This is a genomic window from Photorhabdus sp. HUG-39 (assembly GCF_963878365.1).
In the GTDB taxonomy this organism is placed as follows: domain Bacteria; phylum Pseudomonadota; class Gammaproteobacteria; order Enterobacterales; family Enterobacteriaceae; genus Photorhabdus; species Photorhabdus kayaii.
In genome coordinates, this window is record NZ_CAWNWY010000013.1 from 57,672 (window position 1) to 115,342 (window position 57,671).

Consider the following 57,671-nt stretch of genomic DNA (forward strand, 5'->3'; position numbering starts at 1 on the left):
TATCGCCTAAATCGGCTGTTAATTTTGCTGTGTCACTCACACCACTTAGGAAAACTTCTCCCTTTTCATTCACCATACCATTGACACCATTTGGGCCCGTGATTACTGTGCCGAATGGAAGTTTCTTACCGTTATGTTGTAAATTTAAAAATACTCGATGACCGACACGAATAGAATAATCCGCCAATACCAATGCCCCCTTGGTTGGAATGACCTTAGTGGTTGGATTATCAATATCTACGTCATCACCGAATGTATTGGTATCAAGGGATAACATATTTTCCCGATATTGCGATATATAAGGCACAATGGTATATCCCCGCCAATCTGTACTGATAGCGCTATTATTCAGTACATTGGCATTGGTTGCCCCGGGGGCACGAATTAAGGCACTGGCGCCGCTTTCGCTAATATTTTGCGCTAGGGTAACGCCATAGGGATGGGCAATAATGGCGCCCTCTAATCCATAATTAACCCGCTGATTTTTTCTATGATCAGTGGTATAGCCTACATTAATTGAACCATATGAACCTCTGTAATATAGACTGGCGGCATTACCTGATTGTTTTTCTTTCTCTGATTTTTCGTAGCTGTAATCCTGAGAAATACTATAGTTCAGATTCTGTTGTTCCAGTAAAGAGCCGGATAATGTCATTGAGTGCTGGCTGCTACCGTTGATGTTATAAGCGGTATCATAATCTACCGATGCACTGTGATTATCTGATGGCAGCCATTTATCCAGAGGAATACTGATATTGAATGAAAACACTTGATCGTTATTAATACTTGAGCGATTACGATGGTAATTATAGCTTAATGATAAAGCGATATCATGAATATTGGTGTTATAGGACATAGAATATGACTGATTCTTACGGGTTTTATCTTGCCAGTAATCTTGCTGCCAAGCCGATAATGAAAAGCTGCCATATTGTCCTAAGCTTTGGCCCATCATTATTTGCATCCGGTTTTTAGGCGCGCTATTTCTGTTATTATCAGCAAATGGGTGATTATTATTGGCATCGCTAAAGCTGTAATAACCATTGGTATTGTAGCGATAACCCGCTAATGTCACTGTTGTATTAGTTTCAGTAAAACCTTTACTGTAGCGTATCTGATAAGATTGTCCGCTTTTCTTTTCTCCATTTGGGAAATGAGTTGCTGCATTGGTGACATCGATTGATACCGCGCCAATTTTTCCCAGATTATGCCCTAAACCTAATGCATGACTTTGATAGTCAGAAGAAACAATGACTCCACCATAAATGGTGGTGCTATCCCATAACCCGTAAATAGCTTCTGTCTGAATAAATCTTTTTTTGCTGGCCTGTTTGCCACCGCTGAATTTACCGATATTAGCAAAATATTTTATTTGGCCGGTACGGATCATCAATGGTGAGGCAGCAAAAGGTTGAGTAAATTTTCTGACATTGCCATTTTCTTCATAAATGGATATTTCCAGATCACCATTCAGGTTACTGGGGTAAATATCGGTAATTTCAAAGGCGCCAGGTGGAACAAAAGTCTGATAAATAATATTATCTTTCTGGTGCACTTCTATTCTTGCGTGAGTCATCGCAATACCGCGGACAACAGGCGAAAACCCTTGTTGGCTATCTGGCAACATTTGGCTATCAGACATCAATTTAATGCCATTAAAAGTGAAACTATCGAATACCATGCTATCGGTGGATGTTTCACCCAATACCAGCCGAGATCTTAATGAGCGAATATCCCGTTCAGCATAGGCTTTAAGCGATTGCCATTCAGATGTTGTACCCGTATGGTTGTAGTAACTATTATGACGAATTCGCCACGGACCTAAATTAAAGCCACTACGTAAATTCAGATATTGATTCTGTTCACTTTGATTTTTATTCCAGGATTGCATTCCTGTCAGATGATAATTGGTGAAAAACATAGGCAGACCATCATCCCACTGATCAGGAGAAATATCTCCCCTGATTTGCGATTGCATGGCCGCTTGCGGAAAATTCAACATTAGTGTAAGAGCACTTAAATCCAGTTCTGCTGATGCCTGTTTAATATATTTCTCCGGTTGAGAAATGATTTCTTGTTCAGCAAGGGAGGCTAATTCTGGGAAGCTTGCTATTTTTACCCCGATTTCTTTCAGTAAACTGATAGATAATTCAGGGCAAAGTTTCTCACCACAGTCAATAAAGGATAGGCTTTTAATGCCGATATCCTTTTTATTGACGATAACGTTAACTTTATAGACGCCTGGAATATAGGAGTCCGTTTTTGCCAGACTTTCCAGATTAATATTTTCTCTGTCTTCGTCTGATAATTGTAATGCATTGATATCGAAATACAGCTCTGCATATGCTGGCAACGATAAACAACAAATCATTAAAGCAAAACTGATTATTCTTTTCACAATACACTCATCAGACAATATTATCAGAAATTAAACTGGCGCTCTTCTGTTGTGCCACCGTAATCATTGATAGCAGTCAGAGTCACGCTTTTTATGCCATTTTTGGCTGAAAATACCTTATGACTAAAAGGGGGAATAAATCCGGGTTTAGGTATTAATGTTCCGTCAATTTTCATCTCATTAAGATTAATATAATAAGCCGTGGGGTTAGTTAATTGAACGCCACTGGCATTACGTGATGCTGACAAACGATTAATGGCATCATTAGCCTCGTTATCAGATAATCCTGATGGACGATAAATTAATTTGATAATGTTTTTTATCGTGATGATCATCTTACTATTGTCATTTTTTTCGACAGCCGGAATCGCATTGACATTAAGTAAAAATATCGATTCCCGATCCGCTGGCAGATGATTGCCGATATATGAAACACGGATCTGGTGTTCGCTCTCTTTCGACATTTTAAACAATGGCGGTGTAATAACGAACGGTACTTTATTTTGACTGTTATCGATATTATCTACCCACGATTGTACAAGATAAGGTCTTTCTGTATCCGAGTTGGTGATAGAAATAGTGGCTTCTTTTTGTGAGCCATTATAGATCAGGCGAGTTCCGCCTAAAGTAATCCCTGCTTGTACTTGTCCCATAAAAAAGACAAGTAAAAAGGGAGTAATAAAGCGAAGCATTTTTACTCCTTTGGTTATAAAAATGTTTAATTATATTAAAGATGTTTATTCGATGATTATGGATATATGATTGTGAAATTGAAAGTTTTATCTATAGAGCCAATCGAAACATTATTTTTTGTTGAAATTAGTCCTGCTCTGAAATTCATAGTGGCGGTGTTACTTGCAATTGTTGCAATCCCAGGGACATTTGTTCCTGGTGCTATGTTGTTTCCATCACTTCCTTTGAGTATTTGAATACCTACGCCGGCAAGTCCTGAACTGTAAACATTTTTATTATCAGCGTCAGGTCCGCCATCAAATGAGATACCTAGAGCTCCTGTCACATCACAGGATGTTAAGGAGATAGAAAAGTCTTTACTTATACCAACTATATTTGCCTTTCCTCCAAATGCGTTTTTTGACAACTTACCGAAGTCTACTACAACATCTTTGGTAGTTATCGTACACCCTTCATTAATAATAGTACCTCGGAATTTAATTGTTCCATCATAAGATAACGCACTGAAACTACTGAAAACTGCTAATACCGTCACTAAAGAAGCCAAAATAAAATTCTTTTTCATTTAAAAATACCTTACCTTAATAAATATGTGTTTTAGTCTTGTCTATACAATAAAAATATATATCTAACCATTAGGATAGTTTAATGGTTGATAATATCATTAAAGTCATTTTTATCATGATATAGAATGCAATCGCATTTTTAACCATTCCTTTAGTTTATCCTAATTTAGTCATTTTTTCTCACCATGTTATAGTCTGCTCATATATATTCATATTATTGATAATAATGTCTGATATTAATTGTTTTTCAGACAAGAATTATTTTATTCTCTAAAATATCATCTATTGTTGCAAATCTAAATCTAAATCTAAATCTAAATCTATTCGTGTTGTTAATAATGATTCTTATTTTTATTAAGATGTCTAAAATCCTACGACACGATAAGCCCTGTGTTAATAGCAAAGTTCTTTTAATGTATTGCTAATAACGTAGTGAAAAGTACTTACAGGCAAGGTACGTAGCACATATGGATAAATTCATCTTCACTATTTTTATTGAAATGGAAATTCAATAGCGATATTAAAAAAAGTAGTCTATAGCTACTCAACGCACTAGTATCTTACTCAAAGAAAGTGAATATTCTGATTGGGCAAACCGTAATATGTAATGCCATCGCATTAATGATATTAATACGATCGGATAAAATGCCATCCTAACCACAGTTAAGATAACGAAAATTTCTTCTTATTTTTCTTAGAACCTTAAGTTGATTTCCAATTCAGAGTTTCGTCTTTGCTTTAGTTTTATTCTCACTCGATGGAAAACAGTATTAACTAAAATATGATCTTTTTCAACAATTTAAACAAAAAAATAGTATTTTTTTTGCAATTAATTAAAATTTCTTTCTATTTCATTGTGTTATAAAATTAAATTAATCGATTGATTGAGTTAATTTAATCAAGAAATAATAATGATGTTTATTTAATGTCTTATTTTTCATCGTGATATAAATTAGACAAATTGATTCATTTTTGTCTTATTATTAATTCGGATATTCTATTGCTATCGATGTGGCTGTATACTTCATCGTCAAAATCATTAATCACAGTTTTAGTCATGGAAGAAATTAATTGAGTTGGAACCGCGGCGTTAACAGATGTCATCTATGTGGTGTATACATATACATTTAGCGTATTCGATAAATAGATGGATCTCTGCTATGGGAAATTTATATTGTAAATATTTAATTAATGGTTGGGTGCAAATTAAATCACCAAGGCCATTACGGCGTAAAATTGCAATTTTCATATGTTGTTAACTAACATATGGGCAAATAGTGCTAATAATATTGTCACTTTCGATACCGTGAAGTGGTCATGGTAACTTTTGTATCCGTAAATTGCATACCGTAATTAATACGGAACTCCCTGAGACAGAGATCACAATTCAGCTTGAATATCCCATTCCTGTCAGATTGATCTCAATCTGGCTATTTTTGCCCATCCCCCGATAGGCTTCAAAGTTGATGAGGAAAAAAATGGGTACTCAGTTAGCGCTAAGATTTTAATACTCTTTTGCCGTGTTCCCTGAGTTCCCCATCTGGTCCTACATACTTATAGAGAGCCTGTCTGCTAATCCCAAGCTCTTCACATAATTCAGATACGCTACAATCTCTATTCTTCATGGAAGCTTGTGCCAGGCGAACCTGAGATTTTGTGAGTTTAAAAGAACGTCCACCTTCACGTCCTCTTGCTCTGGCCGCTGCCAGCCCTGCTTTTGTTCGTTCACTGATCAACTCCCGTTCAAATTCGGCCAGCGCGGCAAAAATCCCAAAGACCAATTTGCCACTGGCCGTCGTCGTATCAATTTCTGCACCTTGCCCGGTCAGGACCTTAAATCCGATTTTTCGATCCGCAAGATCATGGATAGTATTCACCAGATGTTTTAAGCTTCGGCCAAGCCTGTCAAGCTTCCATACCATTAACACATCGCCAGGCCTAAGGGCTTTCAAACAGGCATCCAATCCAGGACGTTTGTCTGACTTCCCTGATATTTCATCCTGATAAATGTTTTCTTTATTAACACCGGCAGCAAGTAAAGCATCCAGTTGGAGATCCTGCACCTGACTTCCATCAGATTTGGAGACACGGGTATACCCAATTCGCATGAACGACCTATTTTAATTGTTTAAGTTTTTCAATGGATTTGTTTTCTATCAGGATCTTCATTTGACTGACCGCAACGCGATTCAGCTTTTGGAACCTGTCGTTTGCAGAGAAGCCTTGCTCGATAAGTTCAGCATTGAAGCTTTCTAAATTAGATAACACGACAAGCTGTTCCAGTGTGGCATAGTCCCGTATATTGCCTTTTAGTTCCGGGTTCTCTTTACGCCAGTCGCTGGCTGTCTTGCCAAACAAAGCCAGATTCAATATATCGGCCTCATTAGCGTAAGCAAAGTTTCTTGCTTTTGGGTTAAGCTCCAGGGCGGGAATAATGTTCGTTTTTATTGACTCTGTATGAATATGATAGTTGACCTTGGCCAAAGTGCGCGAAACATTCCATTCCAGATTTTTCTGTTCATTTTCTGCTTGTTTGAGCCGTTGGAATTCTTTTAATAGATAGAGCTTAAACTCCGCGCTGATCCAGGAAGCAAACTCAAAAGCAATATCCCGATGCGCATAAGTTCCGCCATATCTGCCCGCTTTCGAGATGATCCCGATTGCATTGGTGGTTGTGATCCAGCGTTTTGGCGTGAGAGAGAAACTGTTTGCGCCCGCTTCATGTTTAAACCCATCGAATTCGATGGAATTAAAATCGGGATTATGGAGCTGTTCCCACAAACCGATAAACTCAATGGTACTGCGGTTTCTCATCCAGTTTTGCAGAATGTAATCACCGCGGTCGCCATCTTTGTACTTAGCGATGTCAGATAGCGATATATAGTCATCTTGTTTGTCGGAAAAGACAGAGACTTTTATACCCCGAACATCAATTTTTTGCGCCATAAACCTTTCTTCTCGCTTTTGGTGTGTCAGTTAAACGAAGGTTTAAATGACAGCCTTGTTTTAGCCTAAATACGGATGGAAAGATGTAATATAAACTGTATATAAATCTATGTCTATTAAAGGTAGAAAGAAAAAGATAAAGTGACATATTCAATGTCACCCTGCCATATTAAGAATTAAAAAAATGAATACCAATAAAAAGCGCCTGACTATACTGACTCAACCTGAAATTCAGGACTATTTTGGCCTGCCTCGATTTACTTTGGAGGAACGAGAATACTATTTCACCTTATCCGATACGGAGCATCAGATAATATCGCAAGATTGGTCTGTTAACTCCAGGGTGAACTTCATTCTTATGCTTGGGTATTTTAAATCCAGGAAAATATTCTTTACCTACACGCTGGAAGGTGTCATCACGGATATTTCTTATATTCTGGCTTGCCATTTCCCTGATCATTCTGCCGCCAATATAAAAGTTCCAGGCAAGACGACCCGGATACAACTGCAAAGACTTATTTGCCAGCATCTGAATTATCAACGCTATGGCAGTGTCATGGCAGAACAATTAGCTGAACTGGCCGCACGGGTTGTTAAAAGGTCAGCTAATCCTGGGTTTATCTTGCGGGCTTTGTTAAGTCACCTCAATAAAAATCAGATCATTACCCCTGCGTACAGTACCCAACTAAAAAAGGCACTAAGGGACTTTAGTTATACCGAAATTGTCAGAGAATCCACCTGGGTAAAGCAACTCAGTCCCCTTTATGAATTTGCCTGTCAGTGGTTACCCTCACTTTGCATATCAAATGAAAGCATCCGCTATTATGCAACACTGATTGAATATTATTCAGTTTATAAGCTTCGGCGATTTGACCCTTTGATCGCTTATTTTTATCTTCTTTGCTACACCTACCATCGAACGCACGTCATCAATGACAATCTGGTCGAAGCCTTTATTGGCCATGTCCGCCAGTATGAAGAAGCCGCTAAACTGTTTGCTAAAGATATGGTGTATAAAAGGAAGTCTCAAGCGAATGAGGATATCAAGGCCACAGGCAAAATATTGGGCTTTTTCTTGAACCCCGATATCACTGACAATGTCTCTTTTGGTGAGATACGAGCCAAAGCATTTCAGGTGTTGAACAGGGAAAAAATGGAGATAGTGACCCTCTTTATCGGGTCATCAGGCTTTGATGAAGAGGAGTTTCATTGGCAACACTTGGAGACCTTATCGGCCGCCTTTAAAAAGAATTTGCGTCAAATTATCCGGGTACTGGACTTTAGTAGTCATACCGATGAGTCAGGACTTCTTGAAGCCGCAATTTTTGTCCAGACTTGTCTTAGGGATGGAAAAATCACCTCAACTCATTCCTGATCGATATGAATTTGCCGTATACAGGATGCTTAAAATAGCCTTTGAATCAGGGGACATTTTTAACCAGAACACCACTAAATATCGAAGTTTTACAGACGACTTAATTCCCATGAACAGGTGGAAAGCCGACAAACAAAATGTCCTGAATGACCTAGATCTGCCCGTATTGCAAAGACCAATATCCCAAACTTTGCAAGAACTTAAAGATGAACTTGAAGAAAAACTAAAACATGTAAATCAAAGGATCATCAACCGAAAAAATAAGGACGTTAAATTTAACAATTACCGTAAAGGCCGTACAGTTAACTGGACTCTGCCTTATAAAAAGGAAGAAGACGAAGATAATCATCATTTTTATCATCTTGTGCCAACGATCAGCATCACTAATTTATTAAGCTATGTGGACAAAAAGACAGGATTCTTAGCGGGTTTCAATCATGTTTTAGGCAGATATACTAAAGGCAACCAGGATAAAAAGTCACTTATTGCCTGTATTATTGCTCTTGGCACCAATATGAGCCTGGGCAGGATGGGAGAGATTTCTGACATAAGTCATTAGGTGCTACAAACGACATATCAAAACTTCTTCCGATTGGAAACGTTAAGGGAGTCCAATGATATTGTCGCTAATGCGACCGCCAAATTATCTATTTTCCGACACTACGATATTGAGCCGGATGTGATCCACTCCAGCAGTGATGGGCAACGGTTTGAAACCCAAAGAAATACAGCCAATGCAAGATATGCACCAAAATACTTCGGTCTTAAAAAAGGAATTTCAGCGTTAACACTGGTCGGTAACCATGTGCCAATCAATGCAAAAGTAATAGGCACCCACGAGCACGAGAGTTATTTTGTGTTCGACCTCCTTTACAATAATACGACAGAGATAGATCCCGATCGCCATTCTGTAGATACCCACGGCACTAATCAGGTTAATTTTTGGATTTTATACGCGTTTGGCTATCAGTTTGCCCCACGTTACAAAAATTTTCCAACAAAAACAGAGGGTATCATTGGGTTTGAGCCAACCGGGAAATACAGTGAAGAGTTCCTTATTAAACCTATTCGTAAAGTGAATGAAGAACGGATTATCGAAGAGTGGCCAAATATTCAACATATAATGGCTTCTCTTGGTCAGAAGGAAACGACGCAATCATCCATTGTTAGGAAATTAAGCTCTTATGCCCGACAAAATAAAACAAAAAAAGCGTTGTGGGAGCTGGATAATATTATAAGAAGCATCTATATGCTTGACTATATTGATAATAAATCCCTGCGCCAATATGTTGCCAAAGCATTAAACCGTGGTGAAGCTTACCACCGATTGAAAAAAGCGATAGCGCATGTCAACGGGGGCAAAATGAATGTAAAAAGTGAAAATGAACAACATATTATCCACGAATGTACCAGACTCATGGCCAATGCAATTATTTATTTTAACGCAGAACTCTTGTCCAGTTTGCTTGAGAGAGGTGATCCTGACGGTTTATTTGAGATGGGACGACTGGGTAAAATATCGCCAGTGGCGTGGCAACACATTAATTTCTACGGTCGATTTGAGTTTAATGACATAGCAACAACATTTAGCGTTGGTGAGTTCGTCAAGTCGGTTGACCTGGCGACATTATTTACAGATTAAAGTCATAAACAGTGGAAGGGCTTGAAAAGTAACTTTGAACCCTATCGGGGGATGGGCAAAAATAGCCAATATACCGGATTAATATCTCGATGCTTTTGGGGTTTTATATTTCCTCCGCATCGGATGAAAATTTACGGCGATTTTTATTCATTCCGTACCCTACATTGATAGCGATTAATTAGCTATTTTATGTGATATTTATCACATTTTTTATGTTCATATGATAAATATCGTGATCTTGTGGTCATAATATTTAGAGAGCGAAATTCTCTGTTATTTGTCTCCACTCCATCCTACTCAGCTGGACGCGGTCTATTGTTCTCTCTAACGCCACGTATTAAATGATGGCTATTTTACGCTGTCATTTTTTTACCGCGGAACAGACCGCCGCTATTTAAAAGAGCCGCATGTCATGGCTCGTTTAATGGCTTCTTGCGTTATCCCCGTTTCAGGATAATGGCTCAATTATGTAGGGTTTCAAATATGGATGGATTAGTTTTCACCTGCCGAATTGGCGCACTGCCCCAAACCACCTTTCAGGTATCACAATTTACTTTACAGGAAGAGCTGTCACAGCTTTATCGCCTGACGTTAAAGGTGGTGAGCTCACGTGATGACATTCCCCTGAATGAACAGCTGGGGGACAGCGCGTCACTGACCATTACCCGCAATGGCGTCATCGAACGGACCATTAATGGGTTGATAACCGGGGCTGAACAGGGTAATACCGATGGTCGTAGCACTTTTTATATTTTCACTGCCCGCCCCACAATGTGGCTGATGACGCTCAATCAGGATAGCCGTATTTTCCATCGGAAGTCCGTACCGGAAATCTTAACGATCCTGCTTAAAGAGCATCGTATTTTATTTGCCTGCGATACGCTCTATAAACGCCATGTCGAACGGGAATACACCACGCAAAAACGCGAATCCGCCTTCAGATTACTTTGCCCAGCTAAGATCACAACTGGCCGCGTTTACCTTCCTCAATGGCGATGGGCTGACCGTTTCCCGTCTGGGTCTCTCAATTACCCTGTTTTTTAAACAGGGTTACACCCAGGAGAAAAAGCAAAGCATTCTGGCCTGTTATCGCCGCTTTCGCGAAGAGTTTGGTACCTACCTGCGTTTTCACCGTCATGAGCTGGAAGGGCTAAAAAAATATTCACCGGAAAATATTGCTAAAGTGGAAGAAGGCATTCTTAATCAGAAAAAAAACCAGTTTTCTGGTTGGGTGGTCAGTGATGCCAAAAATGAAGATGAGGCACCTCGCTATCTGATGCGTTATCTGGATTCTCGGGAAATAAGCGGTGATAACGGCAGTTCTTACCTAAGCCTGACACTGCCTTGGGATTACTTAAAAGAACAAGACGGCATGGCTCGTTTTATGGCCTGGCTGGATTTTTTATGTGAACAACTCGAACCGGACAGTGGGGACTGTGGCTACTGTCTGGTCTTACCCAACGACTTCTATGACTACTTTCCTTTAGAGTATCAACTGGCGCAACGTTATCCTTCCTTACAAGTGAACTCCGCAGTGTTCACAGCTAAATTACAGTATGAACACTCCATCCGTGGCATTAACTGGATCACCCTGTTGTCCAAACGCTTTGTAGAACGGTTGGGGGGGGGAATTATGGATACGGCAAATGCTGGCCCGCCCCCGCTACCCGGATGTGGTGATTACGCCTTATTCCAATGGCCTGATAATCCGTGCAGGTGAATACCCGGACTTAACACCACTGCCGGGCAGTGTCCCGGAGAGTTATTTTGCCATTAACCAACTGATACGTCCGATACGAGTCATTCCCCGTGAAGGCCATTCATTGCACTTCTATGGTGAGGGTCATTTTAATTCAACTTCCACCTTGGCTTGGTATGCCCGTTATGACCGGGGACCGCTGCAAGTGACTCCTCTGAGAGGTAACCACCCTGCACTGGTCAGCGGGATCTGGCGAACCGATAGCCTGCCTGACAAACAGTACTTCTTTGCTCAGGGGGCGATGTCTTTTGATGTTCCAGGTACAAAACCGGGCACAACCCTCTGGCATCTGGTACGGGAAGCGGAAAACAGAGAGGCATAAAAGGACGAGAAGCAGTACTCACTCACCCCGGTCACATAATTCGCTATGCTCCCGGGGATTCACTCCCTTGCCGTCGCGATGCATCTTGAAATCCATAGGGTATAGAGCATCTAGAATTTAGTAGCTTTGAACATGGCAAAAGGTGGGTAACATCGTAAATCTCCAGTATCCTCTAAAGCATCCGCGTCATGGTGTTCAAAAAGCTCAATAGTTTTGAACCCGGCCTTGTTCAAGACTTCATAATATGTATCTTTATGCCAATGCGTATCTGAAATCTTAAAAATAGTTCCATTTGGCAGCTCTAAATACACTGGCTTGATTTCTCCATCATTGTATTTTTTATTTAGATCGCCGCTCATAAAAGATCTGAATTTAATCCCACAAGAATCTGGATTAGTATCCAATACATAAAAAATACCACCAGGTTTTAATGTTCTATGCACTTCCTTGGCGATTTTTAAAAGATCAGACTTTTTATTGCTACCGATGAACACGTAACAACATATAGCTGCGTCGAAAGTATTATCATTGAAGTTAAGGACACCAGTTTTGATTTGATGATAAGAGCTATTGCCGCGATTGATATTGCTGGCGGCTTTGTCCACCATAGTTTGTGAGATATCTACTCCCGTTACCGTTTTTATGCCTCCAGCAATTAGCCGACGTGACACTTTCCCACCACCACAACCGTAATCAAGAACCGATATGTTTTGCCCCAAGCTCTCCTTAAGGTTCTCAATCAACGGTGTGTACCCAAGTCTCTCTTCCAAATAATCATCATATTGATCGAATAAGTTTGAAACCTCTTCATTCATCCAGTCAGTATTCATTTGTCATCTCATATTCATATATGTGTAGTAATAACCAAAAATTGCTCTTTAAAGTCCTTCGGACTTTTCGCCTTATATCCCTGTCCGCATTGGACGAGAGTTTACGGCGGTTTTTGCTAAGAAAAAACATAACTGAGTTAAATAAAAGGTCTAATAGAACCTAAAATAATAAATTGGTTTTTGCAATACCTAAATCATATTTAGCAATATTGCTTTTTCTTTAAATTGATCACCCTCCTCCAGAACCCCATTGTGAAAAAAATTCAATATCAAAATGACACAAATACAACTATGTGTATATGAGTATTATCTATATATTGAGTCCAATCACAATATTCATTTTTTTACAGCAAGTTTCTTGTATATATACTCAATCAACTTGAATCCTGCATTTTAAGATGCATCGCAACGGTAAGGGAGCGAATCCCCGGGAGCATAGATAACTATGTGACCGGGGTGAGTGAGTCCGATTGCCTACTATAAAATATCAACCCTCTTCTTTTTTATAGCAGGCAATATGTAACAAATGCAATTATTTCATTACGTTATTGTCAATAAATTATATTACTTATGATGTAATTATAATTTTTGTTATTGCATTACAACAGCCATTTAAACAAATAATAACTCTACGAAATAGTTGATAGTTAAATGGTGTTTTTTATTTGACCATTATTTTTAACCTAATTTCAGACCGCTATCAGACGTTACCTGTGTTGTCTTTATTTTGATGGAGACAAATAACCTTATTTATCTCCTCGATATGCAGGCCAGCATAAATGTTTTATTGACTCAACATTTCAAAGGAATAAGCATGAACACACTAAAGCCCGAATATCAACAAGCGTTAGGAGCAGATTTTAATAATCTAACCGATATTTGCCATCTCTCTTTTGACGAACTTCGCAAAAAAGTGAAGGACAAACTCTCATGGTCACAGACCCAGAGCTTATATCTTGAAGCACAGCAGATGCAAAAGGATAATATCCTGCATGAAGCCCGCATTCTGAAACGCGCCAATCCTCAATTACAAAGTGTGGTCCATCTTGCCCTGACAACACCTCATGCTGACCAACAAGGTTATAATAGCCGATTTGGCAACCGCGCTAGTCAATATGCCGCCCCTGGCGCAATTTCTTCTATGTTTTCTCCTGCGGCTTATTTGGCTGAACTTTATCGCCAGGCGCGGAATTTACATGCAGAAGGTTCCATTTATCATCTGGATACGCGCCGCCCAGATCTAAAATCATTGGTACTCAGCCAGAAAAATATGAATACGGAAATTTCCACGCTTTCTCTGTCTAATAACATGTTACTGAACAGTATTAAGACTCAGACTAATTTGGACAACCACGCGGAAGTGATGAAAAAGTTATCAACTTTCCGCACTTCTGGCTCAATGCCATATCACGATGCCTATGAAAGTGTACGTAAGATTATTCAATTACAGGCTCCAGTATTTGAGCAATTAAGTGTATTCCCAGAAACAACATTCTCTCAATTGCAGTATCAAGCTTCCTTATTGGATATTAATGCCTCCGTTTCACCAGAGTTATTTACTATTCTGACAGAAGAAATTACCGAATCTACTGCTGAAACTCTTTATAAGAATAATTTTGGTGATATTAAACCTTCTCTGATAGAAAAACTGGAATATCTGAAAAGTTATTACAATCTGAGTGATGAAGAGTTTAGCGACTTCCTTAAAATAAGAACTATACCTCTCCCAGAAGAAATAGCAATTACTGAACCTGCATCGCATGCTACTAAAAAGACTGATTATCGTGCTCTGTTGAAAATTAATAAATTTATTCGTCTATTCAAAGCTATAAACTTATCACCAACGGTATTAAGTGGAATCCTCCGCAGTATCAGTCCAGAATTCAACATCAATGAAGAAGTGTTAAAAAAAATCTTCTGTATTAAATACTATATGCAACGTTATGGTATTGATGCTGAGACTGCATTAATACTATGCAAGGAACCAATTTCACAACTTAGCAATGGCGACCATCCAAGCCAGTTTGATCGTTTATTTAATTCCCCAAAACTGAATGGTCAGGATTTTTCCACCAATGTCACTCAGGAGATTGATTTCAATCTAAGCAGTACCAACAGCTGGCACAAAACAGTACTTAAACGTGCTTTTAACGTTGATGATATCTCATTAAATCGACTACTAAAGGTTACCTATGGAGACAACACTAAAGAAACAATGGTTAATAATAGAGATAATCTCTCTCATCTCTATCGCACAAAATTACTAGCAGATATCCATCAATTAACTATTGATGAACTGAGTTTACTTCTGGAAATCATAAATGAAGGAACAACCAATTTATCTGAGATTACTCATGATAATTTAGCGGTTCTAATTAGCAAACTCTATACCATTACCAATTGGCTACGTACACGGAAGTGGAGTGTATATCAGTTACTTGTGATGACCACCACCGACTATCACAAAATCCTAGTCCTAGAAGTACACAACTTACTGGATACTGTATATAACGGCCTGCAAAACTTTGACAAGAAAAAGGCAAAAACCAAAGAAGAGCTATTAAAAGCCATATCTCCTTATATCGCCGCCGCTTTGCAATTACCATCTGGACATGCGGCATATTTCATACTCACCTGGGCAGATAAACTAGAACCCGGCACAGGAAAAATGACAGCGGAAAAATTATGGAACTGGTTGCGGACAAATCCCGTTACCGCTCAACCAGAATTCCAAAAACAAGCTGAACCCGTGGTCCAGTATTTCCAGTGCTTGGCACAACTAGCACTGATTTACCGTTCTACCGGCCTTAACGAAAGCACCATACGTCTGTTTGTGACAAAACCTGAACTTTTCGGCATGACAGAGGTAACAGCACCAACACATCATTCCCTGATAATACTAACGCGTTTTGCTGATTGGGTTAACTCACTCGGTGAAAACGCCTCTTCTGTACTGGCCGAATTTGAAAAAGAAACATTAACAGCAGAACTATTGGCTAACGCCATGAATCTTGATAAAAATCTACTGGAACAAGCCAAGACTCAAGCAAAAGCTGATTTCTCCAACTGGCCATCTATCGACACTATCCGGCAATGGATTAATATCGCACGTCAATTGAATATCTCTCCACAAGGTATTTCTGAACTGGCGCAAGTATTAGACATAGAATCTTCCACTAATTATGTCCAATGGGAAAATGTCACTTCGATATTAATCTCCGGGCTAGACACCCAAAAAGCCAATGCCCTACATGCATTTCTGGATGAGTCTCGCAGTGCTGCATTAAGTACATACTATATTTATTCTCATAACCAAAAAGATCGACAAGAAAGAAAACATACGGTAATTAAAGACCGTGATGATCTATATCAATACCTATTGATCGATAACCAGGTCTCCGCCGCCATCAAAACCACGGAAATTGCGGAAGCTATTGCCAGTATCCAACTGTATATTAACCGCGCATTGAAAAATATGGAGGAAGATACCGACACAAGTGTCACCAGCCGTTCATTCTTTACTAACTGGGATAAATACAACAAACGCTATAGCACCTGGGCTGGCATTGCTAAACTCCTTTACTACCCTGAAAATTACATCGATCCGACATTGCGGATCGGCCAGACAAAAACAATGGATGCGCTACTGCAATCCATCAGCCAGAGTCAATTGAATACCGATACCGTAGAAGATGCCTTTAAATCTTATCTAACGTCATTCGAACAGGTGGCTAATCTGGAAGTCATCAGCGCCTATCATGACAACATTAATAATGACCAAGGATTAACCTATTTTATCGGGCGCAGTAAAACAGAAGTGAATCAATATTATTGGCGCAGTGTGGATCACAATAAATTCAGCGAAGGCAAATTCCCCGCTAATGCCTGGAGCGAGTGGCATAAAATTGATTGCCCAATTAATCCCTACGAAGATACTATCCGTCCAGTAGTCTACCAATCCCGCCTGTATATTATCTGGCTGGAACAGAAGAAGGTAACTAATCGATCAGAAGCAGAAGCTCTATCAGAAATAAAAAAAGACAAACAAGGAAGCAAAACGACCACAAGCTATTATTATGAACTGAAATTGGCACATATTCGTTATGACGGTACCTGGAATACACCAGTCACTTTTGATGTGAATAATAAAATATCTACTCTAAATCCAGAATCGAAGAATAAAGCGTTAGGGCTCTATTGTGCAAGTTATCAAGGCAAAGATAAGTTATTGGTGATGTTTTATATCAAACAAGATGTAGAGCGATATTCTAACGAAAAATCAGAAGAAGAAATAAAATCAAAAACAATAGACGGCGTAAAAGAAAAATCAGCAGAGGAAAAAAAACTAGCAGAGAAAAAATTAAAAGAAATAGAAGAAAAATTCTTTCCAATACAAGGACTGTATATTTCATCAAATATATCACATGAAGATATGAATCCTGACAATTACAAAACAAATACTTATAAACAGTTTGATACTCCTAATATTATAAGAGTCAATAACCGCTATGCAGAAAACTACGAAATCCCTTCATCAGTAAACAGTAATAACGGTTATGATTGGGGCGAAGGCTACCTGAGTATGGTATATGGCGGGAGTATTCTGATTACCCGCCCCCAATTAAAAGGTTCAAAAATCCAAATCTCACCGAAGTTAAGAATTATTCATAATGGATATGAAGGTCGACAACGTAATCAATGCAATCTGATGAAGAAATACGGCAAGCTCGGTGATAAATTTATTATTTATACCACGCTAGGTATTAACCCGAATAATTTATCAAATAAAAAATTTATCTACCCTGTTTATCAATATGGAGACACTCCCGAAAAAGGGAAACTACTGTTTTATCGAGATAGTACCACTAACTTTGTAAGAGCCTGGCTCCCTAACCTTCCCCCTGGCTCTCAAGAAATATCCACAACCACCGGCGGTAACATTAGTGGTAACTATGGTTATATTGATAATAAACATAGTAACAACAATCCATTCAAAGAATATTTCTATATGGATGACCACGGTGGTATTGACACTGATGTTTCGGGGCCAATGTTTATTAATACCGATATTAAGTCTTCAAATGTTAAAGTCATAATAAAGGCTACCGGTATCGAAGGAAAAACGTTTATAGCAAGCGAGAACAACAATGTGCCTACTGAGCCAACCCCTAACTTCGAAGAAATGTATTATCAATTTAAAGCTCTCGAAGAAATAGATGTCTCCGAGCTGACATATAATAATAATGAAACAAGTATTGATGTCACCTTTACAGCATTTGCTGAGAAATTTGATGAAGGTGATAAAGATTATCGTAACCTAGGCGAAGAACATTTTAGTATCCGTATTATCAAAAAGGCGGAAACTAATAATGTCCTATCCCTTCACAGCGATCCAAGCGGGGCACAATATATGCAATGGGGAGACTATCGTACTCGCCTTAATACGTTGTTTGCCCGTAAATTAATTAGCCGCGCTAACGCGGGAATAGATACTATTTTGAGCATGGAAACTCAGAATATTCAGGAACCTAAATTAGGAGAAGATTCCCCTGATGCAATGGAACCAATGGACTTCAACGGCGCTAACAGTCTTTATTTCTGGGAACTGTTCTACTATACCCCGATGTTGATTGCTCAGCGTTTGCTGCACGAACAAAACTTCGATGAAGCTAACCGTTGGCTGAAATATGTCTGGAACCCATCTGGCCATATTGCCAATGGTCAAAAGCAACATCCCCACAACTGGAATGTCCGCCCATTACTAGAGGACACTAGCTGGAACGATGATCCATTGGATACATTTGATCCCAATGCCATAGCTCAACATGATCCAATGCACTACAAAGTCGCTACTTTTATGCGCACTCTTGATCTGCTGATAGAACAGGGAGATTACGCCTATCGCCAATTGGAGCGGGACACACTCGCCGAAGCCAAAATGTGGTATATGCAGGCACTGCATCTCTTGGGTGATAAACCTCATTTACCACTCAGTTCAACATGGAATGATCCAGAACTAAAAGAGGCCGCAGATCTTGAAAAACAAAAGACACATGCCAAAGCAGTAGCAGCTTTACGACAAGGCCAGTCTACAGGTGGAAGCAATACAGATCTTTTCCTGCCACAGGTCAACGAAGTGATGCTGAGCTATTGGCAGAAACTGGAACAACGGCTGTATAACCTGCGCCATAACCTCTCTATTGATGGTCAACCTTTGCATCTGCCTATTTTCGCCACACCAGCCGATCCAAAAGCGTTACTCAGTGCCGCTGTTGCCAGCTCACAAGGCGGAAGCAATATGCCAACGTCATTTATGTCACTGTGGCGTTTCCCACACATGCTGGAAAACGCCCGCGGCATGGTCAGTCAGCTCACTCAATTCGGCTCCACATTACAAAATATTATCGAACGTCAGGATGCAGAGGCATTAAACACACTGTTGCAGAATCATGCGGCAGAACTGGTATTGACCAATCTCAGCATACAGGACAAAACCATTGAAGAGCTGGATGTTGAAAAAACTGTGCTAGAAAAAACACGCGCCGGAGCCCAATCACGTTTTGATAGCTACAGCAAATTCTACAATGAAGACATCAACGCAGGTGAAAAACAGGCAATGGCGTTGCGTGCTTCCGTCGCTGGCCTCTCTACGGCCCTTCAAGCATCACATCTGGCAGGCGCTGCACTTGATCTGGCCCCCAACATCTTTGGCTTCGCTGATGGTGGTAGCCATTGGGGCGCGATCGCCCAAGCCACAGGTAATGTCATGGAATTCTCCGCCAGTATTATGAACACCGAAGCGGATAAAATCAGCCAGTCTGAAACCTACCGTCGGCGTCGTCAGGAATGGGAAATTCAGCGTAATAACGCCGAGACAGAACTGAAACAAATCGATGCTCAGCTTCAATCACTAGTAGTACGCCGCGAAGCCGCGGTGTTGCAGAAAACCAGCCTGAAAACGCAACAGGAACAAACCCAAGCACAACTGCTGTTCCTACAACATAAGTTCAGCAATCAAGCTTTGTACAACTGGCTGCGTGGTCGGCTGTCCGCCATTTACTTCCAGTTCTATGATTTAACGGTAGCTCGCTGTTTGATGGCTGAAATGGCCTATCGCTGGGAGACTAATGACACCACGGCAAGCTTTATCAAACCCGGTGCCTGGCAAGGAACTCATGCCGGTTTGCTGGCGGGAGAAACCTTAATGCTGAATCTGGCACAAATGGAAGACGCGCATCTGAAACAGGATCAACGCGTACTGGAAGTAGAACGTACCGTTTCACTAGCAGAAGTTTATAAAGAGAAAGGTCAATTTTCTCTGACCGAGAAAATTGCAGACCTGGTGAATAAGAAACCAGACACTACCAGTAGCGGAAATAACACACTGAGTTTTGGTGAAGGAAATGCCAAAACTTCTCTGCAAGCGTCTATTTCGTTAGCTGACTTACAAATTCGTCACGATTACCCAGAAGGCAGCGGAGTCGGTAACGTTCGTCGAATTAAACAGATCAGTGTCACCCTGCCCGCTCTACTGGGACCCTATCAGGATGTGCAGGCAATTCTGTCTTACAGCGGAGATATCACTGGATTAACTGAAAGTTGCAAATCGTTGGCGGTTTCTCATGGGATGAATGACAGCGGCCAGTTCCAACTGGATTTCAACGATGGCAAATTCCTGCCGTTTGAAGGAATCGACATCGATAAAGGTACGCTGACATTAAGCTTCCCAAATGCAATTGGTGAAGGAAGCAAAGAGGGCAAACAAAAAACCATGCTGGAGAGTCTAAGCGACATCATTCTGCATATTCGCTACACCATTCGCCAATAACGATCTCAATTAAGTGCTAAAACAGGCCCCTAAATGGGGCCTGCAAGGAGTCTTTCATGCAAAATTCACAAGATTTTAGTATTACAGAACTATCATTGCCCAAAGGGGGAGGCGCTATCACGGGAATGGGGGAAGCGTTAACCCCCACCGGACCGGATGGTATGGCCGCGCTATCTCTACCATTGCCTATTTCTGCCGGGCGCGGTTATGCGCCCTCATTCACTCTGAATTACAACAGCGGTGCCGGTAACAGTCCATTTGGTCTGGGTTGGGATTGCAACGTTATGACCATCCGCCGACGCACCCATTTTGGCGTTCCCCATTATAACGAAACCGATACTTTCCTTGGGCCGGAAGGCGAAGTACTGGTAGTAGCGGATCAACCGCGTGATGAATCGACATTACAGGGTATCAATCTAGGCGCTACCTTCACCGTTACCGGATACCGTTCCCGTCTGGAAAGTCATTTCAGCCGATTGGAATATTGGCAGCCCAAGACAACAGACAAAACAGATTTTTGGCTGATATATAGCTCAGATGGGCAAGTACATTTACTGGGTAAATCACCGCAAGGGCGGATCAGCAACCCGTCAGACATCACACAAACAGCACAATGGTTGCTGGAAGCTTCCGTATCACCACATGGTGAGCAAATTTATTATCAGTACCGAGCCGAAGATAACTTAGATTGTGAAACTAATGAAACTACGCTCCATCCACAGGCCACAGCACAACGTTATTTACACATAGTGTATTACGGCAACCGGACAGCCAGCGAAACGTTACCCGGTCTGGATGGTCGCGGCCCATCACAAACAGACTGGTTGTTCTACCTGATATTTGATTACGGCGAACGCAGTAACAACCTGAAAATGCCACCAGCATTTACAGCAACGGGTAACTGGCTTTGTCGTCAGGACTGTTTTTCCCGTTATGAATATGGCTTTGAGATTCGTACCCGCCGCTTATGCCGCCAAATACTGATGTATCACCACCTGCAAGCGCTGGATAGTAAGATAACAGAACACAACGGACCAACGCTGGTTTCACGCCTGATACTCAATTATAACGAAAGCGAAATCGCCAGCACGCTGGCATTTATTCGTCGAGTGGGACACGAGCAAGACGGTACTGCCGTCACCCTGCCACCATTAGAATTGGCGTATCAGGATTTTTCACCGCAACATAATGCTCACTGGCAGCCGATGGACGTTCTGTCTAATTTTAACTCTATTCAACGCTGGCAACTAGTTGATCTAAAAGGCGAAGGATTACCGGGCCTGCTATATCAGGATAAAAACGCCTGGTGGTACCGTTCCCCACAGCGCTTGGGTGAAATTGGCTCAGATACCGTCACTTGGGAAAAAATGCAGCCTTTGTCTGTTATCCCTTCCTTGCAAAGTAACGCCTCGCTGGTGGATATCAACGGAGACGGCCAACTTGACTGGGTTATCACCGGACCGGGATTACGGGGATATCATAGTCAACGCCCGGATGGCAGTTGGACACGTTTTACCCCACTCAACGCTCTGCCGGTGGAATACACTCATCCACGTGCGCAACTCGCGGATTTAATGGGAGCCGGGCTCTCTGATTTAGTGCTGATCGGCCCTAACAGTGTGCGTTTATATGCCAATACTCGTGACGGCTTTGCCAAAGGGCAAGATGTGGTGCAATCCGGTGATGTCACGCTGCCAGTCCCGGGTGCCGATCCGCGTAAGTTGGTGGCGTTTAGTGATGTATTAGGTTCCGGTCAGGCGCATCTGGTTGAAGTGAGCGCAACTACAGTCACCTGCTGGCCTAATCTGGGGCACGGACATTTTGGTCAACCCATCACCCTGCCGGGATTCAGCCAGCCAGAAGCTATATTTAACCCTGCTCAAGTTTATCTGGCCGATCTGGATGGCAGCGGCCCAACTGATCTGATTTATGTTCACACCAACCGTCTGGATATCTTCCTGAATAAAAGCGGCAATGGTTTTGCCGCACCAGTGACATTGCGCTTCCCAGAAGGCTTGCGTTTTGATCATACCTGTCAGTTACAAGTGGCCGATGTACAAGGGTTAGGCGTCGCCAGCCTGATACTGAGCGTGCCACATATGGCTCCCCATCACTGGCGTTGTGATCTAACCAGCGCAAAACCGTGGTTACTCAGTGAAATAAATAACAATATGGGGGCCCATCACACCTTGCGTTACCACAGTTCCTCTCAGTTCTGGCTGGATGAAAAAGCTGCGGCACTGGCTGCTGGGCAAACACCGGTTTGTTATCTCCCCTTTCCGGTACACACCCTATGGCAAACGGAAACAGAAGATGAAATCAGCGGCAACAAATTAGTCACAACACTGCGTTATGCTCGTGGTGCCTGGGATGGACGTGAGCGGGAATTTCGCGGATTTGGTTATGTAGAGCAGACAGACAGCCATCAACTGGCTCAAGGCAATGCGCCAGAACGCACACCACCCGCACTGACCAAAAACTGGTATGCCACCGGGCTGACCGTAATAGATAACACATTATCGACAGAGTATTGGCGTGGTGATAATCAGGCTTTTGCCGGTTTTTCACCACGCTTTACGACCTGGCAAGATGGTCAAGATGTTCTACTAACACCGGAAGAGGACAACAGCCAATATTGGCTAAATCGGGCGTTGAAAGGCCAACTGCTACGTAGTGAACTCTACGGGAAGGATGGCAGTACACAGGAGAAAACTCCCTACACGGTCACTGAATTCCGCCCACAAGTACGTCGATTACAGCATACCGATAACCGATATCCGGTGCTGTGGTCATCTGTAGTTGAAAGCCGCAACTATCATTACGAGCGTATCGCCAGCGACCCGCAATGCAGCCAAGATATTACGCTATCCAGTGATCTATTTGGTCAACCGCTAAAACAGGTTTCGGTACAGTATCCACGCCGACCGCAACCGGCAATCAGTCCGTATCCTGATGCACTGCCTGATAAGTTGTTAGCCAACAGCTATGATGAACAGCAACGCCAATTACGGCTCACTTATCAACAGTTCAGTTGGCATCATCTGACTGGCAATGCCGTCCGGGTATTGGGATTACCGGATAGTACCCGCAGTGATATCTTTACTTATGGCGCTGAAAATGTGCCTACTGATGGTTTAAATCTGGAACTACTGAGCGATAAAAATAGTCTGATTGCGGATAATGAACCGCGTGAATACCTCGGCCAGAAAAAAACCGTTTATACCAATGGAGAAAATGCAACGCCAACGCGACAAGCGCTGGTTGCCTTTATCGAGACAACGGTATTTAGTCAATCCACACTATCAGCGTTTGATGGGAGTATCCCATCTGTTCAATTATCAACGACGCTGGAACAAGCCGGATACCAACAAACAAATTATCTATTCCCTCGCACTGGAGAAGAGAAAATCTGGGTAGCTCATCATGGCTATACCGATTACGGTACAGCTGCACAGTTCTGGCGCCCACAAAAACAGAGCAACACCCAACTCACGGGCAAAATTACACTCACTTGGGATGCAAGCTATTGCGTTGTCACACAAACCCGAGATGCTGCTGGACTGACAACCTCAGCCAGATATGACTGGCGTTTTCTGACTCCTGTACAACTCACGGATATCAATAACAATCAGCACCTTATCACGCTGGATGCACTGGGCCGACCAATCACACTGCGCTTTTGGGGAACTGAAAACGGCAAGATGACTGGTTACTCTTCACCGGAAAAAACATCGTTTTCTCCACCATCCGATGTAGACGCCGCTATTGAGTTAAAAAAACCGCTCCCTGTAGCACAGTGTCAGGTTTACGCACCAGAAAGCTGGATGCCAGTATTAAGTCAGAAAGCCCTCGATAGACTGGCAGAGCAAGACCGGCAAAAGTTATACAACGCCAGAATCATCACCGAAGATGGGCGCATATGTACACTGGCCTATCGCCACTGGGCACAAAGTCAAAAGGCTACTCCTCAACTCATTAGCCTATTAAACAACGGCCCCCGTGTACCCCCTCACAGCCTCACATTGACTACGGATCGTTATGACCACGATCCTGAGCAACAGATCCGCCAACAGGTAGTATTTAGTGATGGCTTTGGCCGCTTGCTGCAAGCTGCTGCCCGACATGAGGCAGGCTTGGCCTGGCAACGTAATGAAGATGGTTCTCTGATTATAAGTGTCAAGAATACCGAGAATCGTTGGGCAGTGACCGGACGGACGGAATATGACAATAAGGGACAACCGATACGCACCTATCAGCCCTATTTCCTCAATGACTGGCGATACGTTAGCAATGACAGTGCCCGGCAGGAAAAAGAAGCTTATGCAGATACCCATGTCTATGATCCCGTTGGTCGAGAAATCAAGGTTATCACCGCAAAAGGTTGGTTACGCCGAACCTTGTTCACTCCCTGGTTTACTGTCAATGAGGATGAAAATGACACAGCTGCTGAGGTGAATATGTAACTTGATCAACCCCGCCTGGCTGACAGGCGGGAAACATAGATAGAGGTGAAAGGTGTTGTTCATAATACCGTCAAATACTCAACTTATTATCTGGTTGATCATTGGTTTTATTGCGGCTTGGGGCGGATTAGTAACTTTGGAAGCAATAAGGTATGCCCACTGCCACAGCAAACCATCTGTCTCCAGCTAAACTGGGAAATTATCTACTACACTATCGTAAGAAAACTAATATGCAGACAAAAATTGCGATTGCAGAAAGGATTACACACAACAACCCAACAACGAGATAAATCATGAAAAATATTGATCCCAAACTTTATCAAAAAACCCCTATCGTCAACGTCCAAGACAACCGTGGTTTGACAATCCGTAATATCGATTTTCACCGCACCACCGCAAACGGTGATACCGATACCCGTATTACCCGCCATCAATACAATACTCACGGACACTTAAGTCAAAGCATCGATCCGCGCCTCTATGAGGTCGGGCAAACCAACAGTACGATCAAACCCAATTTTCTTTGGCAGTATGATTTGACCGGTAATCCCCTACGTACAGAGAGCATTGATGCAGGTCGCACGGTCACCTTGAATGATATTGAAGGCCGTCCGCTGCTGACAGTGACTGCAACAGGTGTCATACAAACCCGGCAATATGAAACTTCTTCCCTGCCCGGCCGTCTGTTATCTGTTACCGAACAAACACCAGAGGAAAAAACATCCCGTATCACCGAGCGCCTGATTTGGGCTGGCAATAGCGAAGCAGAGAAAAACCATAACCTTGCCGGCCAGTGCGCGCGCCACTATGACACGGCGGGAGTTACCCGGTTGGAGAGTTTGTCACTGACCGGTACTGTTTTATCTCAATCCAACCAACTCTTGATCGACACTCAAGAGGCAAACTGGACAGGTAATAACGAAACCGGCTGGCAAAACATGCTGGCTGATGACATCTACACCATCCTGAGCACCTTCGATGCCACCGGCGTTTTATTGACTCAGACCGATGCGAAAGGGAACATTCAGAGGCTAACTTATGATGTGGCCGGGCAGCTAAACGGGAGCGGGTTAACAGTAAAAGGCCAGACGGAACAAGTGATTATCAAATCCCTGACCTATTCCGCTGCCGGACAAAAATTACGCGAGGAACACGGCAATGGTGTTATTACTGAATATAGTTATGAACCGGAAACCCAACGGCTTATTGGTATCAAAACCCGCCGTCCGTCAGACGCCAATCCATTAAACGCCAAAGTGTTGCAAGATCTACGCTATGAGTATGACCCGGTGGGCAATATCATCAGTATCCGTAACGATGCGGAAGCTACCCGCTTTTGGCACAATCAGAAAGTGGTGCCGGAAAACACCTACACTTACGATTCCCTGTATCAGCTTATCAGCGCCACCGGGCGCGAGATGGCGAATATAGGTCAACAAAGTCACCAATTTCCCTCCCCGGCTCTACCTTCTGACAATAACACCTACACCAACTATACCCGTACATATACTTATGACCGTGGCGGTAATCTGACTAAAATCCAGCACAGTTCACCGGCCGCTCAAAATAACTACACCACGGATATCACAGTTTCTAGCCAGAACAATCGCGCAGTACTCAGCACACTGACCGAAGATCCGGCGCAAGTAGACGCTTTGTTTGATGCTGGCGGGCATCAGAACACCTTGATATCAGGACAAAACCTGAACTGGAATACTCGCGGTGAACTGCAACAAGTAACATTGGTGAAACGGGACAAGGGCGCCAATGATGATCGGGAATGGTATCGTTATAGTGGTGATGGGAGAAGGACATTAAAAGTCAACGAACAACGGACCAGCAACAACGCTCAAATACAGCGAATAACTTATTTGTCGAGCTTAGAACTTCGTCTAACACAAAACAACACGACCACAACCGAAGATTTGCAAATTATCACCGTAGGAGAAGCGGGCCGGGCACAGGTACGAGTATTACATTGGGAGAGCGGCAAACCGGAAGATATCGACAATAATCAGCTACGTTACAGCTACGATAATCTTATCGGCTCTAGTCAACTTGAATTAGATAGCGAAGGACAGATTATCAGTGAGGAAGAGTATTATCCCTATGGTGGCACGGCATTATGGGCAGCCAGGAATCAGACAGAAGCCAGTTATAAAACCATCCGTTATTCAGGCAAAGAGCGGGATGCCACCGGGTTGTATTATTACGGCTACCGATATTATCAGCCTTGGGTAGGACGGTGGTTAAGCGCCGATCCGGCGGGAACAATCGATGGGCTGAATTTATATCGGATGGTGAGGAATAATCCAATTAAATATCATGATACTGATGGTAGAGCCCCTGAAATTAAAGATGTCGAACACACTGTGATATATGGTTTCAGCCATCACCGCGGATCTGAGATGGGAAAAGCATTCGCAGCTAATAAGAATCCGGTTACCATCGATGAATATAATGCCGGGCTTGGTATCATGGGTGAATTAAGTCTGTCTGATTATTTTAGAATTTCTCAAAATCTTAAAGAAGACAGTCCGCCTAAATTGAATGAGGGAAATATAAGAACTAACTCACGTAAATATCTGGATGCAATGGGTATAGAGGAAAGTTCAGCTACTGCTAAAATCAAACAGGAAGCCTATGAACAACAATATGCTTACACTGCGTCATGGAGTTTTCATATGGTAGAAAATAAAGGAAAACTAGATATTCAGAGTAAAATAAAAAACCTTCTACCGTCAAAGGGACTTTTCAGTGGGTTATCCGGCCAAAAACGATTCCAGAAATTAGACGCATTTATTTTAAAAAATAGTGATGGTAGCGATTTCACTATTCAAAGGCAGAGAGATATATTAACGAAATTTGCTTCCGCAGGAAATGCAGGAGAACTTGAAAGCACCTTATCAGCAGCAGACCAATCATGGCTAAAAAATACTATTGCAACGGCATTCTTTAGACAAACAAGTAAATTAGGTATGGATTGGTTTATAAAACAACTAGCATCACCTGATTTCAGATTTGTTATGGCTGGATATAACGGGGAAAAATTGACTATCGAGCAGCTAAATTCAGATAAACCCTGGAAAACAGGAAAAAGAAGGAAAGAAGGTCCGAATGAATATGCCGAAGCAATAACTTTCTCTGAAATTCGCCACGCCTATAGGAAGGGATACAACAGTAAAATAAACTTTATCCAGAAATAATTAGGGACAAGCCATGAGAGAATATTTATCTCATGGCTTGATGACTTTTAACATTCAATATTACATAATTAAAACAATATCTAACCAATTAAAATAACAATACCTTATCTCTCATACTAAAATATCAAATCAGAAATTAATGAATTTAATGGTTCTTTATATTTATTTCTGAGAGCATAAGCACAATACCTTACCGATGGTGCTGGACGTGATTCAAAATTCAAAAATACTATACCTTTATCAATATGGGCAGAATAGCGCATTTCATTGGGAGTCATTAAACTTATCGCGACACCCGCTTTTACCAGATCCAATCTATTAGTAAAATCAGGGATCGTCAATAACGCTAAATTCTGGTATTCAGGCAGATAATTCAATGGCATAAAATTATCGCATTGTTTTAAAAAGGCACTATTATGCTGAACCAAAGGAAAGCTATATATTATTTCATCAACATGACTCTCTGGTTCTAAAATATCATTGGATACGGCAAGGGACAACATTTGATAAGCACCATCTATCCTGATGATATCATCATTATCTGGATAACATTCAGTCGTCACATAAACCGTTATATCCCCTTTCATTAAGGAAGAAAATACTGCATCTTGTCTTATTAAATCATCAATGAGGAAATTGTTGATTATACAAATATCGCGGTAATGATAACGTTGCACCGCTCTTTTTACGACCGTAGATATCTTATTAACATATTCTCCACTTGTGCCAATAACCAATTTGTCTCTGTTTGATAATTTATAATTTTTACGACAATTCCAGTTATCCTCAACTTTCTGGATCCTTTCATAACACGGTAACAACTCCTGATATAATGCCTTACCCTCTTCTGTGAGCTTGGTTTTTCCCGGTAGTCGCTCGAATAATTGGCACCCCACACGTTGTTCCAGTTGATATACGATCCTGCTAAGTGGAGAGGGGGTAATGCAAAGCGTATCCGCTGCTAACGTGAATGACTCTTTCTTCGCTGATTCCATAAAATACTTTAGTTGCTTTGAACAAAATATCATCACATACCCTCTTGTTTTCATTCTAGAAATAGAATATTAACCATAGAACATGACAACGATGTTTCTACTTTGCATTCTTTTACATTAGGACATGCATTAATTGATATTGTATTTCACCACTTTAATTCTTAATATTTGTTTAATAATTACATTATATTCATAAAATAAATATAATTTACCACTATGTTGGAATAATGATTTTAATGAAAACCCAGATCATTTCATTGAATATAAATATATCTTATCATCATTCATATTTTATATTTCAATTTATTACAAAAATATTTCCATTAAACAAACCAAAATATAACATCAAATAATTTACATCAACCACAACTTATTAATATTTCACAAGAAGAAACTAACCACATTTCTTCTTGTTTAAAATAGCCATCATAATGATAGGTTTATAAATTCGTAAAATATTGACCATTTACTCGCTAATTAATGCCCGTATATTGTTCATCGAGCGTCTGTAAATAATCTGCACTGGTCAGGTGACTAATATTACATCCACTTTCTAAACGCGATTTCAGCCAATCAATAATCCGTTCCTGTAATTTCCCTGCTGGCTTATCCAGCTTATCAGCCAATTCACCGTGGTTTTCCCATAAATCGCTAATAAGTGCGAATACCTGACCTTGAAAAGCATAATCAGAATGTAACCAAGCCTCAATTAAATGGTCGCCCAAGACAAAGGGTTGTTCACTGCCACCGTGACCACAATTTTCAGGCCGATAATAAATCTGCGGCTCGGGCATATCGATCATGAGTTCACTTACCGGTGTCAAAAATGCCGACCAATCGCTGACTATCATTGCCGGTAATAACTGACCGAGGATATGCGCATCCATACTGCGTAAGAGCACCTGTTTCTCCTGTAATATCACCTGCTGGCGTGAACGCCAATGATTAAGCTGTCGCGCCCATAAATCCTCACTGCGATAAGCCCAACCCCAACTGTTATCGCTCAGGGTATGGCTATCAAGCAGATGACCGATTACTGAAAGACAACCTGACTTAGGCTGAATCAGCCAGGGGCTTTGCGCCAGCATGTGATCCATCGGTGTATTGCTGTATAGCGGAAAAGCCTGCTCTACCCAGTCATTACGATAAAAGAGCGCCACCGGGTTAGGTTCCGCCAGTGAATTGAGCATAAAGAAAACAGGCGGCTTATTAGGCGTAGTCAGCCATTGTTTCCAGTTCATAGAAGTGTTCATACATCCTCCTGGTTATCGATAATCAAGTTAGCTTCCAATTGAGCCTGCACAGCACAAAGCGGTCTGGCAGGATACTTAAGGCGCGACGCCTTCCACCGTAATCAATTGTTTCTTCTCGTCAGGTGGAAAAGGAAAAAGCCAGTCAAAAAAAGTGTCCCCAAACGCCCAGTAAATAAAATAGAGAAATAATAAGGACAGCGTTATCTTCAATATTTTCATACTGATAATTCCTTCTTATCACAGTAATGTTGTAAGGCCAATGTTCCTTGTTCTTCCTACTGGCTCACAGTCAGTGATTTTTACTGGAAACTCTGATAACACTACTTTATTTTCCAGTAATCAATAGAATCTCTGTCTAAATCAATTCTGCCATCAGGATATTCAACTCTTGAAGGTTCTTTGCCTGGTGGAATAATAATTTTAGGCATTTTGGTTTCATCTAACTTAGGTTTATAGGTAATTTTCCATTCAGCACCTGGAGTTAACCTTAATCTAAAGGGACGCATTCCTACTTCACCCTGTAGAAATACTCTGTTTGGGCGCCCATAAACTATTTTTAGAATAGGATAAACAACCGGTCTGTAATCTATATTATTCAATGCGTTAGTTTCGCTGAGATATGTCTGGGCTGCATCATTAATGAATACAGTTAAACCTGTTCCCTCAGCTCCTTCCTCTTGAACAGCATCTTTCACCAAATGGCGAATATCAGTATAACCTACAGTCACAAAGGCACGGTTAATTTTCCATTTACATCGGCCTCCGCCATTAAAAGGTAGTTTTGCCTGAAAGTAACCAGTTTGTGGATCGGCCTTCACTTTCAAGCGAAGCCCATTATAGGTTGGCGCCTTATAAGGTGACATGTCAGCATGTAATTGATATTTCAGGCAATCTTTTGATATATACACAGCGGACACATATGGTTTTGTATACTTAGGTGCCACCCCTTCCACTGTGATCCACTGATTCTCTTTGGGAGGAGAAAGCGGTTCATTAGGGTCAGCGCAGCCCGATATTAAAATCACCGATAAGATCGATAAGTATTGTTTAATATTCATCATGGTAAGTTTTCCTCAATTCCTACAGAGGGGGCATTATTTTATTTTCCAGTAATCAAATAGAGTCTCTGTTTAAATCAACTCTGCCATCAGGATATTCAACTCTTGAAGGTTCTTTGCCAGGTGGGATAATAATTTTAGGCATTTTGGTTTCGTCTAATTTAGGCTTATAGGTAATTTTCCATTCAGCACCTGGAGTTAACCCTAATCTAAAGGGACGCATTCCTACTTCACCCTGTAGGAATATTCTTTTGGGGAATCTATTAACCATTTCCAATACAGGGTAAATAACCGGACTATAATCTATAGTATTCAATGCTGCCGTTTCGCTTAGATTTGTCTGGGTTGCATCGTTGATAAATGCAGTTAAACCAATGCCCCCAGTTCCTGCTTCTTGAGTAGCATCTTTCATCAAATGGCGGACATCGGTATAACCTACAGTAACAAAGGCTCGGTCAATTTTCCATTTACACCGGCCTCCTCCATTAAAAGGTAACTTTGCCTGAAAATAACCGGTTTGTGGATTGACCTTTACATCCAGATTCAATCCATTATAAGTTGGTACTTTAAAAGGCGACATATTGGAATCCAGACGATATTTAAGGCAGTCTTTTGATATATACACAGCGGACACATATGGTTTTGTATACTTCGGCGCCACACCTTCTACGGTTATCCACTGATTCTCTTTAGGAGGAGAAAGCGGCTCATGGGAGTCAGCGCAACCCGATATTAAAATCACTGATAAGACCGATAAGTATTGTTTAATATTTATCATGATAAGTTTTCCTCAATTCCTACAGCATTATCTATATAGCGTGTTAAGGCTAAAAGTCCTTTTTGATCCTGTTGAGTGCAAATCAACGCTTGCTTTAAGTGATGGTCCATCTGTAAAAATAGTGCATCGCGCTGCCGAATACATGCAACAATATCGGGCCTCTCATTCAGCGTTTTTTCAAATAACTGCTCCTGATCTCGGAAAAAATGGTATTTGCCCGGTGCGATTAGCTCTGCCAATCGCGCACCAATATAACGGGCGTATTTTAATGAACTGTGATCAGGGAAACCCAAAGCATCTTTTAAAGTTGGGTTTTCGCTCAGCGGAAACCATTTGGCCTTATCTGCATCGCTTATCTGTTTAAAAAATCCTTTTTGAATTTCACTCGCGTCCTTTAGATTATTTTCGGTTTCACGGTTTAGCGACGGAATTAAATACAGTTTTGTTTTAGTGGGTAAGGTGGTTCTGAGCCGTATATAGTTGCTTGGATTACGTTCTTCCAGCCATTCAATAACCAGATTGATTTTACAAAAGTGCACTATTTTTCCGTGATGCAGGAAAACTTCACCACTTTTGGTAAAATCCAACAATTCAACAGGGCTGAATAGATAGCCTAGCGGCCCCCAACAATTATATAGCCAGTTATCCAAATTTTTTTCCGGTGGTAAAGAAGGGATCGGGTCATCTTCATTCACATGACGGTAATGAATGATATCCACCAATTCCCGTATCGCATTAAAGGTTAATACCCTAGGCATCCCGTAGCTATAGAAGCAAGGATTATGGTCTTTTAATTGTGCGCTATGCAGTAATGCTAACGCTCCTCCTAGACTGTGACCACAAACAAATAATTTTCTTTTTTTAGCCAAATCCAACACATCACTAAATACTGCTATATTCTTATCGCTGGGAACTCTTAGTTTTGCAACTAGACTGAATGCTTCCCAAAACCCTTTATGTACTTTGCCGCTGTGAATGAACCCGCTACATAGGGCTTTTTCATCGCAATCTACCCTCAAAGGTTGATATGTAGCATCAGTCAGAACATCCTCTGTACTGGCTGTACCCCGCCAACTGACAATCACATCATTTTTACTGGCTACATAAAACAACTGGGTATTACCCTGCCTATTATCTCCTGATTTTGAATTAATAAATTCTACTCGCGTATAACATTCACTAAACGGCACATCGTAAACGACAGGTGTTGCCGACAATTCTTCCACTTTATAGGGCAATCTTGAAACATCCACCATTTGCCGGTTAAAAAAGTGTTTCACAGAGCCTACTACATTGACATCCCCATCGGCATAGGCCAGTACGCTCATCAAACACTGGTTATAGGCATTAACAATGGAATATTCCTTCTGATGATGCAGTTGCAAAACCCAGGCTCGAAAAGGACATATTTCTAGCACATACCGGCGATTTAACGGATGAACCTGATAGCCTTTTGGTTCCGGGTCTGGGAAATGATAGGGAGGTGGAATTTTTTTGGGATCATTCCAATCATCCAGCACTGGCAACCCATCACTAATCTGCCCGATAGTCACATAGCGATATTGATGGCCTTCGGTTTCTGCTTTTGGTTTCACCACTGAAAATTCTTCTCCCCGTTTTTCCCGTAACGGACGCTGCTCCATTTCGTCGGCCAGTGGTTGGGCGCCGATATACAAAGTTACCGGATGAGGCAACAGATCCTCTTCTCTGAGCACACCGAAACCGTCGGTTGTCCCCTGGCGTACATAACCTGGGGTTCCGCGACTGATCAGGCGATAAGGCATGTTGACCAGCGGCTTTCCCTGTTCATCCACCAACTGAAATTCCACCCAGTTTTTCAGAAACCGTTTACAATCAAAGCATAAGCGTGGATCTGATATACCCATTAGTTTTACTCCCTTCTTTTAACGTTATTTCCCCGCCCGGCTATCAATCACCTTCATCAGCATAAATATCCTGTCGGGAATAGCCGTGATTGATTGCGTCACTAAAGAAACAAGATAGTAAAAATCCTATTACCACAGATAAGAAACACCGTTTATGCCGTGAGTAATAGCGAGTTGAACAACAGGAAGACGAAATGTATTCCCATCGATTAATCCCTTTGAATAAGGGAACAGGAGTTGAGATTTCCCTCATATTATCCAATATGATGGAACTTAAGTTATGATTATTAAATCATCATCAAATAGCAAGAAAAAATTTCATTTTCTTAATTTACAAAAAGTAGATTTTGTAAGGAAGTGTTACAAATTCAATAAAAGATTAAGTTATTGTAAATATAATGAAGAATGCAACCCCATTCCCAAAAGAATCAGTCCACGATATATAAAAAAACTGGCCTTTACTGATTTTCCACATCCAGCTTTAATCAAAAACCAATTGCAAATTTTGCGGCTGCTTTTTTTGCAACAGCTATTTGAAGAAAACAGTGACATAGTGATTATCCTCATCTTCCCATAGAACGGAATCATTCTTTTATTGTATCAATGGTACAGAGATCACACGGATGTTTCATTTACCTTATGATTTAAAAGGAATAAACATGAACGCATACGTGAATAAAGAGATACCTGATGTATTACAAAGCCAATGTGGTATTAATTGTCTGACCGATATTTGCCACTATTCTTTTAATGAATTCCGCCAGCAAGTCTCTGATCATCTCTCTTGGTCAGAGACCAACCGTTTATATTGTGATGCACAACAGGAACAAAAAGAGAATCAATTATATGAAGCACGTATTCTCAAACGCGCTAACCCACAGTTACAAAATGCAGTGCACCTCGGTATTACCCTCCCTCATGCTGAATTGAGAAGCTACAATAATGAATTCGGTAGCCGAGCCAGCCAATATGTGGCGCCGGGTTCGGTTTCCTCTATGTTCTCCCCCGCCGCTTATTTAACTGAACTCTATCGTGAAGCACGTAATTTACATGCCAGCGACTCCGTTTATCATCTGGATGAACGCCGACCAGATCTCCAATCAATGGAGCTCAATCAGCAAAATATGGACACCGAGCTTTCCACGCTTTCTCTGTCTAATGAAATTTTGTTGAAAGGAATTAAAGCTAATAAGTCTAATCTGGACAGCGATACTAAAGTGATGGAAATGTTATCCACTTTCCGTCCTTCCGGCACAATACCTTATCATGATGCTTACGAAAATGTGCGTAAAGCTATCCAATTACAAGATCCTAAACTTGAGCAATTTCAGAAATCACCCGCTGTTGCCGGATTAATGCATCAAGCTTCACTGCTAGGAATTAATAACTCTATCTCACCAGAGCTGCTTAATATTCTGACAGAAGAGATTACCGAGGCTAATGCAGATGAAATTTATAAAAAGAACTTTGGCGATATTGACCCTACCTGGCTGGCAATGCCAGAATATCTGAAAAGTTATTATAATTTTAGTGATGAAGAGCTCAGCCAATTTATTCACAAATATCCAAATAATGAACTGAATGCTCAGAAAATACATTTACTAAAAATCAATAAAATTATTTTATTATCACGAGCTGTAAACTTGCCGATTTTAAAAATAGATGAAATTGTTCCAGAACAGAACATTACTCCAACAATATTAGGAAAAATATTTCTAGTTAAATACTATATGCAGAAATACAACATTGATACTGAAAATTCCTTAATACTATGTAACGCACCTATTTCACAATATTCCTATACCCAATGGATTTCAAGATGCATCGCGGCGGCAAGGGAACGAATCCCCGGGAGCATAGATAACTATGTGACCGGGGTGAGAGAGTGCAGCCAACAAAGAAGCAACTTGAAAGATGACGGGTATAATAAACGTTATAGTACTTGGGCTGGCATTTCACAATTAATTTACTATCCCGAAAATTATATCGATCCGACGATGCGTATCGGACAAACGAAAATGATGGATACACTATTGCAATCCGTCAGCCAAAGCCAATTAAATGCCGATACGGTAGAAGATGCATTTAAATCTTACCTGACCTCGTTTGAACAAGTCGCTAATTTGGAAGTCATTAGTGCTTATCATGATAACGTTAATAATGACCAAGGGCTGACCTATTTTATCGGGCACAGTAAAACAGAAGTTAATCAATATTACTGGCGCAGCGTCGATCACAGTAAATTCAATGACGGTAAATTCTCCGCCAATGCCTGGAGTGAATGGAATAAAATTGATTGCGCAATTAATCCCTACCAAAGCACCATCCGCCCAGTTATCTATAAATCCCGCTTATATCTGATTTGGCTGGAACAAAAGGAAACAGCTAAACAAGATAAGGATAATAAAGTCATTACTGACTATCACTATGAATTAAAATTGGCTCATATTCGTTATGATGGTACCTGGAATGTGCCAATCACTTTTGATGTAAATGAAAAAATACTCGCTTTAGAACTGACAAAATCTCAAGCTCCTGGACTCTATTGCGCAGGTTATCAAGGGGAAGATACCTTGTTAGTAATGTTTTATAGCAAAAAAGAGAAATTGGATGATTATAAAACTGCGCCAATGCAAGGATTATATATTTTCTCCGATATGTCTTCCAAAGATATGACCAATGAACAATGTAACTCTTATCGAAATAACGGTTATACACATTTCGATACTAATAGCATCATAAGAATAAATAACCGCTATGCAGAGGATTATGAAATCCCTTCATTGATGAATCATAGCAACAGCCATGATTGGGGAAAATATAATCTTAGCCAAGTATATGGCGGAAGTATAGTTATCAATTACACAGTTGCATCAAGTGATTTAAAAATCAATATTTCACCAAAATTAAGAATAATCCATGATGGAAAAGAAGGTCGAGAGCGCATTCAGTGTAATCTAATAAAGAAATATGGCAAATTGGGTGATAAATTCATTATTTATACAAATATAAATAAAAACCCAAATCACTCTAAAAATGAAAAGCTTATCTATCCCGTTTATCAATACCGCAATAATGAAAAAGGACGTCTGCTATTTTATAGGAGCAATACAACTGGTACTGTAAGGGCTTGGTTCCCAACAACTAAAGAAGAAATAACCACAACTACGAGTAGTAACCAAGATTGTATTATCGATAAGATTAATAATACAGATCTATTTAAATCATATTTCTATACCCGTCATCTTTCAAGTTGCCTCTTTGTTGGCTGCACTCGCTCACCCCGGTCACATAGTTATCTATGCTCCCGGGGATTCACTCCCTTGCCGTCGCGATGCATCTTGAAATCCATAGGGTATATATGGAAGATAAAGAAGGCCAGATTGCCACCGATATTAGTGGACCAGTAGATATCAACACTGCAATCTCTTCTGAAAAAGTTCAAGTCACAATCAATGCTGGCAAAAAATACTCTCTTACGGCGAATAAGGATGTCTCCGCTCAACCATCACCTAGCTTTGAAGAAATGTGTTACCAATTTAATACTCTCGAAATAGATGGCTCTAATCTGAATTTTACTAACAATTCAGCCAGTATTGATGTCACTTTTACCGCACTGGCAGATGATGAACGCAAACTGGGCTATGAAACTTTCAATATCCCGGTTACCCGAAAGGTTAAAACCGATAACGCACTCACTCTTTTTCATAATGAAAACGGTGCTCAATATATGCAATGGGGAGCCTATCGTATTCGTCTGAATACCCTATTTACTCGCCAATTAGTTGAACGTGCTACTACGGGTATTGATACAATTCTCAGTATGGAAACTCAAAATATTCAGGAACCACAATTAGGTAAAGGTTTTTATGCTACGTTCGTGATGCCTCCCTATAACTCATCAACTCATGGTGATGAACGTTGGTTTAAGCTTTATATCAAACATGTTGCTGATGATAATTCACATATTATCTATTCAGGCCAGTTAAAAGATACAAGTGTAAGCACCACGCTATTTATTCCTCTTGATGATGTTCCATTGCATCAAGATTTCCACGTCAAGGTCTATATGACCTTTAAACAATCTCAATCAGATGGTACCTGGTGGGGTCCTCACTTTGTTAGAGATGATAAAGGAATAGTAACAATAAACCCTAAATCCATTTTGACCCATTTTAAGAGCGTCAATGTCCTGAATAATGTTAAGAGCGAACCAATGGATTTCAGCGGCGCTAACAGTCTCTATTTCTGGGAACTGTTCTACTATACCCCGATGCTGGTTGCTCAACGTTTGCTACATGAACAAAACTTTGATGAAGCTAACCGTTGGCTGAAATATGTCTGGAGCCCATCCGGTTATATTATTCGTGGTCAAATTAAAAACTATCGCTGGAATGTGCGCCCGTTATTGGAAAACACCAGTTGGAACAGTGATCCTTTGGATTCCGTCGATCCTGACGCGGTGGCACAGCACGATCCAATGCACTATAAAGTAGCCACCTTTATGCGCACTCTCGATCTGTTGATGGCTCGTGGCGATCACGCCTATCGCCAACTGGAGCGGGATACGCTGAATGAGGCCAAAATGTGGTATATGCAAGCGCTGCACCTATTAGGTGAGAAACCCTATCTGCCGCTGAGTTCCGCATGGAATGATCCACGTCTGGACAATGCCGCAAGTACTACCACACAAAAAGCATATTCCTACGCAATAACCACCCTACGGCAAGGCACGCAAATACCATCATTATCATTGCGCTCCGCTAATACCCTGACCGATCTTTTCCTGCCACAAATCAACGACGTTATGCTGAGCTACTGGAACAAACTGGAACTGCGCCTGTATAACTTGCGTCATAATCTCTCCATCGATGGTCAACCGCTCTATCTGCCGATGTATGCCACACCGGCCGAGCCGAAAGCGTTACTCAGCGCTGCCGTTGCTACGTCTCAAGGCGGCGGCTCGCTTCCACAGCCATTTATGTCACTGTGGCGCTTCCCGCATATGCTAGAAAATGCCCGTAGCATGGTCACTCAACTCACACAGTTCGGTTCCACGTTGCAAAATATTATTGAACGCCAAGATGCTGAGGCCCTAAATGCTCTGCTGCAAAATCAAGCCAAGGAGCTGATATTAACGACGCTAAGCATTCAGGACAAAACCATCGAAGAAATAGATGCTGAAAAAACCGTGCTGGAAAAATCCAAAGCCGGGGCACAATCGCGCTTTAACAACTACAGCAAGTTATACGATGAAGATGTCAACGCCGGTGAACGTCAAGCTCTGGATATGCGAATAGCTTCCCAAAGTATTACCGCCGGATTGAAAGGCTTGCATATGGCTGCCGCCGCACTGGAGATGGTACCCAACATCTACGGCTTTGCGGTCGGGGGAACGCGCTTTGGGGCAATTGCCAATGCCATTGCTATTGGCGGCGGGATCGCCGCAGACGGTCTATTAATTGAAGCGGAGAAAGTCTCTCAATCTGAAATATGGCGCCGTCGCCGTCAAGAGTGGGAAATCCAGCGTAATAATGCCGAAGCAGAGATGAAACAAATCGATGCTCAACTTAAATCGCTAACGGTACGCCGCGAAGCAGCGGTATTACAAAAAACCAGCCTGAAAACCCAACAGGAACAAACTCAAGTTCAACTGGCTTTCCTGCAACGAAAATTCAGCAATCAAGCGCTGTACAACTGGTTACGTGGTCGGTTAGCTGCCATTTACTTCCAATTTCACGATTTAGTCGTCGCCCGTTGTCTGATGGCAGAACAAGCTTACCGTTGGGAAACCAATGATACCTCTGCACGCTTTATTAAACCGGGAGCCTGGCAAGGAACCTATGCCGGTCTGCTTGCCGGAGAAACCTTAATGTTGAATCTGGCCCAAATGGAAGATGCGCACCTGAAACAAGAACAACGTGCGCTGGAAGTGGAACGCACGGTTTCTCTGGCGCAGGTGTACCAATCCTTAGAGGGAAAAAGCTTTACATTGAAAGATAAAATTGAAGCGTTGCTACAAGAAGATAAAGAGACTTCCGTCGGTAATGACAGTAATCAATTGAAATTAACCAACAATACGCTATCCGCGACGCTAACCCTGCAAGACCTGAAACTCAAAGATGATTACCCGGAAGAGATGCAGTTAGGCAAAACACGCCGCATTAAACAAATTAGTGTCTCCTTACCGTCACTATTGGGACCCTATCAAGATGTTCAAGCGGTTCTGTCTTATGGTGGTGACGCCACCGGCTTAGCTAAAGGTTGTAAAGCCTTGGCGGTCTCCCACGGCCTGAATGACAATGGTCAATTCCAACTCGATTTCAACGATGGCAAATTCCTGCCGTTTGAAGGAATCGATATTAATGACAAGGGAACATTAACGCTAAGTTTCCCCAATGCCACCAGTAAACAAAAAACCATATTACAGATGCTGACCGACATTATTCTGCACATTCGTTACACTATTCTCGAATAGCCATCACCTGCCACAGGCCCTAATCAGGGCCTGTTATTAAAAATCATCTTACATGCCACTGTTATTTCAATTACCTGAATAGAAAAATTATCCCTATTATATAGCAGGATTGAATTTAACATTAGTTCACTGTAATGCAGACAAAATAACAATTGCACAAATTATTCAACATAACAAAGGAAGTAAATGACGATGAAAAACATTGACCCTAAACTTTATCACCATACGCCGACCGTCAGTGTTCACGATAACCGTGGACTCGCTATCCGTAATATTAGTTTTCACCGCGCTACCGCAGAAGCAAATACCGATCCGCGTATTACTCGCCATCAATATAATGCCGGCGGATATTTGAACCAAAGCATTGATCCTCGCCTGTATGATGCTAAGCAGACTAACAACGCCGTACAACCGAATTTTATCTGGCAGCATAATTTGACCGGCAATATCCTGCGAACAGAGAGCGTCGATGCTGGCCGAACAATTACCCTCAACGATATTGAAGGTCGCCCGGTATTGACCATCAGCGCAACCGGTGTCCGCCAAAATCACCTTTATGAAGATAACACCCTACCCGGTCGCCTACTCGCAATCACCGAACAAGCACAGACAGAAGAGAAAACAACCGAGCGTCTTATCTGGGCCGGCAATACGCCGCAGGAAAAAGAGTACAACCTTGTTGGTCAGCGTGTCCGCCATTACGATACCGCAGGGCTCACTCAACTCAACAGCCTTGCCCTGACCGGCACCGTTTTATCACAATCTCAACAACTGCTCGTCGATAACCAAGATGCCGACTGGACAGGTGAAGACCAGAACCTCTGGCAGCAAAAACTGAGTAGTGATGTTTATACCACCCAAAATAAAACCGATGCCACCGGGGCTTTACTTACCCAGACCGATGCTAAAGGCAACATTCAGCGGCAAGCCTATGATGTGGCCGGTCAGCTAAAAGGGAGCTGGCTAACATTAAAAGGTCAGGCCGAACAAGTAATTATCAAATCGCTGACCTACTCCGCCGCCGGACAAAAATTACGCGAAGAGCACGGTAACGGCATTATTACCGAATACAACTATGAACCGGAAACTCAGCGGCTTATCGGCATTACCACTCACCGTCCATCAGACGCCAAGGTGTTGCAAGACCTACGCTATCAATATGACCCGGTAGGCAATGTGATCAATATCCGTAACGATGCGGAAGCCACCCGCTTTTGGCGCAATCAAAAAGTCATCCCGGAGAATAGCTATACCTATGATTCCCTGTATCAGCTTATCAGTGCCACCGGATGTGAAATGGCCAATATAGGTCAGCCAAATAACCCACTACCCTCCCCTGCGCTACCTGCTGATAACAACACCTACACTAACTACACCCGCACCTATAGTTATGACCGTGGCGGCAATTTGATGGAAATTCAGCATAGTTCACCTGCCACGCAAAATAACTACACGACGAATATAACGGTTTCTAATTACAGCAACCGTGCCGTATTAAGCACACTGACCGAAGATCCAACCCAAGTTGATGCCTTATTTGATGCGGGAGGCCATCAAACCAACTTATTATCCGGTCAAGTTCTAATATGGACACCGCGAGGCGAATTGAAACAAGTCAACAGTAGCGCAGGAAATGAGTGGTATCGCTACGATAGCAACGGCACACGACAGCTAAAAGTGAATGAACAACAAACTCAGAATATCGCGCAACAGCAAAGAGTCACTTATCTGCCGGGGCTAGAACTACGCACAACCCAACATGGCAGTACTACCACGGAATATTTGCAAGTTATCACACTCGGTAAAGCTGGTCGTGCGCAAGTCCGGGTATTACATTGGGAGAGCGGAAAACCCGAAGATATCAACAACAATCAACTTCGTTACAGCTACGATAATCTTATCGGTTCCAGCCAACTTGAATTAGATAGCGAAGGACAAATTATCAGTGAGGAAGAATATTATCCATTTGGCGGTACAGCACTGTGGGCAGCAAGGAATCAAACCGAAGCCAGCTATAAAACCATTCGTTATTCAGGTAAAGAGCGGGATGCTACCGGGCTGTATTATTACGGCTACCGTTATTACCAACCGTGGGCGGGCAGATGGTTAAGTGCAGACCCGGCCGGAACCATTGATGGACTGAATTTATATCGCATGGTGAGAAATAACCCGGTGACGCAATTTGATGTTCAGGGATTATCTCCAGCCAACAGAACAGAAGAAGCGATAATAAAACAGGGTTCCTTTACAGGAATGGAAGAAGCCGTTTATAAAAAAATGGCGAAACCTCAAACTTTCAAACGCCAAAGAGCTATCGCTACCCAAACAGAGCAAGAAGCCCATCAATTATTGGCCAACAATCCCGGTGTAGATACTAGCCCAATTAAAGATTACACCACGGATAGCTCGCAAATTAATACTGCAATAAGAGAAAACCGTATTACATCGATAGTGAAAGATTTAGATTCCTCATTATCTGCCCTGCAAGATAGACAAATGCGGGTAACTTATCGAGTGATGACCTATATAGATAATTCCAAGCCCTCCCCTTGGCACTCTCCACAGGAAGGAAATAGCATCAACGTTGGTGATATCGTTTCAGATAATGCTTATTTATCAACATCGGCCCATCGTGGTTTTCTGAATTTTGTGCATAAAAAAGAAACCAGTGAAACTCGATATGTCAAAATGGCATTTTTAACCAATGCAGGTGTCAATGTGGCAGCAAAATCTAAGTATAATAACGAAAGTGCGGAGAAAGTATTTAAAATGGATTTAGATGATTCTAGGAAAAGCTTTGTTGAAAAATTGAAAATAAGAGCCAATGGACCAGAAGCGGGGCAAGCAGAAATACTATTCCCCAGAGAAACACCGTTCGAAGTTGTTTCAATGAGACATCAAGGTAGAGATACCTATGTATTATTACAAGATATTAAACCATCAGCGATTACTCATAGGAATGTACGTGATACTTATACCGGCAGCTTTAGATCATCCAGTACAAATTAAATTGATAAAATAGTAATTAATAAACGATCCCCTGAACTTTAATTCAGGGGATTTCACAACCAATCATTAAAATTTCAAGAAAGTTTCATTCAATCACGATAATATTTCATTAATCCAGACAAATGGTTTAATTAATGCAATGATAAATATCTCAGATCAATCCTAGACAATTAAATCGGAAATCAATAAATTCAATGGTTCTTTATATTTGTGTCTAAGAGTATAAGCACAATATTTCACTGATGGTGTTGGATACGATTTAAAATTCAAAAAGGTAATACCTTTATGAAGATCAGCAGAACAGATCGCTTCATTAGGTGTCATTAAACTTATCGCGATACCTGATCTCACTAAATCCAACCGATTAGAGAAATCAGGAACAGTTAGCAAAGTTAAATTTTGGTACTCAGGTAGACCATTCAGTGGAATAAAGCCGTCACATTGTTTCAAGAAAGCGCTATTATGCTGAGCCAAAGGCAATGTGGATATAATATCATCAGCATGACTTTCCGATCCCAAAATATCATTAGCGATAGCAAGACGCAGCACCTGATAAGTTCCATCTATTCTTATAATATTATCGTTATCAGGATAATGTTCAGTCGTCACATAGACGGTTATATCTTCTTTCATTAAAGAAGAAAATATTGCCTCTTTTCTTGCTGAATCATCAACCAGAAAATTGTTTTTTATGTAAATATCACGATAATGATAACGTTGCACCGCTCTTTTTATCACTGCCGAAATTTTATTAATATATTCTCCACTGGTCCCAATAATAAGTTTGCCGGCGTTCGTTAATCTCTCGCTTCTCCGATAATGCCAGTTATCCTCAACACGCTGCATCCTCTCATAGCACGGCAATAGCTCCTGATATAAGGCCATCCCTTCCTCAGTCAGTTTAGTCCTTCCCGGTAATCTTTCAAATAATTGGCAACCTACACGTTGTTCCAGTTGATATATGATCCTACTTAAGGGAGAGGGAGTAATACAAAGCGTATCCGCTGCTAAAGTGAATGACTCTCTTTTCGCTGACTCCATAAAATACTTCAAGTTCTTTGAACAAAATAGCATCATATATCCTTCTTATTTTAACTAATCATTCCATCCTAAATAGAATGGAATATTAACAAGAAAACATTACAACGACTTTTCTTCTTTGCATTATTTAACATCAAAGTATGCATTAACTGAGATTGAGTTTTATCATCTTTATTCTTAGCAGTTATCAAACAATTTTTATTATTGTTGCAAAATAAATATACCCCCACCTTATGTTACAATAATAATTATAAAGAAATTTGACATATTATCATTACGGAAAAATAGGCGTGATTAGCTCTTTAATTAAACATTTCAATTAGTTGAAAAACACTATCATGCTCAACATGTAATGATTGCAATTTTAAGATTAAATAAACTTAATAATTTATATTAGTTATCACTGAACTTCGCTTCCCTCGTACAGTTCATCATGAAAACAACACAGCGCCATTTCCAGCCAACTCTGATTAGAAAATCAGTTGCAAATTTTGCATCTGCTTTTTTTGCAACAGCTATTTAAAGAAAACAGTGAGATAGTGATTCTCTGAGAGATCAAGATATGCCTCTTTACACCTCGCAAACTATTTCTATGCATATCTCAGCTATTTCTCAAAGCCTGTACTTAATCATATCTTCTTCCGATGGAACGGAATCATTCTCTGATTGATCCATGATGTAAAGGCAACACGGATGTTTCATTTACTTTATGATTTAAAAGGAATAAATATGAATTCGCCTGTAAAAGAGATACCTGATGTATTAAAAAACCAATGTGGTTTTAATTGCCTGACAGATATTAGCCACAGCTCTTTTAACGAATTTCACCAACAAGTATCTGCTCACCTCTCTTGGTCCGAAGCACACGACTTATATCATGATGCCCAACAGGCCCAAAAGGATAATCGGCTATATGAAGCCCGTATTCTTAAACGCGCGAATCCTCAATTACAAAATGCCGTACATCTTGCCATCATCGCCCCTAATGTCGAACTGATAGGCTATAACAGCCAATTTAGCGGTAGAGCCAGTCAATATGTCGCACCGGGTACCGTTTCCTCCATGTTCTCCCCCGCCGCTTATTTGACTGAGCTTTATCGTGAGGCTCGCAATTTACACGCCAGCAACTCCGTTTATTATCTGGATACCCGCCGCCCAGATCTCAAATCAATGGCGCTCAGCCAACAAAATATGGATACCGAACTTTCCACTCTCTCGTTATCCAATGAGCTATTGTTGGAAAGTATTAAAACTGAGTCTAAGCTGGATAACTATACTAAAGTGATGGAAATGCTCTCCACTTTCCGTCCTTCCGGCGCGACGCCTTATCACGATGCTTATGAAAATGTGCGTGAAGTTATCCAGCTACAAGATCCTGGGCTTGAGCAATTAAATGCATCACCGGCAATTGCCGGGCTAATGCATCAAGCCTCCCTATTGGGTATTAACGCCTCAATCTCACCTGAGTTGTTTAATATCCTGACGGAGGAGATTACCGAAGGTAATGCTGAGGAACTTTATGAGAAAAATTTTGGTAATATCGAACCGGCCTCACTGGCTATGCCGGAATATCTTAAACGTTATTACAATTTAAGTGATGAAGAACTTAGCCAGTTTATTGGTAAAGCCAGCAATTTTGGTCAACAGGAATATAGTCATAACCAGCTTATTACTCCAGTAGTTAACAGCAGTGATGGCACGGTTAAGGTATATCGGATTACCCGCGAATATACAACAAATGCCTATCAAGTGGACGTGGAACTGTTTCCCTTCGGTGGTGAAAATTATCGGTTAGATTATAAATTCAAAGATTTTTGGAATGCCACTTATTTATCCATCAAGTTAAATGACAAAAGAGAGCTTATTCGAACTGAAGGCGCTCCTCAGGTCAACATAGAATACTCTGAAAATATCACATTAAGTACCACTGATATCAGTCAACCTTTTGAAATTGGCCTGACACGAGTACTTCCTAATACTAATTACGCCTATGCCGCCGCAAAATTTACCGTTGAGGAATATAACCAATACTCTTTCCTGCTAAAACTCAATAAAGCGATTCGTCTATCCCGTGCAACAGAATTGTCACCCACGATTCTGGAAGGCATTGTGCGCAGTGTTAATCAGCAACTGGATATCAACACAGAAGTATTAGGTAAAGTTTTTCTGACTAAATATTATATGCAGCGTTATGCTATTGATGCTGAAACTGCCCTAATACTCTGCAATGCGCTTATTTCACAACGCTCATATGAGAATCAAACTAGCCAATTTGATCGCCTGTTTAATACGCCATTACTGAACGGCCAATATTTTTCTACAGGAGATGAAGAGGTTGATTTAAATCCAGGCAGCACCGGCGATTGGCGCAAAACCATACTCAAGCGTGCATTTAATATCGATGATGTCTCGCTCTACCGCCTGCTTAAAATTACCGACCATAATAATAAAGACGGAAAGATTAAAAATAGCCTAAGGAATCTTTCCAATTTATATATTGGGAAATTATTGGCAGAAATCCATCAATTAACCATTGATGAATTGGATTTATTGCTGGTCGCTGTGGGTGAAGGAGAAACTAATTTATCCGCTATCAATGATAAGCAATTGGCTAGCCTGATCAGAAAACTCAATACCATTACCGGCTGGTTACATATACAGAAGTGGAGCGTGTTCCAGTTGTTTATTATGACCTCCACCAGCTATAACAAAACGCTAACGCCTGAAATTAAGAATCTGCTAGATACCGTTTACCACGGTTTACAAGGTTTTGATAAAGACAAAGCAGATTTACTACATGTTATGGCGCCTTATATTGCGGCTACCTTGCAATTATCATCAGAAAATGTCGCCCATTCAGTGCTACTTTGGGCAGACAAGTTAAAGCCCGGCGACGGCGCAATGACAGCAGAAAAATTCTGGGACTGGTTGAATACTCAGTATACGCCAGGTTCATCGGAAGCAGCAGAAATGCAGGAACATATCGTTCAGTACTGTCAGGCTCTGGCACAATTGGAAATGGTTTACCATTCCACCAGCATTAACGAAAACGCCTTCCGCCTGTTTGTGACAAAACCAGAGATGTTTGGCGCTGCGACTGAGGCAGCTCCTACGCATGATGCACTTTCATTGATCATGCTGACACGTTTTGCGGATTGGGTTAACGCACTAGGCGAAAAAGCCTCCTCCGTATTAGCGGCATTAGAAGCTAACACTTTAACGGCAGAACAACTGGCTGACGCTATGAATCTTGATGCCAATTTGTTGTTGCAAGCCAGTACTCAAGCACAAAACCATCAACACCTTCCTCCAGTGACTCAAGAAAATGCTTTCTCCTGTTGGACATCTATCAATACCATCCTGCAATGGGTTAATGTTGCACAACAATTGAATGTCGCCCCTCAGGGCGTTTCTGCTTTGGTCGGACTGGATTATATTCAATCAATGAAAGAGACGCCGACCTATGCCCAGTGGGAAAACGCGGCGGGAATATTAACCGCCGGATTGAATTCACAACAAGCGGATACATTACACGCTTTTCTGGATGAATCCCGCAGTGCCGCATTAAGCACCTACTATATCCGTCAAGTCGCCAAACCAGCGGCGGCCATTAAAAGCCGTGATGACCTGTATCAATACTTGCTGATTGATAATCAGGTTTCCGCTGCAATCAAAACCACCCGAATCGCCGAAGCCATTGCCAGCATTCAACTGTACGTTAACCGGGCGCTGGAAAATGTGGAAGAAAATGCCAATTCGGGGGTTATCAGCCGCCAATTCTTTATCGACTGGGACAAATATAATAAACGCTACAGCACTTGGGCTGGTGTTTCTCAATTAGTTTACTACCCGGAAAACTATATTGATCCGACCATACGCATCGGACAAACCAAAATGATGGACTCATTATTGCAATCCGTCAGCCAAAGCCAATTAAACGCCGATACGGTCGAAGACGCCTTTATGTCTTATCTGACATCGTTTGAACAGGTGGCTAATCTCAAAGTTGTTAGCGCATATCACGATAATATTAACAACGATCAAGGGCTGACCTATTTTATCGGACTCAGTGAAACTGATGCCGGTGAATATTATTGGCGCAGTGTCGATCACAATAAATTCAGCGATGGTAAATTCGCAGCTAACGCCTGGAGCGAATGGCACAAAATTGATTGCCCAATTAATCCTTACCGAAGCACTATCCGCCCTGTGATGTACAAATCCCGCTTGTATCTGCTCTGGTTGGAACAAAAGGAGATCACCAAACAGACAGGAAATAGCAAAGATGGCTATCAAACCGAGACGGATTATCGTTATGAGCTGAAATTGGCGCATATCCGCTATGACGGCACCTGGAATACGCCAATCACCTTTGATGTCAATGAAAAAATATCCAAGCTAGAACTGGCAAAAAATAAAGCGCCCGGACTCTATTGTGCCGGTTATCAAGGTGAAGATACGTTGCTGGTGATGTTTTATAACCAACAAGATACACTAGATAGTTATAAAACCGCTGCAATGCAAGGGCTATATATCTTTGCCGACATGGCATCCAAAGATATGACCTTAGGACAGAGCAATGTTTATCGGGATAACAGTTATAAACAATTTGACACTAATAGTGTCAGAAGAGTGAATAACCGCTACGCAGAGAATTATGAAATCCCTTCATCGGTAAATAGCCGAAAAGATTATTATTGGGGAGATTATTACCTCAGCATGGTATATAACGGGGATATTCCGATTATCAGTTATAAAGCCACATCAAGTGATTTAAAAATCTATATCTCCCCAAAATTAAGAATTATTCATAACGGATATGAAGGTCAGCAACGCAACCAATGCAACCTGATGAATAAATATGGCAAACTGGGTGATAAATTTATTGTTTATACTAGCTTGGGGGTCAATCCAAATAACTCGTCAAATAAGCTCATGTTTTACCCCGTCTATCAATATAGCGGAAACACCAGCGGACTCAATCAAGGGAGACTACTATTCCACCGTGACACCACTTATCCATCTAAAGTAGAAGCTTGGATTCCTGGAGCAAAACGTTCTCTAACCAACCAAAATGCCGCCATTGGTGATGATTATGCTACAGACTCTCTGAATAAACCGGATGATCTTAAGCAATACATCTTTATGACTGACAGTAAAGGGACTGCAACTGATGTTTCAGGCCCAGTAGAGATTAATACTGCAATTTCTCCTGCAAAAGTTCAGATAATAGTCAAAGTGGGTGGCAAGGAGAAAACTTTTACCGCAGATAAAGATGTCTCCATTCAGCCATCACCTAGCTTTGATGAAATGAATTATCAATTTAATGCCCTTGAAATAGACGGTTCTGGTCTGAACTTTATTAACAATTCAGCCAGTATTGATGTTACGTTTACCGCATTTGCAGAAGATGGCCGCAAACTGGGTTATGAAAGTTTCAGTATTCCTGTTATCCGCAAGGTGAGTACCGATAATGCTCTGACCCTGCACCATAATGAAAATGGTGCGCAATATATGCAATGGCAAGCCTATCGTACTCGCCTGAATACCCTATTTGCCCGCCAGTTGGTTGCACGAGCCACCACCGGAATCGATACAATTCTCAGTATGGAAACCCAAAATATCCAAGAATCTATGATGGGAATTGGGGCCTACGTGGAATTAGTTATGGATAAATATAATCCAGAAATCCACGGCACTGATAAATCCTTTACGATTATGTATTATGATATTTTTAAATCGGGTGATAAATTCCCTATTTATCAAGGGACACTAAGCGATATAACACCAACAAAAATACAATTATTCTTATCCCGTTTTGATGATGCTCATGGAAACAAAGATAATCTCTATGTCTATGCGGTTTATCAAAAACAGGAAACAAATGCTATCCGCTTTGTTAAAAAGGATAATAATGATGAACTCGCTATATTCGACACTACCTATAAGAATGGGACTTTCCCAGGGCTTTCATCAGCTAGAGTCGTGCCCACTTTCACAGAACCAATGGATTTCAGCGGCGCTAACAGCCTCTACTTCTGGGAACTGTTCTACTATACCCCGATGCTGGTTGCTCAACGTTTGTTGCATGAGCAAAACTTTGATGAAGCGAACCGCTGGCTGAAATATGTCTGGAGCCCATCCGGGTATATTGTCCACGGCCAGATTCAGAACTACCACTGGAATGTCCGTCCGTTACTGGAAGATACCAGTTGGAACAGCAATCCTTTGGATTCTGTCGATCCTGACGCGGTAGCACAACACGATCCAATGCACTACAAAGTCTCAACCTTTATGCGTACTCTCGATCTGTTGATAGCACGCGGCGATCAGGCTTACCGCCAACTGGAGCGGGATACGCTTAACGAAGCGAAGATGTGGTATATGCAAGCACTGCATCTATTGGGCGACAAACCTTACCTACCGCTGAGTACGACATGGAATGATCCTCGACTAGACAGAGCCGCGGATATTACTACCCAAAATGCTCACGCCAGCTCAATAGTTGCTCTGCGGCAGAGTACACCAGCACTTTTAACATTGCGCAGCGCCAATACCCTGACCGATCTCTTCCTGCCACAAATTAATGAAGTGATGATGAACTACTGGCAGACATTAGCTCAGAGAGTATACAACCTGCGTCATAACCTCTCTATCGACGGTCAACCGCTATATCTGCCAATCTATGCCGCACCAGCAGATCCAAAAGCGTTACTCAGCGCCGCCGTTGCCACTTCTCAAAGTGGAGGCAAACTACCAGAGTCATTTATGTCCCTGTGGCGCTTCCCGCACATGCTGGAAAATGCACGCGGCATGGTTAGCCAACTCATCCAGTTCGGCTCCACGTTACAAAATATTATCGAGCGTCAGGACGCGGAAGCACTCAATGCGTTATTACAAAATCAGGCCGCAGATCTGATATTGACTAACCTGAGCATTCAGGACAAAACCATTGAAGAATTGGATGCCGAGAAAACCGTGCTGGAAAAATCCAAAGCGGGGGCACAATCGCGCTTTGATAGCTACAGCAAACTGTACGATGAAAACATCAACGCTGGCGAAAACCAAGCCATGACGCTACGAGCGACCGCAGCCGGGCTCACCACGGCAGTTCAGGCATCCCGTCTGGCTGGCGCGGCGGCTGATTTGGTGCCTAACATCTTCGGCTTCGCCGGTGGTGGTAGCCGTTGGGGGGCCATCGCTGAGGCAACAGGTTATGTGATGGAATTCTCCGCTAATGTTATGAACACCGAAGCGGATAAAATTAGCCAATCTGAAACCTACCGTCGCCGCCGTCAGGAGTGGGAGATCCAGCGTAATAATGCCGAAGCGGAACTGAAACAACTCGACGCCCAACTTAAATCGTTGGCAGTACGCCGTGAAGCCGCCGTATTGCAAAAAAACAGCCTGAAAACCCAACAAGAACAGACTCAATCCCAATTGGCCTTCCTGCAACGTAAGTTCAGCAATCAAGCGTTGTACAACTGGCTACGGGGCCGACTGGCGGCGATTTACTTCCAGTTCTACGATTTGGCTGTCACACGTTGTTTAATGGCAGAACAGGCTTACCGTTGGGAACTCAATGATGACTCTGCACGCTTTATTAAACCGGGCGCCTGGCAAGGAACCTATGCCGGCCTGCTTGCTGGTGAAACCTTGATGTTGAGTCTGGCACAAATGGAAGATGCCCATTTGAAACGCGATAAACGCGCACTGGAGGTCGAACGCACGGTGTCGCTGGCCGAAGTTTATGCTGGATTGCCACAAGATAAAGGTCCATTCTCCCTGACTCAGGAAATCGAGAAGCTGGTGAATGAAGGCTCAGGCAGTGCCGGCAGTGGCAATAATAATTTGGCATTTGGCGCTGGCACGGACACTAAAACCTCTTTACAGGCATCCATTTCATTAGCTGATTTGAAAATCCGTGAAGATTACCCGGAATCCATTGGCAAAATTCGACGTATCAAACAGATCAGTGTCACCCTGCCCGCGCTACTGGGACCCTATCAGGATGTGCAGGCAATATTGTCTTACGGCGATAAAGCCGGATTAGCTAACGGCTGTGAAGCGTTGGCTGTTTCTCACGGTATGAATGACAGCGGCCAGTTCCAGCTCGATTTCAACGATGGCAAATTCCTGCCATTCGAAGGTATCGCCATTGATCAAGGCACGCTGACCCTGTGCTTCCCAAATGCATCAACGCCGGACAAAGGTAAACAAACCACTATGCTAAAAACCCTGAACGATATCATTTTGCATATTCGCTACACCATTAAATAACCGTCCCAACGTACTAAAACAGGCTCCGAATCGGAGCCTGTAAGGAGTTTTCATGCAGAATTCACAGACATTCAGTGTTGCCGAGCTGTCATTACCCAAGGGCGGCGGGGCCATTACCGGTATGGGTGAAGCATTAACACCCACCGGGCCGGATGGTATGGCCGCCTTATCCCTGCCATTACCCATTTCTGCCGGGCGGGGTTACTCCCCATCGCTCACCTTGAATTACAACAGCGGAACCGGTAACAGCCCGTTTGGTCTCGGTTGGGATTGCAACGTCATGACAATTCGTCGTCGCACCAGTACTGGCGTGCCGAATTACGATGAAACCGATACTTTTCTGGGGCCAGAAGGTGAAGTGTTGGTAATAGCATTAAATGAGAGCGGTCAAGCTGATATCCGCAGTGAATCCTCATTGCAGGGCATCAATTTAGGGGCGACTTTCACCGTTACCGGTTATCGCTCCCGTTTGGAAAGCCACTTTAGCCGATTGGAATACTGGCAACCCCAAACAACCGGCACAACCGATTTCTGGCTGATATACAGCCCCGACGGACAGGTCCATTTACTGGGCAAAAATCCTCAGGCACGTATCAGCAATCCACTCAATGTTAACCAAACGGCACAATGGCTGTTGGAAGCCTCGGTATCATCCCACGGTGAGCAGATTTATTATCAGTATCGCGCCGAAGATGAAACAGGTTGTGAAACTGACGAGCTCACAGCCCACCCGAACGCAACCGTTCAGCGCTACCTGCAAACAGTACATTACGGTAACCTGACCGCCAGCGACGTTTTTCCCACACTAAACGGAGATGACCCACTCAAATCTAGCTGGTTATTCTGTTTAGTATTTGATTACGGTGAGCGCAAAAACAGCTTATCTGAAATGCCGCCGTTTAAAGCCATAAGTCACTGGCTTTGCCGCCAAGACCGTTTTTCCCGTTATGAATACGGTTTTGAATTGCGTACCCGGCGTCTATGCCGCCAAATACTGATGTTTCACCGTCTACAAACCCTGTCTGGTCAAACAAAAGGAGACGATGAACCCGCTTTGGTTTCACGTCTGATACTGGATTATGATGAAAACGCGGTGATCAGCACGCTCGTTTCTGTCCGTCGGATAGGCCATGAGGACAACAATACCGTCATCTCACTGCCACCACTGGAACTGGCTTACCAGCCTTTTGAGCCAGAACAAAAAGCACTCTGGCAACCAATGGATGTACTGGCAAATTTCAACACCATTCAGCGCTGGCAACTGCTTGACCTTAAAGGAGAAGGCGTACCCGGTATTCTGTATCAGGATAGAAATGGCTGGTGGTACCGATCTGCCCAACGTCAGGCAGGGGAAGAGGTAAATGCGGTTACCTGGGGGAAAATGCAACTCCTCCCCATCATGCCAGCTTTGCAGGATAACGCTTCACTGATGGATATTAACGGTGACGGGCAACTGGACTGGATTATCACCGGGCCGGGATTAAGGGGCTATCACAGCCAACACCCGGATGGTAGCTGGACACGTTTTACACCATTACATGCTTTGCCGATAGAATATTCTCATCCTCGCGCTCAACTTGCCGATTTAATGGGGGCCGGGCTATCCGATTTAGTGCTGATTGGTCCCAAAAGCGTGCGCTTGTATGCTAATAACCGTGATGGTTTTACCGAAGGACGGGATGTGGTGCAATCCGGTGATATCACCCTGCCGTTACCGGGTGCCGATGCCCGTAAGTTAGTGGCATTTAGTGACGTACTCGGTTCGGGCCAAGCACATCTGGTTGAAGTTAGTGCAACTCAAGTCACCTGCTGGCCAAATTTGGGACATGGCCGCTTTGGTCAGCCAATCACATTGCCGGGATTCAGCCAATCTGCCGCCAATTTTAATCCTAACCGGATTCATCTGGCCGATCTGGACGGCAGCGGTCCTGCCGATTTGATTTATGTTCATGCTGACCGTCTGGAGATTTTCAGAAATGAAAGTGGTAACGGTTTTGCAAAACCATTCACACTCCATTTTCCTGACGGCCTGCATTTTGATGATACTTGCCAGTTACAAGTGGCCGATGTACAAGGATTAGGGGCTGTCAGCCTGATCCTGAGCGTACCGCATATGGCACCACATCATTGGCGCTGCGATCTGACTAACGCGAAACCGTGGTTACTCAGTGAAATGAACAACAATATGGGCGCTCATCACACCCTGCATTACCGTAGCTCTGTCCAGTTCTGGCTGGATGAAAAAGCCGCAGCCTTAGCGACCGGACAAACACCGGTCTGTTACCTGCCCTTCCCGGTCCATACCCTTTGGCAAACAGAAACCGAGGATGAAATCAGCGGCAACAAATTAGTGACCACGTTACGTTACGCTCACGGCGCTTGGGATGGACATGAGCGGGAATTTCGTGGCTTTGGTTATGTTGAGCAGACAGACAGCCATCAACTGGCTCAAGGTAATGCGCCGGAACGTACACCATCGGCACTCACCAAAAACTGGTATGCCACCGGAATCCCTGAGGTAGACAATACGCTATCCGCCGGGTATTGGCGTGGCGATAAGCAAGCTTTCACCGGTTTTACGCCACGCTTTACTCTCTGGAAAGAGGGCAAAGATGTTCCTGTGACACCGGAAGATGAGCATAATCGGTACTGGTTAAACCGGGCACTAAAAGGCCAACCACTGCGTAGTGAACTCTACGGGCTAGATGGCAGCCCACAGCAAAAGATCCCCTATACAGTGACTGAATCCCGTCCACAAGTGCGCCAATTACAAGATGACACTACCTCTTCCCCGGTGCTCTGGGCTTCAGTCGTCGAGAGCCGTAGTTATCACTATGAACGTATTATCAGTGATCCCCTGTGCAATCAGGATATCACGCTGTCCAGTGACCTGTTCGGACAACCCCTGAAACAGGTTTCAGTGCAATATCCCCGCCGCAATAAACCAACAACCAATCCGTATCCCGATACACTACCGGATACGCTGTTTGCCAGCAGTTATGACGACCAACAACAGCGATTGCAGTTAACCTACCAGCAATCCAGTTGGCACCATCTAATCGGTAATGAACTCAGAGTGTTGGGATTACCGGATGGTACACGCAGTGATGCCTTTACTTACGATGCCAAACATGTGCCTATTGACGGTTTAAATCTGGAAGCCCTATGTGCTGAAAATAGCCTGATTGCCGATGATAAACCACGCGAATACCTCAACCAGCAACGAACGTTCTATACCGATGGAAAAAACCAAGCGCCATTGGAAATACCGACATGGCAAGCTTTAATCGCCTTTACCGAAACGGCGGTATTGACAGAATCCCTGTTATCCGCATTCGATGGCGGTATCACGCCAGATGAATTACCCGGCATTCTGACACAAGCAGGATATCAACAAGAACCTTACCTTTTCCCACGCACCGGCGAAAACAAAGTCTGGGTAGCACGTAAAGGCTATACCGATTACGGGACTGAGACACAATTTTGGCGTCCTGTCGCACAACGTAACACCCTGTTAACTGGGAAAACGACCCTGAAATGGGATACCTACTACTGTGTCATCACTCAAACCCAAGACGCTGCTGGTTTGACTGTCTCAGCCAATTATGACTGGCGTTTTCTCACACCTGTGCAACTGACTGATATCAATGATAATGTGCATCTCATGACCTTGGATGCACTGGGGCGCCCTGTCACACAACGCTTCTGGGGGATCGAAAGTGGTGTGGCAACAGGTTACTCTTCACCAGAAGAAAAACCATTCTCTCCACCAGCCGATGTTAATACCGCCATTGATCTGACCGGGCCACTCCCTGTCGCGCTGTGTCTGGTCTATGCGCCAGACAGTTGGATGCCACCATTCAGTCAGGAAACCTTCAACACATTAACGCAAGAAGAGCAGAAAACGCTGCGTGATTTACGGATTATCACGGAAGATTGGCGTATTTGCGCGCTAGCTCGCCGCCGTTGGCTACAAAGTCAACAGGCTAGCACACCATTGGTTAACCTGTTAACCAATAGCATCGGTTTTCCTCCCCATAACCTTACACTGACCACGGATCGTTATGACCATGATTCTGAACAGCAAATTCGTCAACAAGTCGCATTCAGTGATGGTTTTGGCCGTCTATTGCAAGCGTCTGTACGGCATGAGGCAGGCGAAGCTTGGCAACGTAACCAAGACGGCTCTTTGGTGACAAAAATGGAGGATACCAAAACGCGCTGGGCGGTCACGGGACGCACCGAATATGATAATAAGGGTCAGACGATACGAACTTATCAGCCCTATTTCCTCAACGATTGGCGATATGTGAGTGATGACAGTGCCAGAAAAGGGGCCTATGCCGATACGCATATCTATGATCCGATTGGGCGGGAAATCCGGGTTATCACCGCAAAAGGCTGGCTGCGACAGAGCCAATATTTTCCGTGGTTTATCGTGAGTGAGGATGAAAATGATTTGGCCGTTGACGCGATCGTGTAATTGAACCCGTATTCGCTCGTTTAATGTTAACGAGCGGATATAATACTGCATTGTTGAGTTCTAAATAGAGGGACAGGATATTTTGTTACCTTTTATTTCATAGGTAATAAAGTTCAATTCCTGCAAAAATCTATCATCATGAGAACTAAAAATAACCACTTTCTCTTCTGCAAGAGAAATCAGCAACTCAATTAAAAATGTTATAGAATCTGAATCAAGGCCATTTGTTGGCTCATCAAAAATATAAACATCCGCATCGGTAATAAAAGCGGACGTCAATAAAAACTTCTTCTTTATCCCAAGCGACATTTGTCCATATTCAACGCCAGAATAATTATATATACCAAAACCATTTAAATAGTAATCCAATTGATATTTTAGA

The 57,671-nt window shown here is 42.3% G+C and carries 23 protein-coding genes and 3 pseudogenes (2 of these 26 cut by a window edge); 12 read left to right on the top strand and 14 right to left on the bottom strand.

Going from position 1 to position 57,671, the window contains the following annotated elements; genetic code table 11:
* The 5 genes from AAC155_RS10685 to AAC155_RS10705 form a co-directional block, all read right to left on the bottom strand.
* A protein-coding gene (locus AAC155_RS10685; protein WP_229015672.1) for a fimbria/pilus outer membrane usher protein crosses the window boundary here: on the bottom strand, positions 1-2,398 show its 5' portion. The gene continues 83 nt to the left of window position 1, outside the view; the window shows 2,398 of its 2,481 coding nt (coding positions 1-2,398); it begins with the start codon at positions 2,396-2,398; the stop codon falls past the left edge of the window.
* A 23-nt stretch (positions 2,399-2,421) separates the two neighbouring features.
* Positions 2,422-3,090 carry a fimbrial biogenesis chaperone gene (locus AAC155_RS10690; protein ID WP_113042118.1) on the bottom strand — a complete coding sequence of 223 codons (669 nt, stop codon included), beginning with the start codon at positions 3,088-3,090 and terminating at the stop codon, positions 2,422-2,424.
* Positions 3,091-3,146: 56 nt separating this feature from the next.
* Complete coding sequence (locus tag AAC155_RS10695; RefSeq protein ID WP_113042119.1) at positions 3,147-3,656, bottom strand: fimbrial protein; 510 nt, start codon at positions 3,654-3,656, stop codon at positions 3,147-3,149.
* Between the two features lie 1,497 nt (positions 3,657-5,153).
* The gene (locus tag AAC155_RS10700) at positions 5,154-5,765 is read right to left on the bottom strand and encodes a recombinase family protein (protein ID WP_113042120.1); all 612 of its coding nucleotides are present in this window, start codon (positions 5,763-5,765) and stop codon (positions 5,154-5,156) included.
* Between the two features lie 7 nt (positions 5,766-5,772).
* Positions 5,773-6,603, bottom strand: coding sequence for a KilA-N domain-containing protein (locus tag AAC155_RS10705; RefSeq protein ID WP_113042121.1), 831 nt, complete (start codon positions 6,601-6,603; stop codon positions 5,773-5,775).
* A 184-nt stretch (positions 6,604-6,787) separates the two neighbouring features.
* Here AAC155_RS10705 and AAC155_RS10710 point away from each other — a divergent pair, with 184 nt between their 5' ends.
* The 4 genes and pseudogenes from AAC155_RS10710 (at position 6,788) to AAC155_RS10725 (ending at position 11,701) form a co-directional block, all read left to right on the top strand.
* The gene (locus tag AAC155_RS10710; RefSeq protein WP_113042122.1) at positions 6,788-7,978 is read left to right on the top strand and encodes a DUF4158 domain-containing protein; all 1,191 of its coding nucleotides are present in this window, start codon (positions 6,788-6,790) and stop codon (positions 7,976-7,978) included.
* A gap of 109 nt (positions 7,979-8,087) precedes the next feature.
* Positions 8,088-9,620 (top strand): annotated as a pseudogene (locus tag AAC155_RS10715) (transposase).
* Between the two features lie 483 nt (positions 9,621-10,103).
* On the top strand, positions 10,104-10,664 hold the full coding sequence (locus AAC155_RS10720; protein WP_390904657.1) for a contractile injection system protein, VgrG/Pvc8 family: 561 nt from the start codon (positions 10,104-10,106) through the stop codon (positions 10,662-10,664).
* Positions 10,588-11,701, top strand: a pseudogene (locus tag AAC155_RS10725) (DUF3396 domain-containing protein). Before AAC155_RS10720 ends, AAC155_RS10725 begins: the two are co-directional and overlap by 77 nt.
* Positions 11,702-11,811: 110 nt before the next feature.
* On the opposite strand, the gene AAC155_RS10730 reads toward AAC155_RS10725, so the two are convergent.
* A complete protein-coding gene (locus AAC155_RS10730; protein WP_113042125.1) occupies positions 11,812-12,531 on the bottom strand; it encodes a class I SAM-dependent methyltransferase in 720 nt (239 codons plus the stop codon).
* Between the two features lie 814 nt (positions 12,532-13,345).
* On the opposite strand from AAC155_RS10730, the gene AAC155_RS10735 reads away from it, so the two are divergent.
* The 3 genes from AAC155_RS10735 to AAC155_RS10745 all read left to right on the top strand — a co-directional run bounded on the left by AAC155_RS10735 (position 13,346) and on the right by AAC155_RS10745 (position 28,028).
* Positions 13,346-20,359, top strand: coding sequence for a Tc toxin subunit A-related protein (locus tag AAC155_RS10735; RefSeq protein ID WP_113042126.1), 7,014 nt, complete (start codon positions 13,346-13,348; stop codon positions 20,357-20,359).
* Between the two features lie 56 nt (positions 20,360-20,415).
* The gene (locus AAC155_RS10740; protein ID WP_113042127.1) at positions 20,416-24,822 is read left to right on the top strand and encodes a SpvB/TcaC N-terminal domain-containing protein; all 4,407 of its coding nucleotides are present in this window, start codon (positions 20,416-20,418) and stop codon (positions 24,820-24,822) included.
* A 293-nt stretch (positions 24,823-25,115) separates the two neighbouring features.
* Positions 25,116-28,028, top strand: coding sequence for an RHS repeat protein (locus AAC155_RS10745; RefSeq protein WP_113042128.1), 2,913 nt, complete (start codon positions 25,116-25,118; stop codon positions 28,026-28,028).
* Between the two features lie 116 nt (positions 28,029-28,144).
* Here the strand turns inward: AAC155_RS10745 and AAC155_RS10750 are convergent, their stop codons facing one another.
* From AAC155_RS10750 to AAC155_RS10775, 6 genes and pseudogenes are all read right to left on the bottom strand, one after another.
* A complete protein-coding gene (locus tag AAC155_RS10750) occupies positions 28,145-29,056 on the bottom strand; it encodes a LysR family transcriptional regulator (RefSeq protein WP_113042129.1) in 912 nt (303 codons plus the stop codon).
* A gap of 440 nt (positions 29,057-29,496) precedes the next feature.
* A complete protein-coding gene (locus AAC155_RS10755) occupies positions 29,497-30,276 on the bottom strand; it encodes a DUF4123 domain-containing protein (RefSeq protein WP_113042130.1) in 780 nt (259 codons plus the stop codon).
* Positions 30,277-30,351: 75 nt separating this feature from the next.
* Positions 30,352-30,495, bottom strand: coding sequence for a hypothetical protein (locus AAC155_RS10760; RefSeq protein WP_158536545.1), 144 nt, complete (start codon positions 30,493-30,495; stop codon positions 30,352-30,354).
* 101 nt (positions 30,496-30,596) lie between these two features.
* Positions 30,597-31,337, bottom strand: coding sequence for a hypothetical protein (locus AAC155_RS10765; RefSeq protein WP_113042131.1), 741 nt, complete (start codon positions 31,335-31,337; stop codon positions 30,597-30,599).
* A 33-nt stretch (positions 31,338-31,370) separates the two neighbouring features.
* Positions 31,371-32,112, bottom strand: a pseudogene (locus tag AAC155_RS10770) (hypothetical protein).
* Positions 32,109-33,998: a lipase family protein gene (locus tag AAC155_RS10775; protein ID WP_113042133.1), complete on the bottom strand. Its 1,890-nt coding sequence runs from the start codon at positions 33,996-33,998 to the stop codon at positions 32,109-32,111. The pseudogene AAC155_RS10770 and the gene AAC155_RS10775 overlap by 4 nt, the downstream one beginning before the upstream one ends.
* A gap of 659 nt (positions 33,999-34,657) precedes the next feature.
* Between AAC155_RS10775 and AAC155_RS10780 the strand changes: the two genes are divergently transcribed.
* The 3 genes from AAC155_RS10780 (at position 34,658) to AAC155_RS10790 (ending at position 43,485) form a co-directional block, all read left to right on the top strand.
* A complete protein-coding gene (locus AAC155_RS10780; protein ID WP_229015593.1) occupies positions 34,658-37,408 on the top strand; it encodes a neuraminidase-like domain-containing protein in 2,751 nt (916 codons plus the stop codon).
* Entirely contained in the window at positions 37,360-40,476 is a 3,117-nt protein-coding gene (locus AAC155_RS10785) for a Tc toxin subunit A-related protein (protein ID WP_392392111.1), read from the top strand. Before AAC155_RS10780 ends, AAC155_RS10785 begins: the two co-directional genes overlap by 49 nt.
* Positions 40,477-40,668: 192 nt before the next feature.
* A complete protein-coding gene (locus tag AAC155_RS10790) occupies positions 40,669-43,485 on the top strand; it encodes an RHS repeat-associated core domain-containing protein (RefSeq protein ID WP_113042151.1) in 2,817 nt (938 codons plus the stop codon).
* Between the two features lie 162 nt (positions 43,486-43,647).
* Here AAC155_RS10790 and AAC155_RS10795 read toward each other — a convergent pair whose 3' ends face one another.
* Positions 43,648-44,562, bottom strand: a complete 915-nt coding sequence (locus AAC155_RS10795) for a LysR family transcriptional regulator (protein WP_113042135.1) — start codon at positions 44,560-44,562, stop codon at positions 43,648-43,650.
* Between the two features lie 693 nt (positions 44,563-45,255).
* Here AAC155_RS10795 and AAC155_RS10800 point away from each other — a divergent pair.
* Together AAC155_RS10800 and AAC155_RS10805 are read left to right on the top strand one after the other, a co-directional pair.
* A complete protein-coding gene (locus AAC155_RS10800; RefSeq protein ID WP_113042136.1) occupies positions 45,256-52,806 on the top strand; it encodes a Tc toxin subunit A-related protein in 7,551 nt (2,516 codons plus the stop codon).
* A gap of 52 nt (positions 52,807-52,858) precedes the next feature.
* Positions 52,859-57,289 (top strand): SpvB/TcaC N-terminal domain-containing protein, encoded by a 4,431-nt coding sequence (locus AAC155_RS10805; protein ID WP_113042137.1) that lies wholly within the window; start codon positions 52,859-52,861, stop codon positions 57,287-57,289.
* 60 nt (positions 57,290-57,349) lie between these two features.
* Here AAC155_RS10805 and AAC155_RS10810 read toward each other — a convergent pair whose 3' ends face one another.
* Positions 57,350-57,671: the 3' portion of an ATP-binding cassette domain-containing protein gene (locus tag AAC155_RS10810; protein ID WP_113042138.1), read on the bottom strand. Its footprint extends 308 nt past the window's final position; the window shows 322 of its 630 coding nt (coding positions 309-630); the start codon falls outside the window, past its right edge — the gene reads right to left on this strand; the stop codon is at positions 57,350-57,352.

Excerpts from the sequence above, each read along its gene's own strand:
- AAC155_RS10690 (WP_113042118.1), bottom strand. The coding sequence starts at position 3,090 with ATGCTTCGCTTTATTACTCCCTTTTTACTTGTCTTTTTTATGGGACAA.
- AAC155_RS10695 (WP_113042119.1), bottom strand. The coding sequence starts at position 3,656 with ATGAAAAAGAATTTTATTTTGGCTTCTTTAGTGACGGTATTAGCAGTT.
- AAC155_RS10700 (WP_113042120.1), bottom strand. The coding sequence starts at position 5,765 with ATGCGAATTGGGTATACCCGTGTCTCCAAATCTGATGGAAGTCAGGTG.
- AAC155_RS10705 (WP_113042121.1), bottom strand. The coding sequence starts at position 6,603 with ATGGCGCAAAAAATTGATGTTCGGGGTATAAAAGTCTCTGTCTTTTCC.
- AAC155_RS10710 (WP_113042122.1), top strand. The coding sequence starts at position 6,788 with ATGAATACCAATAAAAAGCGCCTGACTATACTGACTCAACCTGAAATT.
- AAC155_RS10720 (WP_390904657.1), top strand. The coding sequence starts at position 10,104 with ATGGATGGATTAGTTTTCACCTGCCGAATTGGCGCACTGCCCCAAACC.
- AAC155_RS10730 (WP_113042125.1), bottom strand. The coding sequence starts at position 12,531 with ATGAATACTGACTGGATGAATGAAGAGGTTTCAAACTTATTCGATCAA.
- AAC155_RS10735 (WP_113042126.1), top strand. The coding sequence starts at position 13,346 with ATGAACACACTAAAGCCCGAATATCAACAAGCGTTAGGAGCAGATTTT.
- AAC155_RS10740 (WP_113042127.1), top strand. The coding sequence starts at position 20,416 with ATGCAAAATTCACAAGATTTTAGTATTACAGAACTATCATTGCCCAAA.
- AAC155_RS10745 (WP_113042128.1), top strand. The coding sequence starts at position 25,116 with ATGAAAAATATTGATCCCAAACTTTATCAAAAAACCCCTATCGTCAAC.
- AAC155_RS10750 (WP_113042129.1), bottom strand. The coding sequence starts at position 29,056 with ATGATATTTTGTTCAAAGCAACTAAAGTATTTTATGGAATCAGCGAAG.
- AAC155_RS10755 (WP_113042130.1), bottom strand. The coding sequence starts at position 30,276 with ATGAACACTTCTATGAACTGGAAACAATGGCTGACTACGCCTAATAAG.
- AAC155_RS10760 (WP_158536545.1), bottom strand. The coding sequence starts at position 30,495 with ATGAAAATATTGAAGATAACGCTGTCCTTATTATTTCTCTATTTTATT.
- AAC155_RS10765 (WP_113042131.1), bottom strand. The coding sequence starts at position 31,337 with ATGATGAATATTAAACAATACTTATCGATCTTATCGGTGATTTTAATA.
- AAC155_RS10775 (WP_113042133.1), bottom strand. The coding sequence starts at position 33,998 with ATGGGTATATCAGATCCACGCTTATGCTTTGATTGTAAACGGTTTCTG.
- AAC155_RS10780 (WP_229015593.1), top strand. The coding sequence starts at position 34,658 with ATGAACGCATACGTGAATAAAGAGATACCTGATGTATTACAAAGCCAA.
- AAC155_RS10785 (WP_392392111.1), top strand. The coding sequence starts at position 37,360 with ATGGAAGATAAAGAAGGCCAGATTGCCACCGATATTAGTGGACCAGTA.
- AAC155_RS10790 (WP_113042151.1), top strand. The coding sequence starts at position 40,669 with ATGAAAAACATTGACCCTAAACTTTATCACCATACGCCGACCGTCAGT.
- AAC155_RS10795 (WP_113042135.1), bottom strand. The coding sequence starts at position 44,562 with ATGATGCTATTTTGTTCAAAGAACTTGAAGTATTTTATGGAGTCAGCG.
- AAC155_RS10800 (WP_113042136.1), top strand. The coding sequence starts at position 45,256 with ATGAATTCGCCTGTAAAAGAGATACCTGATGTATTAAAAAACCAATGT.
- AAC155_RS10805 (WP_113042137.1), top strand. The coding sequence starts at position 52,859 with ATGCAGAATTCACAGACATTCAGTGTTGCCGAGCTGTCATTACCCAAG.